The 55371-nt window shown below is 72.0% G+C and carries 55 protein-coding genes (2 of these 55 only partly in view); 11 read left to right on the top strand and 44 right to left on the bottom strand.

Translation table 11 applies throughout. From position 1 onward, the window contains the following. The 6 genes from ABCQ75_RS03745 to ABCQ75_RS03720 all read right to left on the bottom strand — a co-directional run. On the bottom strand, positions 1-414 hold the 5' portion of the coding sequence (locus ABCQ75_RS03745) for a sulfatase family protein (protein ID WP_345883170.1). 1194 nt of this gene lie to the left of the window's left edge; 414 of the gene's 1608 nt are visible here — the first part of the coding sequence; the start codon lies at positions 412-414; its stop codon lies beyond the left edge, outside the window. Continuing rightward, complete coding sequence (locus tag ABCQ75_RS03740; RefSeq protein WP_345883169.1) at positions 411-1268, bottom strand: ABC transporter ATP-binding protein; 858 nt, start codon at positions 1266-1268, stop codon at positions 411-413. The genes ABCQ75_RS03745 and ABCQ75_RS03740 overlap by 4 nt, the downstream gene beginning before the upstream one ends. Continuing rightward, positions 1265-2041, bottom strand: coding sequence for an ABC transporter permease (locus ABCQ75_RS03735; protein ID WP_345883168.1), 777 nt, complete (start codon positions 2039-2041; stop codon positions 1265-1267). The genes ABCQ75_RS03740 and ABCQ75_RS03735 overlap by 4 nt, the downstream gene beginning before the upstream one ends. Next, entirely contained in the window at positions 2038-2859 is an 822-nt protein-coding gene (locus tag ABCQ75_RS03730) for an ABC transporter permease (RefSeq protein ID WP_345883167.1), read from the bottom strand. Before ABCQ75_RS03730 ends, ABCQ75_RS03735 begins: the two co-directional genes overlap by 4 nt. 65 nt (positions 2860-2924) lie before the next feature. Then, positions 2925-3923, bottom strand: coding sequence for an ABC transporter substrate-binding protein (locus ABCQ75_RS03725; protein ID WP_345883166.1), 999 nt, complete (start codon positions 3921-3923; stop codon positions 2925-2927). Positions 3924-4043: 120 nt separating this feature from the next. Next, entirely contained in the window at positions 4044-5672 is a 1629-nt protein-coding gene (locus ABCQ75_RS03720; RefSeq protein WP_345883165.1) for an amidohydrolase, read from the bottom strand. 240 nt (positions 5673-5912) lie between these two features. On the opposite strand from ABCQ75_RS03720, the gene ABCQ75_RS03715 reads away from it, so the two are divergent. After that, positions 5913-6551, top strand: coding sequence for a TetR/AcrR family transcriptional regulator (locus ABCQ75_RS03715; RefSeq protein ID WP_345883164.1), 639 nt, complete (start codon positions 5913-5915; stop codon positions 6549-6551). A gap of 129 nt (positions 6552-6680) precedes the next feature. Next, positions 6681-8093 (top strand): aldehyde dehydrogenase family protein, encoded by a 1413-nt coding sequence (locus ABCQ75_RS03710; RefSeq protein WP_345883163.1) that lies wholly within the window; start codon positions 6681-6683, stop codon positions 8091-8093. A gap of 188 nt (positions 8094-8281) precedes the next feature. On the opposite strand, the gene ABCQ75_RS03705 is transcribed toward ABCQ75_RS03710, so the two are convergent. Then, on the bottom strand, positions 8282-8683 hold the full coding sequence (locus ABCQ75_RS03705) for a hypothetical protein (RefSeq protein ID WP_345883162.1): 402 nt from the start codon (positions 8681-8683) through the stop codon (positions 8282-8284). A 268-nt stretch (positions 8684-8951) separates the two neighbouring features. Then, positions 8952-10322 carry an MFS transporter gene (locus ABCQ75_RS03700; protein ID WP_345883161.1) on the bottom strand — a complete coding sequence of 457 codons (1371 nt, stop codon included), beginning with the start codon at positions 10320-10322 and terminating at the stop codon, positions 8952-8954. A gap of 157 nt (positions 10323-10479) precedes the next feature. Between ABCQ75_RS03700 and ABCQ75_RS03695 the strand changes: the two genes are divergently transcribed. Beyond that, a complete protein-coding gene (locus tag ABCQ75_RS03695; RefSeq protein ID WP_345883160.1) occupies positions 10480-11193 on the top strand; it encodes an IclR family transcriptional regulator in 714 nt (237 codons plus the stop codon). A gap of 17 nt (positions 11194-11210) precedes the next feature. On the opposite strand, the gene ABCQ75_RS03690 is transcribed toward ABCQ75_RS03695, so the two are convergent. The 5 genes from ABCQ75_RS03690 to ABCQ75_RS03670 all read right to left on the bottom strand — a co-directional run bounded on the left by ABCQ75_RS03690 (position 11211) and on the right by ABCQ75_RS03670 (position 17348). Next, complete coding sequence (locus ABCQ75_RS03690; RefSeq protein ID WP_345883159.1) at positions 11211-14348, bottom strand: AAA family ATPase; 3138 nt, start codon at positions 14346-14348, stop codon at positions 11211-11213. Continuing rightward, positions 14345-15508, bottom strand: a complete 1164-nt coding sequence (locus ABCQ75_RS03685; RefSeq protein WP_345883158.1) for an exonuclease SbcCD subunit D — start codon at positions 15506-15508, stop codon at positions 14345-14347. Before ABCQ75_RS03685 ends, ABCQ75_RS03690 begins: the two co-directional genes overlap by 4 nt. 87 nt (positions 15509-15595) lie before the next feature. Then, positions 15596-16615 (bottom strand): aquaporin, encoded by a 1020-nt coding sequence (locus tag ABCQ75_RS03680; protein WP_345883157.1) that lies wholly within the window; start codon positions 16613-16615, stop codon positions 15596-15598. A gap of 11 nt (positions 16616-16626) precedes the next feature. After that, entirely contained in the window at positions 16627-16995 is a 369-nt protein-coding gene (locus tag ABCQ75_RS03675) for a DUF202 domain-containing protein (protein ID WP_345883156.1), read from the bottom strand. Beyond that, positions 16992-17348 carry a YidH family protein gene (locus ABCQ75_RS03670; protein ID WP_345883155.1) on the bottom strand — a complete coding sequence of 119 codons (357 nt, stop codon included), beginning with the start codon at positions 17346-17348 and terminating at the stop codon, positions 16992-16994. Before ABCQ75_RS03670 ends, ABCQ75_RS03675 begins: the two co-directional genes overlap by 4 nt. Positions 17349-17467: 119 nt before the next feature. Here ABCQ75_RS03670 and ABCQ75_RS03665 point away from each other — a divergent pair, with 119 nt between their 5' ends. Beyond that, complete coding sequence (locus tag ABCQ75_RS03665; protein WP_345883154.1) at positions 17468-18586, top strand: ADP-ribosylglycohydrolase family protein; 1119 nt, start codon at positions 17468-17470, stop codon at positions 18584-18586. A gap of 181 nt (positions 18587-18767) precedes the next feature. Here ABCQ75_RS03665 and ABCQ75_RS03660 read toward each other — a convergent pair whose 3' ends face one another. Continuing rightward, positions 18768-19316 (bottom strand): DUF4395 domain-containing protein, encoded by a 549-nt coding sequence (locus tag ABCQ75_RS03660; protein ID WP_345883153.1) that lies wholly within the window; start codon positions 19314-19316, stop codon positions 18768-18770. Between the two features lie 67 nt (positions 19317-19383). Then, a complete protein-coding gene (locus tag ABCQ75_RS03655) occupies positions 19384-20394 on the bottom strand; it encodes a 3'-5' exonuclease (protein WP_345883152.1) in 1011 nt (336 codons plus the stop codon). A gap of 206 nt (positions 20395-20600) precedes the next feature. On the opposite strand from ABCQ75_RS03655, the gene ABCQ75_RS03650 reads away from it, so the two are divergent. Continuing rightward, entirely contained in the window at positions 20601-21380 is a 780-nt protein-coding gene (locus ABCQ75_RS03650) for a DedA family protein (protein ID WP_345883239.1), read from the top strand. Positions 21381-21490: 110 nt separating this feature from the next. Here ABCQ75_RS03650 and rdgB read toward each other — a convergent pair whose 3' ends face one another. From rdgB to clpS, 6 genes are all read right to left on the bottom strand, one after another. Further along, positions 21491-22177 carry an RdgB/HAM1 family non-canonical purine NTP pyrophosphatase gene (rdgB, locus tag ABCQ75_RS03645; protein WP_427916031.1) on the bottom strand — a complete coding sequence of 229 codons (687 nt, stop codon included), beginning with the start codon at positions 22175-22177 and terminating at the stop codon, positions 21491-21493. Positions 22178-22227: 50 nt separating this feature from the next. Further along, positions 22228-22992 carry a ribonuclease PH gene (gene rph / locus ABCQ75_RS03640; protein WP_345883151.1) on the bottom strand — a complete coding sequence of 255 codons (765 nt, stop codon included), beginning with the start codon at positions 22990-22992 and terminating at the stop codon, positions 22228-22230. A 147-nt stretch (positions 22993-23139) separates the two neighbouring features. Then, a complete protein-coding gene (locus ABCQ75_RS03635) occupies positions 23140-23937 on the bottom strand; it encodes an MBL fold metallo-hydrolase (protein WP_345883150.1) in 798 nt (265 codons plus the stop codon). 13 nt (positions 23938-23950) lie between these two features. After that, complete coding sequence (gene murI / locus ABCQ75_RS03630; protein ID WP_345883149.1) at positions 23951-24901, bottom strand: glutamate racemase; 951 nt, start codon at positions 24899-24901, stop codon at positions 23951-23953. Next, positions 24894-25478, bottom strand: a complete 585-nt coding sequence (locus ABCQ75_RS03625) for a DUF2017 domain-containing protein (protein ID WP_345883148.1) — start codon at positions 25476-25478, stop codon at positions 24894-24896. Before ABCQ75_RS03625 ends, murI begins: the two co-directional genes overlap by 8 nt. Further along, the gene (gene clpS, locus ABCQ75_RS03620) at positions 25471-25794 is read right to left on the bottom strand and encodes an ATP-dependent Clp protease adapter ClpS (RefSeq protein WP_427916026.1); all 324 of its coding nucleotides are present in this window, start codon (positions 25792-25794) and stop codon (positions 25471-25473) included. Before clpS ends, ABCQ75_RS03625 begins: the two co-directional genes overlap by 8 nt. Before the next feature lie 53 nt (positions 25795-25847). Between clpS and ABCQ75_RS03615 the strand changes: the two genes are divergently transcribed. Next, positions 25848-27176: a nicotinate phosphoribosyltransferase gene (locus tag ABCQ75_RS03615; RefSeq protein ID WP_345883147.1), complete on the top strand. Its 1329-nt coding sequence runs from the start codon at positions 25848-25850 to the stop codon at positions 27174-27176. A 20-nt stretch (positions 27177-27196) separates the two neighbouring features. After that, entirely contained in the window at positions 27197-27781 is a 585-nt protein-coding gene (locus ABCQ75_RS03610) for an isochorismatase family protein (RefSeq protein ID WP_345883146.1), read from the top strand. Positions 27782-27832: 51 nt separating this feature from the next. Here the strand turns inward: ABCQ75_RS03610 and ABCQ75_RS03605 are convergent, their stop codons facing one another. The 8 genes from ABCQ75_RS03605 to ABCQ75_RS03570 all read right to left on the bottom strand — a co-directional run bounded on the left by ABCQ75_RS03605 (position 27833) and on the right by ABCQ75_RS03570 (position 37683). Then, positions 27833-29665 (bottom strand): DEAD/DEAH box helicase, encoded by a 1833-nt coding sequence (locus ABCQ75_RS03605; RefSeq protein ID WP_345883145.1) that lies wholly within the window; start codon positions 29663-29665, stop codon positions 27833-27835. Then, positions 29662-31179 carry an MFS transporter gene (locus ABCQ75_RS03600; protein WP_345883144.1) on the bottom strand — a complete coding sequence of 506 codons (1518 nt, stop codon included), beginning with the start codon at positions 31177-31179 and terminating at the stop codon, positions 29662-29664. Before ABCQ75_RS03600 ends, ABCQ75_RS03605 begins: the two co-directional genes overlap by 4 nt. Positions 31180-31189: 10 nt before the next feature. Beyond that, positions 31190-31480 (bottom strand): DUF3039 domain-containing protein, encoded by a 291-nt coding sequence (locus ABCQ75_RS03595; protein ID WP_345883143.1) that lies wholly within the window; start codon positions 31478-31480, stop codon positions 31190-31192. A 22-nt stretch (positions 31481-31502) separates the two neighbouring features. Then, positions 31503-32285 carry a glucosamine-6-phosphate deaminase gene (nagB, locus tag ABCQ75_RS03590; RefSeq protein ID WP_345883142.1) on the bottom strand — a complete coding sequence of 261 codons (783 nt, stop codon included), beginning with the start codon at positions 32283-32285 and terminating at the stop codon, positions 31503-31505. Positions 32286-32364: 79 nt separating this feature from the next. Next, a complete protein-coding gene (locus ABCQ75_RS03585; RefSeq protein ID WP_345883141.1) occupies positions 32365-33960 on the bottom strand; it encodes a transporter in 1596 nt (531 codons plus the stop codon). Continuing rightward, a complete protein-coding gene (locus tag ABCQ75_RS03580) occupies positions 33945-34721 on the bottom strand; it encodes an ABC transporter ATP-binding protein (RefSeq protein WP_345883140.1) in 777 nt (258 codons plus the stop codon). The genes ABCQ75_RS03585 and ABCQ75_RS03580 overlap by 16 nt, the downstream gene beginning before the upstream one ends. Positions 34722-34735: 14 nt before the next feature. Further along, positions 34736-35755, bottom strand: a complete 1020-nt coding sequence (locus tag ABCQ75_RS03575; protein ID WP_345883139.1) for a tetratricopeptide repeat protein — start codon at positions 35753-35755, stop codon at positions 34736-34738. A gap of 161 nt (positions 35756-35916) precedes the next feature. After that, the gene (locus ABCQ75_RS03570; RefSeq protein WP_345883138.1) at positions 35917-37683 is read right to left on the bottom strand and encodes a DUF8094 domain-containing protein; all 1767 of its coding nucleotides are present in this window, start codon (positions 37681-37683) and stop codon (positions 35917-35919) included. 198 nt (positions 37684-37881) lie between these two features. Here ABCQ75_RS03570 and ABCQ75_RS03565 point away from each other — a divergent pair, with 198 nt between their 5' ends. After that, positions 37882-39219 (top strand): AI-2E family transporter, encoded by a 1338-nt coding sequence (locus ABCQ75_RS03565; RefSeq protein ID WP_427916025.1) that lies wholly within the window; start codon positions 37882-37884, stop codon positions 39217-39219. Positions 39220-39235: 16 nt separating this feature from the next. On the opposite strand, the gene ABCQ75_RS03560 is transcribed toward ABCQ75_RS03565, so the two are convergent. Then, the gene (locus ABCQ75_RS03560; RefSeq protein WP_345883137.1) at positions 39236-40060 is read right to left on the bottom strand and encodes an alpha/beta hydrolase; all 825 of its coding nucleotides are present in this window, start codon (positions 40058-40060) and stop codon (positions 39236-39238) included. 29 nt (positions 40061-40089) lie between these two features. Continuing rightward, complete coding sequence (locus ABCQ75_RS03555; protein ID WP_345883136.1) at positions 40090-40449, bottom strand: ATP/GTP-binding protein; 360 nt, start codon at positions 40447-40449, stop codon at positions 40090-40092. Between the two features lie 60 nt (positions 40450-40509). On the opposite strand from ABCQ75_RS03555, the gene nucS reads away from it, so the two are divergent. From nucS to ABCQ75_RS03540, 3 genes are all read left to right on the top strand, one after another. Then, entirely contained in the window at positions 40510-41205 is a 696-nt protein-coding gene (nucS, locus tag ABCQ75_RS03550; protein ID WP_345883135.1) for an endonuclease NucS, read from the top strand. An 82-nt stretch (positions 41206-41287) separates the two neighbouring features. After that, positions 41288-42541, top strand: a complete 1254-nt coding sequence (locus tag ABCQ75_RS03545) for an N-acetylglucosamine-6-phosphate deacetylase (protein ID WP_345883134.1) — start codon at positions 41288-41290, stop codon at positions 42539-42541. 267 nt (positions 42542-42808) lie between these two features. After that, complete coding sequence (locus tag ABCQ75_RS03540; RefSeq protein ID WP_345883133.1) at positions 42809-43012, top strand: cold-shock protein; 204 nt, start codon at positions 42809-42811, stop codon at positions 43010-43012. A gap of 260 nt (positions 43013-43272) precedes the next feature. Here ABCQ75_RS03540 and ABCQ75_RS03535 read toward each other — a convergent pair whose 3' ends face one another. The 13 genes from ABCQ75_RS03535 to ABCQ75_RS03475 all read right to left on the bottom strand — a co-directional run. Beyond that, entirely contained in the window at positions 43273-45834 is a 2562-nt protein-coding gene (locus ABCQ75_RS03535; RefSeq protein ID WP_345883132.1) for a phosphatidylglycerol lysyltransferase domain-containing protein, read from the bottom strand. Continuing rightward, positions 45831-47150 carry an alpha/beta hydrolase gene (locus ABCQ75_RS03530; RefSeq protein ID WP_345883131.1) on the bottom strand — a complete coding sequence of 440 codons (1320 nt, stop codon included), beginning with the start codon at positions 47148-47150 and terminating at the stop codon, positions 45831-45833. The genes ABCQ75_RS03535 and ABCQ75_RS03530 overlap by 4 nt, the downstream gene beginning before the upstream one ends. 7 nt (positions 47151-47157) lie before the next feature. Further along, positions 47158-47589, bottom strand: coding sequence for a DUF2550 domain-containing protein (locus ABCQ75_RS03525; RefSeq protein WP_345883130.1), 432 nt, complete (start codon positions 47587-47589; stop codon positions 47158-47160). Between the two features lie 10 nt (positions 47590-47599). After that, the gene (locus tag ABCQ75_RS03520) at positions 47600-47881 is read right to left on the bottom strand and encodes a F0F1 ATP synthase subunit epsilon (protein ID WP_345883129.1); all 282 of its coding nucleotides are present in this window, start codon (positions 47879-47881) and stop codon (positions 47600-47602) included. Position 47882: 1 nt separating this feature from the next. Continuing rightward, complete coding sequence (atpD, locus tag ABCQ75_RS03515; protein ID WP_345883128.1) at positions 47883-49334, bottom strand: F0F1 ATP synthase subunit beta; 1452 nt, start codon at positions 49332-49334, stop codon at positions 47883-47885. Positions 49335-49401: 67 nt separating this feature from the next. Then, positions 49402-50292, bottom strand: a complete 891-nt coding sequence (locus ABCQ75_RS03510; RefSeq protein WP_345883127.1) for a F0F1 ATP synthase subunit gamma — start codon at positions 50290-50292, stop codon at positions 49402-49404. A 77-nt stretch (positions 50293-50369) separates the two neighbouring features. Continuing rightward, positions 50370-52007, bottom strand: coding sequence for a F0F1 ATP synthase subunit alpha (atpA, locus tag ABCQ75_RS03505; protein WP_345883126.1), 1638 nt, complete (start codon positions 52005-52007; stop codon positions 50370-50372). Positions 52008-52097: 90 nt separating this feature from the next. Further along, positions 52098-52931, bottom strand: a complete 834-nt coding sequence (locus ABCQ75_RS03500; protein ID WP_345883125.1) for a F0F1 ATP synthase subunit delta — start codon at positions 52929-52931, stop codon at positions 52098-52100. Next, positions 52931-53488, bottom strand: a complete 558-nt coding sequence (locus ABCQ75_RS03495; protein WP_345883124.1) for a F0F1 ATP synthase subunit B — start codon at positions 53486-53488, stop codon at positions 52931-52933. Before ABCQ75_RS03495 ends, ABCQ75_RS03500 begins: the two co-directional genes overlap by 1 nt. Before the next feature lie 56 nt (positions 53489-53544). Then, positions 53545-53748 carry an ATP synthase F0 subunit C gene (gene atpE, locus ABCQ75_RS03490; protein ID WP_005268527.1) on the bottom strand — a complete coding sequence of 68 codons (204 nt, stop codon included), beginning with the start codon at positions 53746-53748 and terminating at the stop codon, positions 53545-53547. 67 nt (positions 53749-53815) lie between these two features. Next, on the bottom strand, positions 53816-54616 hold the full coding sequence (gene atpB, locus ABCQ75_RS03485) for a F0F1 ATP synthase subunit A (RefSeq protein WP_345883123.1): 801 nt from the start codon (positions 54614-54616) through the stop codon (positions 53816-53818). An 88-nt stretch (positions 54617-54704) separates the two neighbouring features. Further along, a complete protein-coding gene (locus ABCQ75_RS03480) occupies positions 54705-55022 on the bottom strand; it encodes an AtpZ/AtpI family protein (RefSeq protein ID WP_345883122.1) in 318 nt (105 codons plus the stop codon). After that, positions 55015-55371 carry the 3' portion of a hypothetical protein gene (locus tag ABCQ75_RS03475; RefSeq protein WP_345883121.1) on the bottom strand. 135 nt of this gene lie beyond the right edge of the window, so the window shows 357 of its 492 coding nt (coding positions 136-492); its start codon lies beyond the right edge, outside the window — the gene reads right to left on this strand; its stop codon occupies positions 55015-55017. The genes ABCQ75_RS03480 and ABCQ75_RS03475 overlap by 8 nt, the downstream gene beginning before the upstream one ends.

Below are 55371 nucleotides of genomic sequence, written 5' to 3'. Positions count from 1 at the left end.
GGCGTCGTGGGCCGCGGAGTCCAACAGGAGGGGATCCGTCGCGAGGATCTCTTCCCGCTGCTCGGGCTCGAACTCCCAGCCCATGTTCTGGTGGTGCAGCTTGCCCACCGCAATGGTCCGGTACCCCGAGTCCGCCAGCGAGCGCATGACCGTCCTCGACTCGGGGTCAAGGGGGATGCCGTTGCAGCGGGTCCCGTGGGCCGAGGGCCATCGCCCTGTGGCCAGCGAGGCGCGGTTGGGCATGCAGGTCGGGTTGGCGACCGTCGCGTTCTCGAAGACCATCCCGCGGGCCGCGAGGGCGTCGAGGTTCGGCGTGCGGACGATGCCGTTGCCGCCGAACCCGAGGTGGTCGGCCCGGAGCTGGTCCGCGATGATCAGGAGCACGTTGGGGCGCCGGGGCCCTTGCGGCGTCATGCCGGCCTCTTGATGAGCGCGAGGACCTCCGTGCGCTGCGCCGCGAACTCCGGCAGGGCACGGGTGCTGATCTGGTCACGCGGCGAGGGGAGGTCCACGTCGACCACCTGCAGGACGCGGGCAGGCCTCGAGCCCAGGACGACGACCCTGTCGGCGAGGTAGACGGCCTCGTCGATGTCGTGGGTGACGACGAGGATCGTCATGCCGAAGCCATCGCGGATCCGCAGGCAGAGGTCTTCGAGGTCGAAACGGGTCTGGGCATCCACTGAGGCGAAGGGCTCGTCCATGATGAGGATCTCCGGCCGGTAGGCGAGCGCGCGGGCGATGGCGACGCGCTGCTGCATCCCGCCGGAGAGCTGCCATGGGTACTGTCCGGCCGCGTGGGTGAGCCCCACGGCCTCGAGTGCCTCCTCGCAGCGGGCCCTGAGCTCGGTGCGGGGAAGCCGGAGGTGGCGCAGCGGGAGGAGCAGGTTCTTCTCCACTGTGAGCCAGGGCATGAGCGAGCGGCTGTAGTCCTGGAACACGAGCGCGATCTCCGGCGGTGGGCCGCTGATGGTGCGGCCATCGATGCGCATCTCGCCCTTCGAGGCGGGATGGAGGCCGGCGAGGCACTTCAGGAGGGTCGTCTTGCCGATGCCCGAGGGCCCGACGATGCACACGACCTCCCCGGCCTCGACGGAGAAGGTCAGGTCCCCGATGACCTCCTTGGCAGTGGCGCCCGAGCCGTAGCTCTTGCCGAGTCCGGCGACGTCGAGGCGCGGTTCGGCCCCACGGGGGGCGGATTCCGGGCGTGTGGTCCCCCTGCGGGCGGATTCCACGTGGGCGTGGGGGTCTTGGGCGGAAGTGGCGATCATGAGGCGCGCTCCTGGCGACGGGAGCCTATGTACCACGCGAGGGCACGGCTCTTGGCGATGTCGAAGACGAGGTTGGTGAGGAAGCCGATCAGGCCGAGGAGGAGGATCCCGGCCCACATGTCGGCGGCGAGGAAGCTCTGCTGTGCGAGGAGCGTCATGGCACCGATGCCCTGGGAGGATCCGAGCATCTCGGAGGCGATCATGACGATGAAGGCAATCTGCAGGCTGACCTGCATGCCGGAGGCGATGCGTGGACCGGCGCTCGGCAGGTAGACCCTTGCCATGCGCTCCATCGGCCCGAGCCGGTACACGGCACAGACGTCCCGGACCACCCCGTCGACGCTCCGGATGCCGTCCATCGTCGCGATGAGCGTCGGGAAGAGGGCGGCGAGGACAATGCTCGCGATCCGCATCTCGGCACCGAATCCGATGACGGTGATGAGGATCGGCACGAGGGCGACGGGCGGGATGCCCCGCACGAAGTGCACGACGGGCTCGAACATCCAGCGGACGGGGGCGACGGTCGCGAAGAGGAATCCGAGCACGACCCCGATGACGACGGCCAGCACGTAGCCGACCGCCAGATTGCCCAGGCTCACGAGGACGTCCGATCCGAAGTGGTCGAAGAGCCAGAGGTCCTCGAACCGGCCCAGGATGCTCGCGAGGGGAGGGAAGAAGGGGTTCGCGGACTCGGCGGAACCCGCCCACCAGAGGACGGCGCAGGCGACCGGCGTGGCAGTCCCCAGGATCCAGTTGACAGCAGCCGGCTTCACAGCGCTCCCTCCCGGTGTGACGGGTGCCAGTGCAGCAGCCTTCGTTCGATCCTCTCGCTGGCACTCTGCAGCGCGAGGCCGAGGACGCCGAGCACGATCACGAGCGCGTAGAGGGTGGTGTAGTTGCCCGCCGCCTGCGCCTGGTAGAGGCTCAGACCGATGCCCGGCGCCCCGCCGAGGAGCCCCGCGACGACCGCGATGATGAGCGAGGCAGGGGCGGACACCCTCACCGCCATGCCGATGAACGGCAGGGCGCTGGGCAGCGTGATCCGCAGGAGGGTCTCGATGCGGCCCAGCCCGTAGGAGCGCGCCGTGGCCAGGGCCACCGGATCGGTGTCGTGCACCCCCGCAGTCGACTGGATGGTGATCGTCAGTGCGCAGCCCAGCACGACCAGCAGGATGGCCATCTCCGCGGTGGGACCGAAGACCAGCACCATGAGGGGCAGGACGACGATCGGCGGGATGGGCTTGAGGAACTCGAACAGGGCCAGGGTGGCGGCGCGGAACGGCTCGAAGCTGCCGATGAGGATGCCGAGCGCCACGCCGATCACTGTCGATGCGGCGAGCCCGGCCATGGCAATCCCGACGGTGGCTGCGATGTCGAGCCAGAAGCCCGGCAGGACGGTGAGCCGGGCGAGTTCGGCGCCCGTGGCCGTCGCAGTCGGCAGGCCGGATCCGACGGCGCCTGAGAGCGCCGCGGCCTGCCAGGCGACGAGCACGAGGGCGGCGCCGAGGACGCCGGCGCCCGGTCGGCGCAGTGCGGACGCGGCTCCCGACGCCCGCGCAGCTGCCCGCGGAGGGGCGAGGGTTGTGGTCATGGGACTGAACCTCCTGGTGGGCCGGGGCGCGGCTTCCGCAGCGACCCGGCCGGGAGTCGGGCTGGTCAGGACGGGGCGTTGAGGAAGATCGTGGCGTCCAGCGGGACCTCTTCCTTCAGGAAGCCCAGTTCCGCGAGGAGTGCGTTGGTGCGCTGGACGTCGTCGAGGCGCACCGAGTCGGGCCAGTATCCGAGGGCGCCGAGCCTGACGACCTCGGGGGCAGTCTTGGTGACCTCGGCGATCTTCTGGAGCGTCTCTCCGGGGTGGGCGTTGGCGTAGGCGTTCGCCTTGTAGATAGCCCGTTCGAACGCCTCGAGCTGCGCTTCCTTGCCCTGTGCCGCCTGCGGTCCTGTGACCCACAGGCCGATGGCGCCGCGCTCGAAGAACTTCAGACCCGGTGAGGCCAGGAGGACGTGGCCTGCGTCCTTCGCCCTCGCGGTGAACGGCGCAATGAGACTCGCTGCGTCGATGCGCCCCTGCTCGAGGGACTGCATGGCAGATGAGGGGTCGAGGACCATCCAGTTGATCTTCGAGGGGTCCCCGCCGTCGTCGGCGACGGCCTTGGACACGGTGACCTCGAGCTGGGCCCTGCGGGCAGGGACGGACACCGACGTGCCCTCGAGGTCCTTGGGCCGGGCGATTCCGCTGTCCGAGCGCACGAACAGGCCTGTGTCGTCGTACTTGCCCGAGTCCGGGTCCTTGAGTGCATCGTCCGAGTAGCCGTCCGCCGCCGCGACGATCTTGAGGGGGACCTTCTGGGAGAGCGCGTTCAGCAGCGGGATCGACGGGGTGTACGTGAGGTCAAGCTGGCCGCTCTGCGCCGCGGCGATGCCGGCAGGCGGGTTCGCGACCACGGTGGTCTCCACCGATATGCCCTCGTCGGCGAAGTAGCCCTTCTCCTGTGCGTAGGCGAGTGCGGCGTCGCTGCCGATGCCGATCGTTCCCACCTTGAGCGTGGTCGGGGAGCCGTCGCTCGCGGGCGGGCTCGATGCCGCACCGCCGCCGCACGCGGCCAGGGAGAGGGCGAGGACTGCGGCCAGGGCCGCGGGGATGCTTCGTTGCATGGATGTCTCCTCGGGTGATGGGTGGAACGGGTTGGTCAGGTTGAACAGGTGGTCTGGGAACAGGGGCCGGTGGAGCGGGGGCCGTGGAGCGGGCCCGATCGGAACGGGGGCCGCAGAGTCTCAGCGGGGGGCGCCTTCGTGGACGGTGGCGCCGCCGGCGATGGTGAGGACGACGTCGATGCCGAGGAGGTCCTCGATCCTCCCGTCGTCGGGCCACGGGCTGGAGAGAACGCACAGGTCGGCCGCCATGCCGGGCACGAGCCTGCCTTTGGCGTGCTCCATGCGGTCCTGCCACGCGGCGTCGGCGGTCATGGCGGCGAGCGCCTCGAGGCCGCCGATGCGCTCCGGGTCGTCGGGGGCACCCGGCGTCGTGCGGGTGGTGCGGCGCACGGCGGCGACGACCGTCTGCCGCCAGTCCGTGCTCGCGACGGGGGCATCCGAGGCGAGCGTGAAGCGGACGCCGGCGCTGGCGGCGCTGCGCAGCGGCTGGTGGCGCGTGAAGCGCTCCTCGCCGAGGAGGCGCCGCATGGCCTCGCCCGCGCCGTGGCGGATGAGCGGGTTGGTGCTGTATCCGATCCCGTGCTGGGCCATCCGCGCGAGGGTGTCCGGCCGGCTGAATGCGCCGTGGATGATGTAGTGCCGGTTCTTGCGTGCCCGCGTGCGGGAGGCGAGGGCGTCGACGGCGGCCTCGGTCGCCGCATCGCCGGTGGCGTGGATCCCGGCCTGCAGGCCGGCGCCGTCGATGAGGGCGAGGATCCGGCGCAGCTCCTCGAGCCTGTCCTCTTCGGTGGCTCCCGCGATGACGAGGCTCCCGCGCGTGCAGTGGTCGCCGTAGGGCTCGGCCATCCAGGCCGTGCCGCTGCGGGGGATGCCGTCGGCGAAGACCTTGACGCCCGCCATCCGGAGGAGCCGGGCATCGATTCCGCGGTCCGTGAAGGCATTGCCCAGCCCGCTGGCGAGTCCGTCCGCGATTGCGGCGCTGTCCGCTCCCCCGGTGCCGGCGAAGAGCATGAGCACCGTGGTGCGGAGAGTGAGCTCGCCGGCCTCGGCGAGGTCTCCGAGGGCCCTGATCGCCTCGGGCGAGCCCGAGCCGTCGAGCAGCCCGGCGCTCGCCGGGCCCAGACCGGGCTCGGTGAGGGACGTGATGCCCTGGCTGTGGAGTCGGCGCTGCATGGCGCGCATGGCGTCGCGCAGGGCAGCGGCCGGAACCGGGGGAAGTGACCGGTTGAGGAGCTCCATCGCGGCGTCCTGGAACAGGCCCGAAAGGTCGCCGTGGGCATCGCGGCCGAGGACCCCACCAGCGGGGTCCGGCACCGCGTGGGCGAGCCCCGCCCGGCGGAGGGCCTCCCGGTTGGCCACGAGCTGGTGCCCCGTCGAGTCGAAGGCGACGACCGGAGTCTCCGGGCGGACGTCGAGGATCTGCCCGGCGGCGGGGCCGATGACCACGTCGTCCCAGCCTCGGGCGCGGATCCAGCCGTCTGCTCCCGGTGCCGCCCTCTCGAGGAGGCCGCCAACGCGCTCCCAGCCCGGAGCGGCGTCCGGGCCCACGTCGACGTAGCCGAAGTCCGCCATCGCTGCGCCGGTGAAATGCAGGTGCGCGTCGTTGATGCCCGGTGTGACTGCCCCGCCCCGGGCGTCGACGACGGTCGTCCCGGTTCCGGTCACGGCTGCGACGTCATCCCGCCCGAGGGCGAGGACCCTCCCGGCCCGCACCGCCAGGGCGTCGGACAGCGGACAGGAGCGGTCCATGGTCAGCACCTGCGCGTTCACGATCACCAGTTCCGCACTGGATGCGCTCTCCGTCCTCAAGGCCACGTGGCTCCTCCTCTTCCCAGGGGTGATGTGATCTGTCCAACATCATGCGGCATGAGTGTGTCACTTGACTAGGTCATGCGACCAACTTTCGCGGTAGATTGTTCCCACAGGGTGGCGGAGCCCGGGGCGCGGGCGCTCCCGTGCCTAGGATGGACGGACGACAGGGAGGACCGAATGGTGAGGATTCCGGCTGGCGAGCGGCGTCTGCAGTTCGTCGAAGCCGCTGCCCGGGTGATTGCGGCCGAGGGCCTGCCCGCAGCGACCACGCGACGGATCGCGGCAGAAGCGGATGCACCCCTCGCCGCCCTCCACTACTGCTTCCGGAACAAGGACGAGCTCCTCGAGGAGGTCTACCTCTTCCTGAGCCGTGACTACGCCCAGGCGCTGTCCCCCATCGAGGACCTCGGCGCCGGGCTGCCGCACGTCATCGGCCAGCATGCCCGCCGCATCTGGGAGCGCATGCTCGAGCGTCCCCACGAGCAGGTGACCACCTTCGAGCTGCTCCTGAAGCGCTTCCGCGAAGCGCCGGAGGCCGAACCCGCCGCCCGGGCACAGAACCGCGCGATGTACGAGGGCTGGGTTGCCTCGACCACGGAGCTCTTCGCCGCCGCGGCCGAGGCCGCCGGCGGACAGGCCCCCGAGAACCTCGAGATGATCGCGAGGCTCTTCATCTCGGGGATCGACGGGATCAGCATGCAGCACCTCGCCGATCCCGACGAGGAGAGGTCCCGGCAGCTCATCGAGCTGCTCGCGGACTCCCTGGCTGCGCTCCTCTCCGCGGTCGAGAGCAGCCGCCGGCCGCTCCGGGCGTAGCCGGACCGGGAGCCCAGGCGCAAGTCCTGCACGGATCGTCAAGCAGTGCGCACGCCGGGCACAGCGGCCGCCCGGGCCTCTCCGTAGCGTGGTGCGCACACTGACCACGACGACGTGAGGAGGCCCCTGATGGAGACCTACGACGCACTGCTGGCTTCGATCACCCCGGCTGAGGGCGCGGCGGGCCGCGAGATCCTCGATCCGGCGACCGGGAAGGTGGTCGGAATCGCCCCGGTCCACACCCTGTCCGATCTCGAGGCCGCCGTCGCGGCCGCGCAGGCTGCGCAGCCCGGCTGGGCCGCGGCCGGACACGAGGCCCGCTCGAAGGCCCTGCTGGCCGCGGCGGACGCGATCGAGCGCAACGCAGAGGAACTGGCCACGCTGCTCTCCCGCGAGCAGGGCAAGCCGCTCAACGGCCCCAACGCCCGTTTCGAGGTGGGCGCCTGTGCGGCCTGGCTGCGCGCCGCCGCGACCACACCCCTCGAGCCCGAGACGGTCGTCGACGACGGCGAGACACGTGCGACCCTGCACTACCGGCCCATCGGCGTCGTCGGCGCGATCGGCCCCTGGAACTGGCCCATGATGATCACCGTCTGGCAGATCGCCCCCGCCCTGCGCATGGGCAACACCGTCGTCGTCAAGCCTTCCGGCATGACCCCCCTGTCCGTCCTGGCCCTCGCCACCGTGCTCAACGAGGAACTGCCCGCGGACGTCCTGCACGTCGTCTCCGCCGGACGCGACGTCGGCGCCCGCCTCGCCGAGCACCCCGCCATCGGCAAGGTCATGTTCACCGGTTCCACCGCCGCCGGCCGCGCGATCATCCGCTCCAGCGCCGACACCGTCAAGCGCCTCACCCTCGAACTCGGCGGCAACGACGCAGGCATCGTCCTGCCGGACGCCGATCCCGCCGCCATCGCCGAGGGCCTGTTCTGGGGCGCCTTCATCAACACCGGCCAGACCTGCGCCGCCCTCAAGCGCCTCTACGTGCACGAGGAGATCTACGAGGATGTCTGCGCTGCCCTGGCCGAGTACGCGAGGAATGTGCCCATGGGCGTGGGCCTGGACGAGGCAAACCTGCTCGGACCTCTGCAGAACCGCTCCCAGTACGAGATCGTCGACCGGCTCGTCCAGGCCGCGAAGGACTCCGGCGCCCGCGTCCTCCTCGGCGGCGATCCAGACCCGGACGCGGCCGGCCACTTCTACCCCACCACCCTCGTGGCCGACATCGACAACGACAACCCCCTCGTCGCCGAGGAGCAGTTCGGCCCCGCCCTGCCCATCATCAAGTACGCCACCGTGGACGAGGCGGTCGCCAAGGCCAACGCCCTCGACGTCGGACTCGGCGCCTCCGTGTGGTCCACCGACCCCGCCGCCGCCCGCGAAGTCGCCGCCCGCCTCGAAGCCGGCACGGTCTGGATCAACAGCCATGGCGCCGTCGACCCCCGCATCCCGTTCGGCGGCCACAAGCAGTCCGGCTACGGCCTCGAATTCGGCACCGAGGGACTCAAGCACCTCGGCGTCCCCCAGGTCATCAACGGCTAGAGCCGGGCAGGCACCAGAGGACCCCGCGACCGTCCAGGTCGCGGGGTCCTCTGGTGCTTGGCGGGCCCGGGGGCACATCGCCGAGCCTGGGGGCGGGGCGGTGGCGCATCGGGCCTGCCGAGCCTCCCGGTCACAGCAAGCCCGGCAGTTCGACAGCGCCGCAGGAGTTCAGCAGCAGCTCGGGCAGTTCAGAAGCTGCGGCGGTTGGCGCCGATCCAGACGGCGACGGTGAGTGCGGCAGCGAAGTCCAGCACGATGACGAGGAGCATCGGCGCGGTCCAGGGGTTCCCGGCCGCGGTCTGGCCGGCTGCCGCCGACGCTGCGTGAGCGTGCGCATGCGTCGCGCCGGCCCCCGGGGCGAGGAGCACAGCGACATGGAAGAGCGCCATGCCCAAGGACATGGCCATCGCTGCGCGGGCAGCCGTGAGGCTCGGGCGCCGCCAGAGGTGCCACGCGCACGGCAGGCAGGCTGCGGCCATCGCGAGTCCGACCGCGCCCATCCATCCACCGCCGGCGACCATCGCAGCGTGCCCCGCGCCGCCCAGCACGGCAGCCACGGAGGCGGCGCGTGCTGCGATCGAGGATTCCACCCTCCTACGGTCACCCGGGGCCCGCGGTCCTGTCTGCGAATCCCGCGCAGGCTCCTTGACCGCCCGCGCAGCACAGGCCGGGGAACGCCGGACCGAGGAGACTGGACGCCTGCCCCTGCAGGGTGCGCACAGCCGGACGGCGGCCCTCCCGCGAAAGGGGAGGGCCGCCGTCGTGCCCCAGGAGGGGAACTGGCTGCCAGTGGGGCCGGTGGTCAATCCACGCAGCGCGACCCGAGCGTGCGCTGCCCTGCCGTGCCGCCGCAGGGGGTCAGCGCGAGGCCTCCTCCGGGTGGTCGTGGACATACTCCGCGTGCGCCTCGGCGACGTGCAGGTCGACGCCCTTGGTCTCCTTGACCAGGGAGACCGCGACGAGGGAGATGACCGCAGCGACCGCGATGTAGAGGCCGATGGTCCAGGATGCCTTGAACTCGTTCATGAGCATCTCGGCGATCATGGGGGCGAACGCGCCGCCGAGGATCGCGCCGAGGGCGTAGCCGATCGAGACGCCGGAGTAGCGGACCTTCGCCGGGAACATCTCAGCATAGAGCGCCGACTGCGGGCCGTAGGAGAGACCGAGGCCGAACGTCATGACGAACAGCGCGACGAAGTACCAGACGATGTTCTTCGTGTCGATGAGGAACCACATCGGGATCGCCCACAGCGCGAGGAAGGCGTAGCCGATCTGGAAGGTGCGGACGCGGCCGATCCTGTCCGAGACGATCCCGCCGCCGAGGGTGAACACGAGCCACCCGAAGGACGCGAGCGTCGTGGCGAGCAGGACCGAGGGCCGGTCCATGCCCAGCGCCTTCACCGCGTAGGTCGCGAAGTACGCGATGAGGAGGTAGCCGGCAGCGTTGTTGGCAATGAAGATCAGCGCCGTGAGGACGACTTCCTTGAAGTTGTAGCGGAAGAGCTGCCCGAGAGGGGCCGAAGACTCCTTGTGGCGCTGCTGGAGCGCCTTGAAGACCGGGCTCTCCTCGACCGCGCGGCGGATCATGTAGCCGACCACGATCAGCACGATCGAGAACAGGAACGGAATGCGCCAGCCCCACTCGTTGAAGGCCGGGCCCATCGTGGTGGTGAGGGTCCAGAGCGTCGCGGTGGCGAGGATCATGCCGATCGGGACACCGATCTGCGGGAATGCGCCGAAGAAGCCGCGGCGGTTCTTCGGGGCGTGCTCGACCGACATGAGGGCAGCGCCGCCCCACTCGCCGCCGGCCGAGAAGCCCTGCAGCACGCGCAGCAGGATGAGCAGGAACGGCGCGAGCACGCCGGCCTGGGCGTAGGTCGGGAGGACGCCGATGAGCGAGGTCGAGGCGCCCATGAGGATGAGCGTGAAAACCAGCATCTTCTTGCGGCCGATCCGGTCCCCGAGGTGACCCGCGACCACTGCTCCAAGGGGGCGGAAGAGGAAGGAGATGCCGATCGTCGCGAAGGCGATGACCTGGGCAAGCCCAGGGTTCTCCTGCGCGACGGGTGCGAGGAAGAGCGGGCCGAGCACGATGCCGGCCGCCTGGGCGTAGATGAAGAAGTCGTACCACTCGATGGTGGTTCCGACGAGCGTGCCGGCGAGGACCCTGCGCTCCTCGTTGGACATCTGGGGTGAGCCGGGCCGAGCGGCATTCACTGCGTTGGACATTCGAACTCCGTTGTCGGGGTGCTGGGCGGATTGACCCATTACTGACCGATTGGTCGGTCAATAATCCTTGAGGATACACGATGTGTGAACTGGCGCACAGCGGCTCGCGGAATCAGCTCGGGTCCGGCCAGGGCCCGCCGAAAACTAGGATGGTTCCATGCCTCGCACCGCCGCGGAGTCCGGCCCCCACTCGCAGACGCTCTCGCGCGGGGTCCGTGCCCTTGAAGTCCTCGCCGAGTCGCCCACACCGCTGACAATCGCGGAGCTCGCGGCGGCCCTCGACGTCCACCGCTCGATCGCGTACAGGATCGTCCGCACCCTCGAGGACCACTCCCTCGTGACCCGGGACGACTCGGGCCGCCTCCAGCCCGGCGCCGGCCTCGCCGTCCTGGCCAGGTCCGTCTCGCGGGACCTCCAGTCGGCGGCCCTGCCCGAGCTGGGCCGGCTCGCTGCGGAGTTCCGGATGACGGCGTTCGTGGCCGTCTGGGACCGCACCGAGTGCATCACCCTCGCCACCGTGGAGCCCCAGCACAACGGCGCGACCCTTGCCCAGCATCCGGGCACACGGCACCCGCTCGACCGGGGCGGCCCGGGAATCGCGATCCAGTCCGCCTTCGGGCGGCAGGAGTGGGAGCAGCGGGCGCCCGGCGTGCCGTACCGGCCGGAGTCGGACGAGTCCCGAGAACGCGGGTACGCCCTCAGCCATGACGAGGTCATCCCGGGGCTCTCCTCGGTGGCCGTGCCCCTCGTCATCCCGCACCACCGGCCGGCCGCCCTCGCAGTGGTGTACCTCGGCACCTCGGTGGACCCGGCGCCCATCGGGGAAGCGCTCGTCGAGGCAGCCGCGCGGATCGTCCGCGCACTCGGCTGAGGACGCCTCGCGAGGCGTCAGCCGACTCCGACGAGCTCCACGCGGGAGCCAGCCCGGCCCTTCGTCACCCTGATCTGGGCCCCGATGCGCTGCTTGAGCTCGCCGACGTGGCTCACGAGCCCCACGACCCTCCCGCCGGCCCGAAGGCCTTCGATCGCGTCCATGACCTGTTCGAGGGACTGCTCGTCGAGGCTGCCGAATCCCTCGTCCACGAACAGCGTCTCGATGTCGATCCCGCCCGCCTCGTGCTGGACCACGTCGGCGAGACCGAGGGCGAGCGCGAGCGAGGCCATGAAGGACTCCCCGCCCGAGAGGGTCGACGGATCGCGCCGCTGCCCAGTCCAGGCGTCCACGATCTGCAGCCCCAGCCCGGACGAGGCGCCGCGCGCCGCGAGGGCGTCCGTGTGCTCGAGGCTGAACCTGCCATCGCTCATGGCGACGAGGCGTTCGGTCGCGGCGACCGCGACCTGTTCGAGCCGTGCTGCGAGCACATAGCTGTGCAGTGACATCCGGAGCCCGTTGTCGCCCTGGCCGCGGGCCGTGCGGGCGAGGCCCGTGAGGAGGTCCGCCCGTGCCCGCGTCCTCTCGAGCTCCGGCACTGCGGTCTCGAACTCTGCCGCGAGCCGCGCGGTGCGGGCCGCGCCAGCGGTGGCGGCGTGCGCGGCGAGATCGGCCCGCCGGCTGCGCTCCTCGGCATCCGCTGCCACGGCGCGTGCCTGGGCGAGGTCTGCAGCGCCGACATGCCGTCCCTCGGCTTCCGCCTGGGCAGCCCGCGCCGCCGACGCCGAGGCGAAGAGCCCGCCGAGCTGCTGCCCCTCGGCCTCGTGGCGCGTGGTGGCCTCGGCGAGGGCACTGGCATCATCCGCTGTCATGAGCGCCGCGCGCGCCGCGGACTCCTCCCGGAACGGTCCCGCTGTGAGTGCGAGGGCCAGATCGCCGTGCGCCCTGGTGCTGGCGGCCCGGGCCGTGGAGACCACGGCCAGCGCCTGTTCGAGAGCCCCGAGCGTCCGCGCCCGTGCAGCTGCGTCAGCGGCCCGGGCACTGAGCGAAGCGAAGCCGGCGAGCCATTCCATCAGCTCCCCGCGGCGCCGCTCCGCCTCTCCGCGGAGCAGCGCCACGGCCTCCTCGGCACGCACGGAGGCGGCGCTGGCCTCCTCGACCGCTGACGCCGCCGAGTCGCGCCGGGCCCGCGCAGCCCCGAGCCTCGTCACGACGCGCGCAAGATCGGCCGACGCACTCTCGGCCGCTGCGAGGGCCCCGAGCGCGTCCTCGAGGAGACGGGCGGCCTTGTCCGGGTCCACCGCTCCCCCACGCGCGTCCGAGGCCGCGAGCGCCGCCTGTGCTGCCGCGACAGACTCATGGGCCTCCCGCTCCGCCTGGGCCGCGCGCTCCGCCTCATCGCCGGCCCGCCGTTCGGCGTCGGCGAGGAGGAGCGGCTCCTCCTCCGGCTGCGCCGGCGCGGGATGCTCGACGGCGCCGCACACCGGGCATGCTCCCCCGGCTTCGAGGAGGGCCGCGAGCTCTGCCGCCGACTGCTCGAGCCGCTGTTCACGGAGGGCGAGCCAGCGCTCCTTCGCATCGAGGGCCTCCCGCCGGCACGCGGTGTGGGCCGTCTGCGCCGCGGTGAGGGCGGCGGCTGCGCGAACGTGGTCTTCGACCGCATCCAGGACCTTCCGCGCCCTCTCCGCCTCGGCCCGGGCCAGGGCCAGGGCCGACGCCCGGGGCTCGAGGCCCTCCCGCTGCGACTCGAGGGCGACAGCCTCGGCGCGCGCTTCCTCGAGCGCCGCGGCCTTCGTAGCGCGGGACCGTGCGAGGCGCCCAGCCTCGGCTTCCATCCGCGCGAGCCTGCCTTCGAGTTCCCCGAGGTCCTTCTCGGCCGGGAGCCTCTCGGCGAGGACTGCGGACTCGGCGGCGGCAGCAGCGGCTGCGCTGTGCACGGCCTCGGGCGCCGGCAGCCGGCGGCCGGCACCGGCGGGGCAGTGCTCGGCGTCCTCACCGCCCGCGGCGTCACAGGGCGACCACCCCGCGGCCTGGGCGTCCGCCGTCGCGGACCAGGCGCGGTCCTCGGCGTCCTCGAGGTCCCGCCGCGCCCTGTCCAGCGCGGCGAGGAGCGGTTCGGCCCCGAGCGCGGCGCGGTGGGATTCGAGGGCCTCGAGGCGCCGGGCGTGCTCCGGCTGCTCTGCCTCCCAGGCTTCGCGGCGCGCCCGTGCGCCGGCGAGCTCCTCGGCGTCCTCGAGTGCCCGCGCCGCCGCAGCGGCAGCCTCCTGGGCTTTCCCCTGCTCGGCACGGGCAGCTGCCGCCTGGTCCAGAGCCGATGCCGCGAGCTCGGCGTATGCCCGCTCGACGGCCGCGAAGCGCTCCCGCACCGGTTCGGGTTCGAGGAGGAGTCCTTCAGGGGAAGCGGCTCCGGTGCCCGGGCCGGGAATGTCCGCCGGAACAGGCTCAGGGGCGGGGGCGCCGGGCTCGAACGCTGCGGCACTGAGCTCTGCGCTCTCGGCCTCGAGCTGGGCTATGGGAAGGGCGGCAGACCGCTCGGCATTCTCGGCCTCGGCCCGCGCCGCCTGTGCGAGCTGTCCGAGCTGGGCCTCGATGTCAGCGAAGCGGCCCGTGCCGAAGAGCTTCTCGAGCAGCGCGATCCGCTCGCCTGCCTTGGAACGGAGGAAGGAGGCGAACTCCCCCTGGGGGAGCAGGACAACCCTCGTGAACTGCTCTCGCCCCATGCCCAGGACGTCGGAGAGGAGCGCGCCTGCCTCGTCGTTCCGGGAGGTGAGCGCCCGCCACTGCCCGTCCACGAGCTCGCGGACGTGGGTCGAGGCCTTCTGCGTGACCCACCCGGTCGATGCCCGCCGGCTGGGCTTGGACCACTCTGGAGTCCTGCGGACCTCGAACCGACGGTCCTGGGCCGAGAATTCGAGGAGCACCTCCGGCTCTGCCTCGGCCGCCGCATGATGGCTCTTGAGCGCGCGGGTGCCCTCGCGGGCGCCCGGGAGGCTCCCGTAGAGCGCGAAGCAGACGGCGTCGAGGATGCTCGTCTTGCCCGCGCCGGTCGGTCCGTTGAGGAGGAACAGCCCGTGCTCGGCGAGGGCGTCGAAGTCGACCTGCTCGCGCCCGGCGAAGGGTCCGAAGGCGGTCATCTCGAGACGGTGGATCCTCACGCCGAGGCCTCCGCGAGCCGGACCGCCTCGAGCGCCTCGACGAGCGCGGCCGACTCTGCGCCGCTCGGGCCCCGGCCGCGCACGTGCTCGAGGAAGCCCGAGCACACGTCGAGGTCGGACCGCGCGGCGGTCAGGCGGGCGCTGTAGCTCGTCTCGCGCTCCCGCGGTGCGCCTTCCGGTTCGAAGGCGAGCGCGACGGCGAGGGGGAACCTCGTGCGGACGCGCTCCATGGCCCGCTCGGGCCGCTCGGCATCCACGAGCGTGACATGGCAGTACGCCCCCTCGGCCGCGGCATGCGCCGGGTCGGCGAGCAGGTCCTCGAGGCGGCCCCGGAGCAGGGCGAGCCGATGCTGGGTGGGCCAGCCGACGGGCTCGACGGACGCGATTCCCTCCGGGCCCACCCCGAGGAGCCATGCGCCCTTGGCCTGGCGCGCCTCCGAGAACGAGTACGCGAGCGGCGACCCCGAGTACCGCACTGACTCGGAGAGCGCCTGCCTCCCGTGCAGGTGGCCCAGCGCCGCATAGTCGAAGCCCTCGAACACGCTCAGAGGGACGACGTCCAGCCCGCCGATCGAGAGCGCCCGCTCGCTGTCCGTCGGAGCGCCCCCGCCCGCGAACGTGTGCGCCATGATGACCGAGACCACGGTGCCCTCCGAGCGGCGGATGGCGAGGTCGGCCCGCGCCCTCGCCACGGCGGCTTGCGTGACGGCCGTGTGGCCCCCGCCGTCGAGGCCTAGGGCCGGCGCGACGAGGCGCGGTTCGAGATAGGGCAGGGCGTAGACCGCGAGCTGCGCGCCGTCCCCTAGGGGGAAGAGCACGGGGTCCGCGGCCTGCTCGATGCGCGTGCGCAGATGCACGCCGCCGCGTTCGAGGAGGTGCGAGGCGAAGCCGAGCCGCACGGCCGAATCATGGTTGCCGCTGCTGACCACGACCCGTGCGCCAGCCTCAACAAGGCGCACGAGCGCCGAGTCCAGGAGCTCGACGACGTCCACTGCGGGGAGCGCGCGGTCGTACACATCCCCTGCTACGAGGACGGCGTCGATGCCGTTCTCGGCGACGAAGCCCACGAGCCCGTCGAGCCATTCCGCCTGGGCGGCGAGCATGCCGGCCCCGTGGAACGACCGTCCGAGGTGCCAGTCGGAGGTGTGCAGGATCTTCATGGAGACGACGCTAGCCGGTGGCTCCGACAATCCTCGCCACGCCACCGGCGCCCGGGAGGGAATGGACGGAATGCGGCGGGACCAGCGCTACCGGTTCCGGTGGAAGAAGTCCCGGGCGTCGTCATCGCCGTCGGGCGCAGTGCGGACCCCCGGTGCGGACAACTCCTGCGGCGCTGCTTTCGGTGCGGCGGCGGCGGAACCAGCGGCACCGTCGTCGTCCGAGACGGCCGCGAGCGCGTCGGTGGCGACCACGGTCCCGCCGGCGGCGTCCGAGGCCGCCGCGATCGCGGCGGCCGCAGCACCGGCACCGGCCCGGCCCGAGTCATCCCGCGTCGCCTCCGCGGTCGCGTCCGCGGCGCCCCCGGCGCTCGAGAACAGCAGGTCCTCGGCGGGGCCGAAGCCCCGGAAGATCAGGCCCACGAGCACGCCGCCGAGGACCGGGGCGCCCCAGAAGAGCCACAGCTGCGCGATCACCGTGGGCTCGGCGAACACGGCGGACGCGGTGGAGCGCATGGGGTTGATGCCCGCATTGGTGATGGGCGAGAGGGCCTGGACGAGCACCGCGTACGCGAGGCCGACCGCCCACGGCGCCATGCCCTTGACCGCCCGGCGGCTCGTGACCGCGAGCGCGACAGCCACGAAGACCGCCGTCGCCACGACCTCGACGAGCAGGGCGGCCGCGAGCGGGAACTGGTTCGGAGAGTGCTGGTCGAACCCGTTGGAGAGCTGCGAGAAGATCGGCGCGACGTCGGTGATGCCGGGGAGGCTGCGCAGCGTCACCCAGAGCAGGAGCGCACCGAGCAGGCCGCCCACGAGCTGCGCCGCGAGGTAGCCCGGCACGAGGCGCCAGTTGGTGCGCCCGGCCACCGCGAGCCCCACCGTGACAGCCGGATTGAAGTGCCCGCCCGAGACGTGCCCCACGGCCGCGATGCCGGCGGCGAGTGCAAGGCCCGCGGCGAGCGGCGCGGGCACCGCCCCCGCTGCCGTGCCGCTGAAGAGCGCAACCCCGAGGGCGCCGAAGATGAGCAGGAAGGAGCCGAATGCCTCAGAGGCAAGCTTGGCGGTCAGACTGTACTCTCCGGGTGCCTTGGGCAGGGTCGTGGTCATGGAAGAGCACACTACCGCCCCAGCAGGACAACTGCGATCGTGGCCGCGGCGAGAGCGCCCACGGCGCCCGTGGCCCAGCGCAGGACGGCGGCTGGCGGCGCCGCGGTGCCGTGGCGGAGCTCACGTCGGCGCACCCGGCCGCACAGCACGAGAACGGCGGTGGCCGCGGCGGCGACGACCGTGCACACGCCGAGCGCCATGACCGTGGACGGCCCCTGCCCCCCGGTGCCCTCGGCGGCGTGGAGCCACGCGCGCCAGATGAGCAGGTTCAGGACCAGGAGGGAGAGCAGCGTCCGCCGCCAGGAGAGTGTTGTCCTCTCCGGCTGGAGGCCGGGGTCTCGGGCCTCTCCCCCTTCCCCGGGTGCTGCCGGGACGGTCATGGCCGCACGATGACAAGGATGCCGAAGACCAGCGCCGCGAGGGTGACCACGAGCGTCATGCCCAGCATGACCCGGGAGAAAGGCAGCTCGCGCCCGTGCCGCATGGCCTGCTCGGCGAGGGCCCACCGCCGGTACGCGAGCCCCGCGAGGGCCGCGGCCACGCCTGCGAGAGCCACGGCGAGGATCCCCCGCACGAGGGTCGGCGCGATGTTCGGCGTGAGCTGGTCGAGCGCCACAGCCCCCGCCAGGAGCGCGAGCGACGTGCGCAGCCACGCGAGGAACGTGCGCTCATTGGCCAGCGAGAAGCGGTAGTCAGGGGTGGATCCGGTCCGTCGCCACGCAGGCTCGCGCATGTGTTCCTTCCTCGCGTCCCGGCCGCGGGCGCTGTCGTCCCGGGCCGCGGGCGCTGGTGATGGGGGCTGGTCGCAGGATACCGGAGTGCCGCCGCCGCAGGCGGCGGTAGATTGAGCCCATGAGCACTCCGACGGCCGCCTCCCGCATCCACGGTTGCCTCCTGGGCACCGCCGTCGCCGAGGCGGCAGCACTCGCGGGGGGCACGGGTGCACCGGCGGGCACAGGCGTCCTGGCGGCTGCAGCACCGGCAGGTCCGGGCGCCGCCGGAGGCCCGGACGACGCCGTCCGCCCCCTCGGCGCGGCAGGCCAGCTCACGCTCTACACGGCAGACGCGCTCATCGAGGCGATCGAGTGGGCCAACGACGGCGTGCACGCCGACGAGGCCGCGTGCGTGTGGCTCGCGTCGCTGCGGTGGCTCGAGGGCCAGGGGGTGGCGGCGCCGTCCTCCGCCCCCGCGCCGCAGCCCCGCTGGCTGGACTCCCAGGAGGGAGCCCGCACCCCGGTGGCCCCGCGGCCGGCTTGGATCGAGTCGCTCGCCTCGGGAGAGATGGGCACCACGTCCCGTCCGCTCGGCACGGCGCACGACGACGGCGGTGCGGCGGCGCACGCTGCCCCCTTCGGCCTCGTCCCCCACGTCCCCGCGGCCATGGTGGTCAAGCTGAGCGCCGACGGCGCGGCCCTGACGCACGGCGCCCCCGCGGCCGTCCAGGCGGCCACGGCGGTTGCCTCGCTCGCGCACTTCATGGTCCTCGGCGCGGACGCGCGGACCGCACTCGGCTCGGCACGCGCGCAGATCGCCTCCCTGCGCACGCCCGACCCGGACGTGCTCGCCGCTCTCGAGACCGCCGACGCCGCCGCCGGGCGGGGCCCCGCCGACGAGACGGCAGCCGACCGGCGCGCCGCGGGCCAGACGGCTTCGGGAACGAGGGCTCCGGGCCAGACAGCCCCGGGCAAGGCGGCTCCGGGCCCGACTGCTGCCGGGGCGCTCGGCGCGGCCGTGGCCGCGATCCTCGCAGCGGAGAGCGCTGGGGCCTCGGGAGAAGCCCACGATGTCTCGTTCGCCGCCGGAGTGCTCCTCGCCGCGCAGCAGGGCAGCGACGCCGCCGCAATGGCCGGCGGACTGCTCGGTACCCTGTGGGGCCGCGAGGCCGTCCCCGAGGCCTGGATCGCGCGGACCGCCGGCATGCATGCGGCGGAGGGCATCGCCTCCCGGTTCGCCGAGGTCACGGGGGCATAGGAGCCGGGACCAGCGCACGGCGCGCGGAGAGTCGGCGGCATGCCGCCCCAGCACGGGCGGCGCGAGCCTGACCGGCTGTGCAGCGAAGGCGGCGCGACCAGGCCAGGCGGCGCCGGTCAGCGGCGCGGGTCAGCGGCGCAGGTCAGCGGCGCAGGTCAGCGGCGCAGGTCAGCCGAGCGGATCAGCGGGGGGCGGAGACGTTGCTGCACGCCTCGCAGACGGAGGCCGGGATGAGGCCCACGCGCTGGAGCCGGCCGAAGATCCAGCAGCCGAGGCAGAATCCGGCGAACGCCTCGAGGGATGCCGCAGCGATGAGGACTCCCACTGCGCTCCATCCGGCCACGGGCGCACCCGCCGCGACGAGCACAGCAGCCGTGGTCGAGACGACGAGGCCGATCGCCTGGGCGAACCGCTTGGGCGGTCCCGGGACGAGCCGCGCGGGCCCGAGGCGTGGAGCGATCACATGCACGGCCAGCCGTCCCGCCGGCGAGTACTTCGGGCCACCGGCCACACGGAGGGCAAAGCCGAGGGCGATGAGCCACAGCGCCCACCCGGCCTGGGCGAGCAGCGCGGCGACGCACAGGACGACGACGATCCCCGCCGTCGTGCGCGCGGCATACTCATTGACCGGGTTGGGGAACGAGAAGGCGCGGCGCAGCGGGCTCTGCGAGGGCTCGATGCGCACGAAGCCCGTCGCGTCGGCGTTCGCGAGGCGGGAAGGCTGGGTCATCATTCCAGACTACGGAGCCCGCGTCACAGGCCGGAAGGAATGTTGCGTCCCGTGACGTGGAGGAGGCTCAGGCGCTCTTCGCGGGCCACTCGCCGCCGAGCATCTGGAGGAACTCCCCCTCGGAGAGGACCTCGACGGGCTGGCCGCGCTCCCGCAGCTCGAGGACCCGGCGCGCTTTCGCCGTCACACGTCCGGAGACGAGGTCCGCAGCGACGAAGCCGTCGCCGACCACGAGCACGGTCGTCGCACGGGTCACCGAGCTGGCCGGCTGCGCGCCGAGCGCCGCCGCGCGCGCCTTCGCCTCGGTCCGCGGGATGCCGAGCGCACCCGTGAACACGATCCGGTGCCCGAACAGCGGATGGTGGGGATCGGCGTCGGCGTTCGCGGGAGGGTTCACGCCCTCGGTGGGCCAGGGAGCCCATGCACGGCCGCCGCCAGGACGCGGCCCGCCCGTGCGGCCGGCGAGGGCCCTCGCCGTAGCCGGCGAGACCTCGTCGCGGCCCGGGACGAAGGCCTCCTGGCGCGGCAGCGAGAGCCCGAGCGCGCCGTACACGCCCTCGACCGTGCCGGCACCGTGGCGGGCCGCGATGTCGATGAGGATGCCCGCGCAGGCGGCAGCGTCCTCGGCCGCGTCGTGGTGCCGCTCGAGCGCGACGCCCGCGGCCCGGGCGGCGAAGGGCAGCGAATGGGAGGGCAGGCTGTAGGTGCGACGGGAGAGCACCACCGTGCACGCGTAGTCGTAGGCGGGGGCCTCGAGGCCGCTCACCTCGAGGGCCGAGCGGATCACGCCGAGGTCGAACGCGGCGTTGTGGGCCACGAGGACGTCATCGCCGATGAAGCCGCCGACCTCCGCGAACACGTCCGCGAAGCGCGGGGCAGACGCGACGTCCTGTGCACGGATGCCGTGGATCGCGACGTTGCGGGGATCGAACTCATCATGGCCCGCAGGCGGGCGCATGAGCCAGTAGCCGCGCTCCACGACGCGGCCCGAGCGGACCTTGACCAGGCCCACCGAGCAGGGCGAGCCCCTGAAGCCGTTGGCCGTCTCGAAGTCGATCGCAGTGAAGTCAAGGGCCACGGCGACGAGTCTAGCCGCGCCGCGCCTCCCGGCCGGCCAGGCTCGCGGCAGGGCCGGGCCCGGGAGAGCCGGACGCGGCAGGGCCGGTCGCGTGAGAGCCGGACGCGACGGAGCCCGGCCGCGGGCGCTGCCGGTAGGCTTGAGGGGTGATTCCCTCCGCCGTGACCCATCTCGCCGCCGTCCCCGAGGCCCTCCACGGGCTCGCCGTGCAGGCCGCTGCAGTCCAGGCTGCCGCAGTCCAGGCAGTCGCAGTCCAGCCGCCCGCGGCCTCGTTCCTCCCCGACTGGCTCAACCCGGACGTCTTCCTGCGCGATTCGCCGCTGGGCCCGTGGGTCGTGCTGCTCGTGTGCGGGATCGTGTTCGCCGAGACCGGCCTCCTCGTGGGCTTCTTCCTGCCCGGGGACTCGATGCTCTTCACGGCGGGGCTCCTGGTCTCGACCGGCGCGATCAGGTTCAACCTCTGGGCCATGGCGGGGCTCATCATCGTCGCCGCGATCATCGGCAACCAGGTCGGATACCTCATCGGCTCCAAGGCCGGCCCCGCGATCTTCAACCGGCCGGACTCGCGCCTGTTCAAGCGCGAGAACGTCGAGAAGGCACACGCCTTCTTCGAGAAGCACGGCGGCAAGGCCCTCATCCTGGCCCGCTTCGTGCCGATCATCCGCACGTTCGTCCCCGTGATCGTGGGCGTCGCCCAGATGGACCGCGCCAAGTTCTTCCTCTACAACATCATCGGTGCGCTCCTGTGGGGAGGCGGCGTCACGCTGCTCGGCGCATGGCTCGGCCAGTACCAGTGGGTCGGGGACAACATCGACCTCATCTTCATCGCGATCGTCCTCCTCTCGGTCGTGCCGATCGTCGTCGAGTTCTTCCGCGGCCTTTCGGCCCGGAAGCAGGCAGAGCACTTCGGAACGGACGTCGTGGACGAGTTCATCGAGGAGCACGAGCCCGTCGAGGAGCGCAAGACCCACCCCGACTGGAAGTAGCCTCCACAGCCCGACGCCGCATCGCAGCACATGGGAGGATCTCTCCATCCCGCGGCTGCGGCGCGGCGTCGGGCGTGTCCAGCGGAGGGCGTGTCCAGCGGAGGGGGTGTTCAGCGGAGGGCGTCCACGATCGCCGGCAGCAGCGCGCGGAACGCCTGGCCGCGATGGCTGATCGCGTTCTTCTCCTCGCGGGTCAGCTCGGCGCACGAGAGCTCGAGGCCCAGAGGCTGCAGGATCGGGTCGTAGCCGAACCCGCCCTCGCCACGCGGCGACCGCAGCAGCGTCCCCTCGAGGCGCCCGAGCTCGACCGTCTCGTGCAGACCGCCATCCGCCTCCGGCACGGCGAGCGCAGCGGCGCACACGAACGCCGCCTGCCGGTGGCCGTCCCGGACATCGGCGAGCTGGCCGAGGAGGAGCTCGAGGTTCGCCACGTCGTCGCCGTGGCGTCCCGCCCAGCGCGCCGAGAAGATCCCCGGGGCCCCACCCAGCACCTCCACCGAGAGGCCGGAGTCGTCCGCGATGGCGGGCAGGCCCGTCGCCTCCGCGACCGCGCGGGCCTTCTTGAGCGAATTCTCGGCGAACGTCACGCCGTCCTCCACGACATCCGGGGCACCCACAGCGCCCGCGTCGACCACCTGCGTGTCGACGTCGAGCCCCGGGACCTGCCCGCGCAGGAGCTCGCGGAGCTCACGGAGCTTGCCCTGATTGTGCGTGGCGAGGACGAGGCGGGGAGCTGCGCTCACCGGAGCGCCGCTGGGCCGGTCTTCGCCGCCTCCGGCGGCGGCAGATGCGCTCACCGGAGCGCCGCTGGGCCGGTCTTCGCCGCCTCCGGCGGCGGCAGATGCGCTCACCGGAGCGCCTCGGCCAACGTCTCGCGCTGGATGTCCGCCAGCTGCGCCGTCCCCAGGAGCGCGAGGTCGAGGAGGCTGTCCAGCTCCTCGCGGTCGAACGGCGCGCCCTCGGCCGTGCCCTGGACCTCGACGAACTTGCCGGACCCGGTCACCACCACGTTCATGTCCGTCTCCGCACGCACGTCCTCGACGTACGGCAGGTCCAGCATCGGCACCCCGTCGATGATCCCCACGGAGACCGCCGAGACCGTGTCGACGAGAGGCTCGGCGCCCCGCTCCACAAGGCCCTTCTCCTTGGCCCAGCGGATGGCCTCCGCGAGGGCGACGAAAGCGCCCGTGATCGCCGCGGTGCGCGTGCCGCCGTCGGCCTGGAGCACGTCGCAGTCCAGCACGATCGTGTTCTCCCCGAGGGCCTTCGTGTCGATGATCGAGCGCAGCGAGCGACCGATCAGGCGGGAGATCTCATGCGTCCTGCCGCCGATCCGGCCCTTGACCGATTCGCGGTCCGAGCGGGTGTTCGTGGCCCGAGGCAGCATCGCGTACTCCGCCGTGACCCAGCCGCGGCCCTCGCCTTTGAGCCAGCGCGGCACCCCCTCGGTGAAGGACGCCGTGCAGAGCACGCGGGTGCTGCCGAACTCGATGAGGGCCGACCCCTCCGCCTGCTTGGACCACCCGCGCGTGATGGAGATCGGCCGCAGCTGGTCGGGCGCGCGCCCGTCGGCGCGCAGGGGCAGAGGACTGTCAGGAGTGCTGGGGGTCATGGCACCAGCTTAGCGAGCGACGCCGGCACTCCCCGCCCGTGGCGCATCCGCCGCGCGCTGCGCCCGGGCGGGGCCCGGTGCCGGACAGGTCCGATGCGGGCCAGGCCTGACGGCAGCCGGTCCCACGTGGACCCCGTCTCCTGCAGGTCAGATCTGGTAATGCACGCCCGAGACGGCCACGGCGATCGGGCCGTCGTACGCCCGCTGGGCCTCCTCGACCGACCGGTTCGCGTCGTTCCACACCGGAAGGTGCGTGAGGAGCAGGCGGCGGGCGCCGGCGTCCCGCGCCGCCTGGCCGGCACGCAGGCCGGTGAGGTGCACGCCGTCGATCGCGTCGTCGCGGCCCTCGTGGTACGCCGCCTCGCACAGGAACAGGTCCGCCTCCGCCGCGGCCTCCACGAGGCCCGGGCACGAGTCCGTGTCCCCCGAGTAGGTGAGCACGCGGCGCCGCACACCGCCGGTGCCGTCCGGCTCGGTGCACTCGAGGCGGATCGCGTACGCCTCCGCGATCGGGTGGCGGACCGGGACGGCCTCGAAGGTGAACGGACCCAGCTCCACCTTCTCCCCCGCGGTCCACGCGTGGAACTCGAAGTCCTCGTCCAGGTCCGCGGGAGGCTCCATGTCCAGGGCGATCTCGATGCGCTTCTTCGTGGCCGCCGGGCCCCACACCGGGATGCGGCCGCCGGACCAGCCCTCGGGATCCCAGTGCACCGCCACATGCAGGCCCGTGAGGTCTATGCAGTGGTCCGGGTGGAGGTGGCTCAGGAGCACGCCGTCGATGTCGCCCAGGTTCATGTAGCGCTGCAGCACCCCGAGCGAGCCCGAGCCCAGGTCGAGCAGGATGCGCCAGTCGCGGTCGCCGTCGTTGGCCGTGACCAGATAGCACGATGCGGGCGAGCTCGGGCCCGGGAAAGAGCCCGAGCAGCCGACGATGGTGAGCTTCACTGTGCCGTCCTCTTCACGGTGCCATCCTGCCCGCCGGAGGCCCGGCGAAGTGGGAGATGCGGGCCGAACCGCCGCGGGAGCGAGCGTCCGCGAGCATCTCGGGGGTGATCTGCGCGAGGCTCGCGGTCGGGTAGCGGGCTGCCACGTGGTCCGCATGCTGCACGGCCTGGACTTCGGGTCCCAGGAAGCGCCGGGCGAGCACGCCGAACTGCTCGGCATCCCCGGTCGCGACGAACCGGTGGGTCGGCGGGGTGGTGCCCGTCCGCTCGAGTCCGTGCCCGACGAGCGCGCGGTACACGTCCTTGGCCGTCTCCTCGGCGCTCGAGACGAGGGTCACGCCGTCCCCCATGACGTAGGAGATGACGCCGGTGAGCAGCGGGTAGTGGGTGCAGCCGAGCACGAGCGTGTCCACGTCCGCGTCCCGCAGCGGTGCGAGGTAGGCCTCCGCTGCCTCGAGGAGCTCGGGCCCCGTGGTGATGCCCGCCTCGACGAAGCGGACGAAGTCAGGGCATGCGGCCGAGACGATCGTGAGTCCCGGGGCCGCCGCGAACGTGTCCTCGTACGCGCGGGACCCGACCGTGGTGCTCGTGCCGATCACACCGATGCGTCCCGAGCGGGTCGCGACGACGGCGCGGCGCACGGCCGGCTGGATCACCTCGATGACCGGGATGCCGTACCGCGCCGTGTACCGCTCGCGGGCGTCGCGCAGGACCGCGGCGGACGCGGAGTTGCAGGCGATCGTGAGGGCCTTGACGCCCGAGTCGACGAGCTCGTCCATGACCCCGAGGGCGAACGCGCGTACCTCGGCGATCGGGAGCGGACCGTACGGGCCGTGGGCGGTGTCCCCGACGTAGACGATGGACTCCTGCGGGAGCTGGTCGATGACCGCCCGGGCCACCGTGAGCCCGCCCACGCCCGAGTCGAAGATGCCGACGGGGCGGTCGGAACGCTCGAGCTCAGGCATCCGCGCTCCCGTGCGAGCTCAGCCGGTGGCCGTCCAGCATGGCCTCGACGAGGGTGGTCTGCAGCCACGTGACGAAGTTGTAGACGAGCGCGAGGTACGCCTCGACATCCTCCGCCTCGGACCAGTCGGTGACAGCGTGGACGCGTTCGGCGTCCTCCTCCGATCGGATCCCGAGACGCTCTGCCAGGACGAGCCGGACATCGTTGAGCGCCGTGGACCAGTGCCGCGCAGCCGCGTCGTCGAGGGTGAGGTGGGCCGCGTCGAGGCCCAGCGACGCCGCGCGCAGCGCGCCCGTCTTGCCCTCCCGCAGCGAGCGCTCGGTGAGGCGCCGGAACTCGAGGGAGGCGTCGTCGTCGTCCTTCACCGCCTGCGGCAGGAGGCGCGCGAGGGCCGGGTCCTCGGGCACGCGGGCATGGGGGCTGAGCCCCACCAGCGCCTCGAGCGGGTCCTGGCCCGGGTCCGTCTCCTGCTCGAGCATCCCGATCACGTCATTGAACAGGCCGCGCAGGAGCTCGCGCTCGGGCTCCTCGAGCCGTCCCGTGATCCCGCGGCGGCCGTAGACGAACGGATCAGCCATCCTCGCCGGACCTCTCGATCGTGGCCCACAGGCCGAAGGTGTGCATCGCGACGACGTGCTGCTCGATGGACTCCCGCGAACCCTGCGCGACCACCGAGCGGCCCTCGGTGTGCACCTGCATCATGAGCGCGTCCGCCTTGGACTCCGAGTAGCCGAAGTAGGACTGGAATACGTAGCTCACGTAGCTCATGAGGTTGACGGGGTCGTTCCAGACGACGAGGTTCCAGGGGGTCTGGCGCGATGTCCGCTCCTGCTCGCCCAGAGAGGTCTCGTCCGACACCTCCTGGGAGGGCTCGGTGGCGACGCTCATGCTCATGGGCTCCATTCTAGGCAGCGTGCATGCTCGAAGCTGGCCGTTAGAGTGGCCCCGTGACCGAAACGAGCCCTTGGGACCAGCCCCGCACCTCGCTGTTCACCGACCACTACGAGCTCACGATGCTCCAGGCTTCGCTGCACTCGGGCGCCGCCCACCGCCAGTGCGTGTTCGAGGCGTTCGCGCGCAGGCTGCCCGACGGGCGCCGGTACGGCGTGGTCGGCGGGACCGGGCGCCTGCTCGAGGGCATCACGAAGTTCCGCTTCACCGACGAGGAGCTCGGCTTCCTCGAGCGGACGGCGGTCGTGAACGCCGAGACGCTCGATTACCTCGCGGACTACCGCTTCTCCGGAAACGTCTACGGCTATGCCGAGGGCGAGGCCTACTTCCCGAACTCGCCGATCCTCATCGTCGAGTCGACGTTCGCCGAGGCGTGCATCCTCGAGACGTACATCCTGTCCGTGCTCAACCACGACTCCGCGATCGCCTCGGCGGCCTCCCGCATGACCACGGCGGCGGGCGGGCGCCCGTGCATCGAGATGGGCTCGCGCCGCACCCATGACGAGTCCGCCGTCGCCGCCGCGCGCGCCGCGGTGATCGCCGGGTTCGCGAGCACCTCGAACCTCGCAGCGGGCCTGCGCTATGGCCTGACGACAGTCGGAACGGCCGCGCACTCCTTCACCCTCCTGCACGACACCGAGCGGGACGCGTTCGAGGCGCAGGTCGCGTCGATGGGCGCCGGAACGTCGCTGCTCGTGGACACCTACGACGTCGAGAAGGCCGTGCGCACGGCTGTCGAGATCGCCGGCGAGAGGCTCGGGGCCGTGCGGCTCGACTCGGGCGACCTCATCGAGCAGGCGCACTGGGTGCGCAGCCTCCTCGACGAGCTCGGAAACGTCAGCACCCGCATCGTAGTGACCTCGGACCTCGACGAGTACGCGATCGCCGCCCTCCAGTCCGCGCCCGTGGACGCCTACGGCGTCGGGACCGCGCTCGTGACCGGTTCGGGCGCCCCGACGGCGTCCATGGTGTACAAGCTCGTGGCGCGCACGGACGACGGCGGCGGGCTGGTCTCCGTGGCGAAGGCCGCCAAGGGCAAGGCGAGCGTGGGCGGGCGCAAGTACGCGCTGCGGCGCCTCGATGGGCGCGGTGTCGCGACGCACGAGATCGTCGGTGTGGGCCACCGGCCGCAGGACGACGGCAACGACCGGGCGCTCCTCGAGCACTTCATCGTCGACGGCGAGCTCCAGCCGGGCTGGACCGGCGCCGAGGGCGTCGAGCGGGCGCGCGAGCGGCACGCGGCCTCCCTGGGCGAGCTTCCTGCCTCGGTGCACCGCATGCACCGCGGTGAGCCCGCGATCCCGACGCTTTACGAGGACGCCTGAGCCGTGCGCAGAATGGGATCATGAAGCGGGCCCTGATCATGGTGGACGTCCAGAACGACTTCTGCGAAGGCGGATCGCTGGCAGTTGCCGGAGGGGCGGGCGTGGCCGCCCGGCTGACGGCGTTCCTTTCCGCGCACGCGGCCGAGTACGACGCCGTGGTCACCACCCAGGACTGGCACATCGATCCGGGCAGTCACTTCTCGGCCGAGCCGGACTTCGTCGACTCCTGGCCGCCGCACTGCGTGGCTGGCACTCCGGGCGCGGACTTCCACCCCCAGCTCGAGACTGCCGCCGTCGACGCGATGTTCCGCAAGGGGCAGTACGCGGCGGCCTACTCGGGCTTCGAGGGGCATCTGGCCCAGTCCGGAGACGCCCAGGGGACGGCCGACGATTCGGACACGCTCGATGCGTGGCTGCGCGCCCGCGGGATCGAAGCTGTGGACGTCGCGGGGATCGCCACAGACTACTGCGTGAGGGCGACCGCGCTCGACGCCGCGCACGCAGGCTACCGCACCACGGTGCTCAAGGACCTGGCCGCGGGCATCGCGGCCGACCTCGCCCGGACGTACCGCGAGCTCGAGGACGCCGGGGTGGAGGTCCGCTAGCCGGACAGGGTCCTGCAGAGGCTGCGCTCCGGCCTGCCGGGCGCACGGTCCTCAGGTCCGCCCGACGAACCAGTCCCTCAGCTTGTCCAGGCGCGCCCGCAGCTGCTCCTCGCTCGCCTGGGCCACCGGCGGTCCCCCGCACAGCTGGCGCAGCTTGCTGTGCACCATCCCGTGGGGCGTCCCGGTGCGCGCGCTCCACGCGGAGACGTTCTTCGCCAGCTCGTTGCGGAGGTCCATGAGCTGGCGGTGGTCCGGGATCCCCGCAGGCGACGACGTCACCGAGGACCCAGGCCGCGAGCCTCGCCGCGACACCTGCTCCTGCTGCCGCTGCCGCAGGAGCGTGGCGACCTGGTCGGCGTCGAGCAGGCCGGGGATCCCGAGGAAGTCCAGCTCCTCGTCGGAGCCCACCTCGCCGCCGGTCCCGAACTCACCGCCGTCGAAGAGCACCCTGTCGAACGCCGCCTGCGACTCGAGCGCCTCGTACTTGCCCTTCGTGAGGGTGTCGGAGGCCTTCTCCTCGCGGTTGGCCTCGTCCATGAGCGACTCTTCGAGGTCCATGAGCCCGTCGCCGTCGCCCTGGGGCCGGTCGAGCGCATGGTCCCGCTCGGCCTCCATGGTGTTGGCGAGGACCGTCAGCTGGGGCACCGAAGGCAGGAAGACCGACGCCGTCTCCCCCCGCCGTCGCGCGCGCACGAAGCGTCCCACGGCCTGGGCGAAGAACAGCGGCGTGGAGGTCGACGTCGCGTAGACGCCGACGGCGAGCCGCGGGACGTCGACGCCCTCGGACACCATGCGCACCGCGACCATCCACCGCTGACCGCCGTCGGAGAACTCCTCGATCTTCCCGGAGGCCTTGGCGTCGTCGGAGAGGATCACCGACGGCGACTCCCCCGTGATCTTCTTCAGGAGCCCCGCGTAGGCGCGGGCGTCCTCGTGGTCGGTCGCGATGACGAGGCCGCCGGCGTCGGGCACGGCGCGGCGAACCTCGGTGAGGCGCCGGTCGGCCGCGGCGAGCACGGCAGGGATCCACTCGCCCTGGGGGTTGAGGGCCGTGCGCCAGGCCTGCGCGGTGACGTCCTTGGTCACGGCGGCCTCGCCGAGGGACGCGGCCATCTCCTCGCCGCCGCTCGTGCGCCAGCGCATCTGGCCCGAGTAGGCCATGAAGATGACAGGCCGGACGACGTGGTCCCGGAGCGCCTGCCCGTACCCGTACGTGTAGTCGGCCTTGGACCGCCTGATGCCGTCCTTGTCCTCGGCGTAGTCCACGAACGGGATCGGCGAGGTGTCCGAACGGAACGGGGTGCCGGTGAGGGCGAGCCGGCGGACGGCCGGGTCGAAGGCCTCGCGGAGGCCGTCTCCCCAGGAGAGCGACTCGCCGCCGTGGTGGATCTCGTCGAGGATCACGAGCGTGCGCGCTGCCTCGGTCTTGGCCCGGTGCAGGAGCGGCTTGCTGGCGACCTGGGCATAGGTGACGGCGACGCCCATGAACCCGCGGCCGTGCGCGCCGTCCGAGTTTTTGAAGTTCGGGTCGATCGCGATCCCGACGCGCGCGGCGGCGTCGGCCCACTGCCGCTTGAGGTGGTCTGTGGGGGCCACGATCGTGACGCGGTTGACCACGCCGGCCTCGATGAGGGTCGAGGCGACCCGGAGCGCGAAGGTCGTCTTCCCGGCGCCGGGCGTCGCGACCGCGAGGAAGTCCCGCGGCGCGAGGGCCAGGTACTTGTCGAGTGCCTCCTGCTGCCAGGCGCGGAGCTTGGGGGCGGTGCCCCAGGCGGCGCGCTCGGGAAATGCAGGGGGGAGGGTGGGAGAAGAACCGGGGAGGGTGGGAGCGGAGACGGGCACGGAGGGCGTGGCGTTGTCTCCGCCGAAGAGCGTGTCCGTCATGCGCGCGGCGCCCCGGCTCCGGCGCGCGACGGCGCGTCCGTCCGTCGGCCGGCGACCGCGCCGAGGAGGGCGGGCACCGCGAGGGACGAGGTCAGGAGGGCGAAGCCGAAGGCCCCCGGGGTACGGGATCCGTCGAGCATCAGGGCGTACAGAGTTCCGGCTCCGGCGGTTCCAATCACTCCACCGAGCATATCGGCCAACTGGAGGCTGGCCGAATTCCTGCCGCGCTCGGCCGCGTCGCTGAGGTCCAGTGTCGCCACCGAGGTGACTGACATCGCAAGCCCCATGCCCATCCCGGCGAGGACCCATGCAGCAGGGATCCACCAGGCGGCCGCGGAGAGGGCTGCCGAGGCGGAGATGAGCGCGAGGCACGCGGCGACCGCGGCCGGGCCCAGCACGAGGCTGGCCCTACGAGTGAGCCATGCACGTGCCTGCACGAACGACCCCGCCGTCCATCCCAGGGCTCCGCCCGTGAGCGCGAGGCCCGCGATGGACGGCTCGAGCCCGTACCGGTCCACGAGCAGCAGCGGGATGAAGGCCTCGGCCCCGAAGAAGGCGAAGGTGAGCAGGCCCCGCACCGCCATCACGGCCGAGAGGCCGCGCCGTGCCGTCCACACGCCCGGGGGGATGAGCCGCCGCGCGCCGAGGACGGCCGCCAGCGCGCCGGCGAGCCCGACGACGATCAGGACCGGCTGGGCGTTCCCGGACCACATGCCCTGCGCGGCGGGTCCCGTCCCGGCCTCGGCTGCGGCGGCAGCACCGGACCCGGCGCCGGCCATGAGCGCCCACTGGGCCGCGGCGACCCCGCCGGCCAGTCCGATCCCGGCGAGTGCCCGGCGTCGCCCGTCTGCGCCCGCGCCTGCACCCGCCGGCGCGGCGGACGGCGCGGGGAGGCTGCGCACGCGGGGCCACACGAGCGCGAAGGCGGCGGCGACGATCGGGGCGACTCCGAGGAAGGGGAGCCGCCAGCTCACATGCTGGGCGAGGAGCCCAGAGGCATAGGGACCGATCAGGGACGGGACGACCCAGGCGGCGGAGAACCAGCCGAACATCGCCGGCTGGAGCGGCTGGGGCAGGGCCTGGCCGATCACGACGTAGACCGCCACGATCGTGAAGCCCATGCCGAGGCCTGAGACCATGCGGCCGGCGGTGAACAGCCCGAAGCTGCCCGCCGCGCCGCCGAGCACGAGCCCAGCGCACATGAGCGCGAGCCCGGCGAGGAGCGCGGGCCGGGGGCCGCGGCGGTCGCACCAAGGGCCGGCCGCCGCTGTCGCGGCCATGGACGCGGTCAGGAAGAGGGAGAAAGCGAGCCCGTAGTACGCCCGGCCGCCGAGCTCGGCGGCCACGACCGGCATGGCGGTTGTGACGGCCATCGCCTCGAATGCCCCGCACGTGACGATCGCCAGGAGCCCGACGACGAGCGCCCGGTGGGGCGGGGCCATGAGCCGCGCGGTGGCCGTCCCGCCGCGGCCGGTGTCAGGCGGGGACCCGTCCTCCCCGTGGGATCCGGGCACCCGCCGCGCCTCAGCTGTCGTCGCCCGAGCGGAGGCCCTCGTAGATCTCCTTGCACGCGGGGCACACGGGGAACTTCTTGGGGTCGCGGCCCGGCGTCCACACCTTGCCGCACAGCGCGATCACGGGCTCGCCCGTGAGGGCGGACTCCATGATCTTCTCCTTGCGCACGTAGTGCGAGAAGCGCTCACGGTCGCCGGGCTCGAGCTCCTCGCGCAGCTCTTCGCGCTCGATCGTGGCGGTCGAGCCGCCGCGGGCGGGGTCGCTGGGATCGTCAAAGGGGTCCGGGGGGAACGTGCTCATCCTCCCATGGTAGACGCGCGGGTCAGAGCCCCTGCCACGGCGGCTTGTTCTCGTACACGTGGCGGTAGTAGTCGGCGAGGCGGAGCACCGAGGCCGCTGCCGAGTCCACGATGACGGTGGTGTGCGGGTGGAACTGGAGGACGGAGGCGACGCACATCGCAGTGACGGGCCCCTCGACGAGCCCGTGGACGGCCTCGGCCTTGCGTGCGCCGGTTGCGACGAGGACAACGTGGCGGGCGTCCATGATCGTCCCGACGCCCTGGGTGACCACGTGGTGGGGGACCTCGGCGATGGACGGGAAGAACCTCGCGTTGTCGCGCCGGGTCTGCTCGGTGAGGGTCTTGATGCGGGTGCGGGAGGCCAGGGACGATCCGGGCTCGTTGAAGCCGATGTGGCCGTCGCTGCCGATCCCGAGGATCTGGAGGTCCACGCCCCCTGCGGCGGCGATGGCCTCCTCGTAGGCGGCGCAGGCCCCCTCGATGTCCTCGGCCGAGCCGTCGGGGCTGTGCACGCGGGAGGGCTCGATGTCCACGCGATCGGTGAACTCGCGGCGGATCACCTCCCGGTACGACTGCGGATGGCCCTCCGGCAGGCCCACGTACTCATCGAGCGCGAAGCCCGATGCGCGGGAGAAGTCGAGGCCCTCCTGGGCGTGGAGCCTGGCCAGCTCGTCGTAGACGGGCAGCGGCGAGGATCCGGTTGCGAGGCCCAGCACGGCATCCGGCGTGGACCGCACGAGCCGTGCGATCGCTCCGGCGGCCACGCGGCCCACGTCACGGGCGTCCCTGAGGATCACGACTTCCATGCGGCGGCGCTCCCATCGAGGGTTGTCTGCTGGTTCTGCACGAGGACAGCCATGACCGGGCGGTCCGGATCCGCGACGCTCATCGAGACCGCGCGAGGCTCGCGTAGAGCTCAGGACCCTTCCGGTCCATGATGCGGCCTCCGCCGACGATCCCGGCGGCGAGGAGGAGCGCGCCGAGGCCAGCTCCGGTCCCGAGCGCCGCCCATGCGAGGGAGCGTTCCCCCATGAGCGCGGCAAGGACGGCGAGCGCGAGCTCCGGCATCACGAGGACTGCCAGCACTGCCATTCCGCCGAACTGGACGAGAAGCGTCTGCGCCGTCCGGCCAGGCGGCTTCTTGAACGGGCTCTCGCCCGGCAGTGGGACGGCCGCCGTGTACATCGCCGAGAGCACCGAGCCGAGGCCGGATGCCGTGAGGAAGAGTCCCAGGGAGACGCCGAGGACGGCCGGGAACAGGAACCACTCCCCCGCGAGCGCGAAGGGGAGCGCCGTGAGCAGGAGTGTTCCCGGCAGGCCCCAGAGCGCGAGCGCGAGGAAGCGCCCGAACCTGTCGGCGGCCCCGCTCACCCCCGCGGCGAGGTGCAGCGCGAACGCCGTGGAGTCGTAGGAGACGTCCGAGGCCGTCTGCCAGGCGATGAGGAACGCGCACACCGGTCCGACGAATGCGAACGGACCCTCGAGCACGCTCGAATCACCTCCGCCGCCGACGGCCGTCACCGCATAGAGCGCCACCGGCAGGAGCGGGACCACCACCAGGCCCGCGCCGTAGCGCGGGTCCCTGGTCCAGTAGACGAGCGCACGGGCGGCAACGGCCCCAGCCGGCGTCGGCGGCATCCACGCGAACGGGCCGATGCCCCGGCGTCGGCTTCTGGCACGGCTCCCGGACGAGCGTGGCGCGACGAGCGCGCGGGACAGGGCACGGCACCAGCCCCACCAGACGGCGGCCACCGCCGCCGCGGCGATCACCGTCTTGGCACCGGACTCTGCCAAGCTGCCCCGGGCCGCGGCAGCGGGGGCGGAGAAGGGGGCACCGAGCGGAGTCCATCCGAGGACGTCGAGCGCCGCGCGCAGGGCCTCGGCTCCTCCGCCCTCGAGCCTGCCCGCGCTGACCGCGAGCGCAGGGCCCGCGAGCATGAGGGCGGCGAGGCCGGCGACGACGGCCGCGTCCCGGAAGCGGCGGGTGGATGCCAGGTCCGAGGCGGCACTGGCGACAAGGCGGCTGGCGCCCACGCACAGGGTCAGGGCCAGGAGCGCACAGATCGCCGCGACGGCCGCAGGCACGGGGCCGCGGGACCACGTGACGACACTCGCGGCCAGAGCGGTGGCGGTGCAGGCTCCGGGGACGCCGATGAGCCCGGCAGCGGCCTGGCCCACCAGCAGGTCCCGCAGGCGGAGCGGGAAGGGCGCGAAGCGGGCGGGGTCCAGCGTGAGGTCGAGGCCGCCCGCCACGAGCGGGATGAGCGCCCAGCCGAGCACGAGCCCGGAGCCGGCAGTGACGAGGACAGCCTCGGCCAGGTCCACGGGGAAGGCCCGCAGCCCGATGAGCCCCGAGACCGCCGCGACGAGCAGCCCCAGGCCGTACAGCGCCGCGAGGGCGACTCCCACGAGCTGCCACGCGCTGCGATGGAGGGAGTTGCGCAGGAGCACGAGCTTGAGGGAGATCAGGCGCGCAACCACGTCAGCCCCTCGGCGGGGCCCTGGCCCCCGACGAGCTCGACGAAGCGCTCTTCGAGCGACCGCCCGCCCCGCACCTCCTCAACGGTGCCCGCTGCGAGGATCCGGCCGTCGGCGACGACGGCCACGTGGTCGCACATGCGCTGGACGAGGTCCATGGCGTGGCTCGAGACGACCACCGTCCCGCCCGATGCGACCAGTCCCGCAAGGATCGAGCGGATGTTCGCGGCCGAGACGGGATCGACGGACTCGAAGGGCTCGTCGAGGACCACCACGCGGGGAGCGTGGACAAGGGCTGCGGCGAGGGCGGCCTTCTTGGCCATCCCAGCCGAATAGTCGACCACGAGGGTGCGCGCGTCCGCGGTGAGGCCGAACGCGGCGAGGAGCTCGGCGGTCCGCTCCGCCACGGTCCCGCGCTCGAGGCCGTGGAGCAGCCCCGAGTAGGTGATGAGCTGCTCGCCGGTCAGGCGGTCGAAGAGGCGGACCCCGTCGGGAAGGATGCCGAGCAGCCTCTTGGCCTCGAGCGGGCGCTCCCAAACGTCCACTCCGAGGACGCCGGCGCGCCCGGCGTCAGGGCGCACGAGGCCGGTGGCCATGGACAGCGTGGTGGTCTTCCCGGCGCCGTTCGGTCCCACCAGCCCGAAGAACGATCCCGCGGGGACGTCGAGGCTGACGCCCCGCACGGCTGGCTTCCCGGCGAACGCCTTGGCCAGGCCCCGCAGCGAGAGCGCGGGGCCCGGCGCAACGGGCTCTCGATGGGCCACGACCGGGACCGGCTCTAGAAGAGCGCGCGTGCGAGCTGGGCTCGGGCGGCGGAGACGCGGGGATCGCTGCCCCCGATCACCTCGAAGAGCTCGAGCAGGCGCACCCGAGCCCGGTCGCGATCCTCGCCCGCCGTGCGCGAGACCACTCCCACGAGGCGGGAGAACGCGTCCTCGACGTGGCCGCCCACAAGGTCCAGGTCCGCGACGGCGAGCTGGGCATCCAGATCGTCCGGGTTCTGTGCCGCCGCTGCCCGCAGTGCCTCGGCCGCCGGCTGGTCGATGCCCGCCGCGCGGGCCATGAGCTGGACCTGCGCGAGCCCTGCCTTCGCCTCGCGGTCCGCCGGCTGCTCGGCGAGCGCCTTGCGGTAGGCGGCCTCGGCCGCCGCGAAGTCCCCGCGGTCGATCGCGTCGAAAGCCTCCTGGTGCAGGGGCGGGAGCTCGGGCTCGGCGGTCGAGGCCTCGGCGGCTCCCCCTGCTGCCGTGCCGTTGACGCCGTTCGCCGCGGCAACGCGCAGGAGCTCGTCGAAGAGCTGGCGTGCCTGCTCCTCAGACGCCGCACCCTGGAAGAGCGGGATGGGCTGCCCCTTGAGGATCGCGACCGCGGTCGGAACAGCCTGGGCGCCGAAGGCCTGGGCAAGCTGAGGGAATCCCTCGACGTCCGCCGCCGCGTAGAGGAGGCGGCCGCCATAGGACCCGATCACCGCGCCGAGGTCGTCGCGCGCGCGCTGCGACTCCGGGGAGTAGGCGGCCCAGAGGAGCACGACGACGGGTACGGTCGCCGAGCGCTGGACGAGGTCCTGGAACGACTGCTCGTCCACGGCGATCGGCGAGGACACGCCGGCTCCGGTGCCGGCGGCAGGGTCAGCCGGGCCGCCGGGCGCGCCCATGCCAGGGGACGCCGGGCCGGGCCCGGCGCCACCGTGCTCATGCGCGGCCGGGGGCGTGGCCGTTGCACGGGCCTTGAGTGCCGAGAGGTCGACTGCGCCGCGGAGGTTGAGCTGCGGCTGGGGCTGTCGGGATCCGGGAACGCTCATGGTTCCACCATAGTGCGCACAGGCGCCGAGGCCACTGCATCCGCGACGGATGCATGCGCGCCCCGGCCAGGATGCGCCTCGGCGCCGGCCGCTGGGCGGCCGGCGCCGAGATGGTGCCGCAACGGGTGTTCCGGTGGGGGGGACGGCGGATCGGAAGGCGGTCAGCCCACGCTCGCGGCGGAGAGGTTCCGCGTCGCACCGATGAGCGTGACCTTGCCGTCGCCGCCCTCGGGCGAGATGTAGACGGCCACGGTCTCGCGGAAGGTGAGGGTCATCTTCCCGGTCGCCTCGTTCCCTCCTGCGAGGACGGCGGCGTCGGCCTGGAGCGTCACCTTGTCGCCGGCTTCCTTCGGCGTGCCCGTGATCAGGAAGTCGAGCGGCGCGAACACGAGGGCACCGCCGTCTGCGGTGCGGAAGGCCGTGGCCTCCTTGCCCACGAGGGAGTGCTTGAACGTGAACTTGGCGTTCGGGCTGCTCTTGACGATGTCCGCCTGGTACCCGTGCGTATCCGTGATGTAGGCGTTGCCGGGGATGCGGTCCTTCCACTTGCTCTTGGCCGAGCTGAGCCTGTCCGCGACGCCCGCGATCGCCTCGGCCGGGGTCGCGGCAAGGCCCTCCTTCGCGTCGAGAGCGAGGGTCTCGGCGCCGGCACTCGCCGTGCTCGGGAAGGTGTTGCCCGGGAGCAGCGGCACTGCCTCGATGAGCTTGTAGTTCTCACGGGGGGTGGCCTGCCGGAGCGTGAGCAGCTGCGGGGTCGTGTTGCCCTCGCCCTGCGTCACCGCGACCACGGTGCGCGGCCACGTGCGGGTCGTGGTCACGACGCTCGAGAGGAGGTCGGTGGCGCGCACGGGCGCGAGGGCCGGTGCCTTGGCCACCTCGGTGCGGACCTTGTAGTTCTTCGTGCGCGCGAGGAGGGCCGTCCCGGCCACGCGGGGCGCAAGCTTGGCCGCGTCCTTGGCGTTGTCCCCCGTCTGGACCGCATTCGCGGTCTGTTCGAGGATGCGCTGCAGCTGCTCCTCGAGCAGGATCCGCTGCGGAGCGGCGGCCTGCTCGGACGGCGAGCCCGTGGCCTGCGCCGCGGGCAGGGCCACCGGACCGGCGAGGACGAGGACCACTGCCCCTGCGGCAGCCCGTGCGCCCCACCGCTGCGAGGACGGACGGCTCGGCGCGGCGCGGCGCGGGGTGAAGCCACCGCGGTCCGAGTTCGGGCTCCAGCCGGAGGCACGGCCAGCCCCCGCAGCGCGCCCGCCGCGGGGCGCCGGGCCGGAACGCCGCCCCTGATCGGATCCCGTTGTGGGCCCGCCCCGCCCGGGACCACGGGTGCCCCCGCGGCCGCGGCCGGTCCCGAGCACGGCGAGGACCACCGCCGCGAGGAGGAGGATGCCGCCGATGACCACAAGCGGGATGGCCCACGGCGCCGAGGCCTGGCTGGGCCACGTGATCGTGACGTCCTGCGGGGCAGCGGCCTTCCCGTCGCTCGCGAGGACGAGCTGCCACTCGCCCTCGGCGGGGAAGTCCCACCGGTACTCGAGGGTGCCGCTCGCGCTCTGGGTCGAGGCGAAGAGGTCGGCGCCGGCCGGGTTCGGGGCGGAGGGCTCGCCGTCCGCGTGGGTCACGGTGAGTGTGCGGCCGTCCTCCGAGGCGCCGTCGATGGTGTTGTGGGCGGCCTTGCCCACCCACGCCTCGACCTCGTCCGGGCGCGCGGCCGCGAGGACGAAGTTGCCCTCGCCGCGGACGGTGAGAGTGGCGTCGTCGCCGCGGAGCTGCGCCAGGCCGCCATCGATCACGGTCAGGGGCGCCGCCTTGGTGTCAGCGGGGACGACGGCCGTGACGTACTTCTCGGGGGCCCACCATGTCAGCTGGCCGATGCCGGCCACGAGGGCTATGAGGCCGAGCAGCAGGAACGCGGCTGCGGTCTTCAGTCGCACGGAAACACCTTTGCGTTGGGGACACAGACCCTCCAATGGTAACCAAATCGTGACCAACAGGCTCATCGGGACCGGCTGGTAGGGTGGCCGCACAGCCACACAGGGCACCCGGTGACGGCGGTTTCCCGCCCTAGCGGGAGGCCTGCCGGCCCCGGCACCGCAACCATCCGCGCAGGCGGCACTCGGAAAGGAGTCGGCATGACCGACAGCCCGCAGGCCGGCGCCGCCGGCCGGCCGGAGGCAGACCCCGGAGAGCCTTCCGGGACCGCCGCGGAGCGGGAGGCCGGGGCCCCGGCGGAGCCAGCCGTCCCCGTCGCCGTCGCCGCGGCCCATCAGCGCGGCCTCCTCGCGGGGTTCTTCCGCCAGGCAGCGCGCCGCATGCGCGCGCCGCTGCCCGGGGCCCAGCCGCGCATCCGCTTCGAGATGCCCCCTGTCCAGGACGAGGAGGCCGAGGCCGAGGCCGACGCCGCCGCCCCCTTCGGCGAGCCCGGGCCCCGGATGTCCAGCAAGCACCCGCTCTACATCGGCTTCATGGGGACGGTCGGCGTAGGAATCGCCCTCGGCCTCTACTACATCGCCTCGCACACCACCCAGCTGCTCCTGTGGATCCTCGCCGCGCTCTTCATCTCGCTCGGCCTCGATCCGGTCGTGCGCTGGCTCGAGGCGCGCCGTGTGCCGCGCGCTGTCGGGATCGCAGCCACGATCCTGAGCCTCCTCGCCGTCCTCGGTGCCTTCTTCGGCACCCTCATCCCGACCATGGTGGACCAGGTGTCCCAGCTCGTGGACGATGTGCCGAGATGGATCGAGGACTTCGTCGCCTCCGACTTCTACCGGAGCATCGACGAGCAGTTCGGGATCAAGGAGCGGGTCACCGAAGAGCTCCAGAAGCTCGGCGAGAACTCGGCGGCCGTGACGAACGTGTTCGGCGGCGTCCTCGGCTTCGGGACCACCGTTGCCAACTCGCTGTTCGGTGTGCTCGTCGTGGTCGTCCTGAGCCTCTACTTCCTCTCGGCACTGCCCGCAATGAAGGCCTGGGCGTACCGCCTCGCACCCCGCTCGCGCCGCGCACGCGTCGAGGCGCTCAGCGAGGAGATCACCGGGTCGGTCGGCAACTACGTGATCGGCCAGGTCTGCGTCGCGGCCCTCAACGCGACCTACGCCTTCATCGTGATGGGCCTGCTGGGCGTGCCGTTCGCGGCGCTCCTGGCGTTCGTGGTCGGGTTCCTCGCGTTCATCCCCCTCGTGGGCGGGGTGGTGGCCGGGGTCCTCATCTCCGTCATCGCGCTCACGGCCGGATGGCAGACGGCGGCCGCACTCGCCATCGCCTACTTCGCCTACCTGCAGTTCGAGGCCTACTTCGTCTCCCCACGGATCATGCAGAAGGCGGTCGCGGTGCCCGGACCGGTGGCCGTCATCTCCGTGATCGCCGGCGGAAGCCTCCTCGGGGTGCTCGGCGCCCTGATCGCGATCCCGACCGCCGCGGCCGTCATGCTCCTGATCCGCGAGGTCTTCATCGCCCGCCAGGACCGCCACTAGGGAGGCGGGCCTACGGTCAGGCCGTGGCGGTCGCCGTCGGGCCCTCCCACTCCGTGGGCAGGCCGGACGGCCCTGCACCCGCCGGCGTCACGTCGTCGACGATCTCGCTCAGCACGCGGTGGACGAACTTCTCCCCGACCCACAGGTGCTTGGCGCCGTCGACGCCGACGAACCGCGCCTGGGGGACACGGGCGAACCGCTGCGCCGCCTCGGCAGGCCGGAGGTAGTCGTCATGCTCGGGGACCAGCACCGTGAGGGGGCGCTCCGACGCCCCCCACGCGTCGAGGTCCGCATCGCCGGCCCGGTGGAGCGGCGGGGACAGGAGGATCGCCCCTTCCGTGAGCTCGGCGATCGGCGACGACGCCCCGTACTTGAGCGCGAGCTCCGTACCGAAGGACCAGCCGACGAGCCACCGCGCCGGCAGGCCCCGTTCGGCTGCGAACGCGACCGCCGCCTCGACATCGGCCTTCTCCCCGATCCCTTCCTCGAACGCCCCCTCGCTCGTCCCCCGCGGGCTCGACGTGCCGCGCGTGTTGAAGCGCAGGACGGCGATGTCCGCGAGCGCCGGGAGGCGGAAGGAGGCCTTCCGGAAGACGTGCGAGTCCATGAATCCGCCGTGCGTCGGCAGCGGATGGAGGGTGATCAGCGTCGCGACCGGCTCGCGGTCTGCTGGCAGCGCGAGCTCGCCCACGAGCGTGAGCCCGTCCGCCGTGCGCAGCTCGATCTCCTCGCGGCGCGCAGGCAGCACCGTGTTGGCGCGCAGGGGAACTGGCTCCTCGGACTCCGTGAACGCGTAGGGCGGACCGGCGGACGTTGAAGGCTGGGCGTGCTCTGCTGGCATGCAGGCCAGCCTAGCCGCCACCACGCCTCCTACCTCCTCCGGTAGCTGCGCGTCCGCCAGCAGTGGGTGTGCCAGTGCCGCCGCTCGGAGATCCCGGCGGCCTCCCCGAAAAGGTGGTCGTCGGCCCACACGACGAGGTGCGCGACCCCGGGCGGGATCACCCGCGAGCACTCGGGGCACGTGTACTCCTTGGCCGCCGTCCGTGTCGTGACCTGCCGGACGCGCCAGTCGCCGTCGGGCGCCGACTCGAGCCGCGCGAAGCCCGCGAGAACGCGCTCGGGGTCGAAGTCCTCGCGGTCCTCCCTGTCCTGGCCGCCTCGGTCTGCCCGTGCGCCCCGTGGAGCGGGGGACGACGACGGGCGGCGGCGGGGGCGGTTCGAACGGGGCATCCTCCCATTCTGCCCCGCACCGGGATCGGCCCCCACCGCGTGCCCGGTAGAGTTGCCCGGGTGCGACTCGTCATTGCCCACTGCTCCGTGGACTACGTCGGCCGGCTCAAGGCCCATCTGCCGCTCGCGACCCGGCTCCTCGTCGTCAAGGCCGACGGCTCGGTGCTCGTCCACTCGGACGGCGGCTCCTACAAGCCCCTGAACTGGATGAGCCCGCCGGCCCATCTGCGCGTCAGCACGCCGGAGGAGGCCGAGCTCGAGGACGGCGTGGTCCAGCAGTGGACGGTCCAGTCCACGAAGACGGACGACCGCCTGATCGTGAACCTCCACGAGGTGCTGCATGACTCGAGCCACGAGCTCGGCGTAGACCCGGGCCTCATCAAGGACGGCGTCGAGTCCGATCTCCAGCGGCTCCTCGCGGAGCAGATCGAGACCCTCGGCGAGGGCTACACGCTGATCCGCCGCGAGTACTTCACGGCGATCGGACCCGTGGACATCCTCGCGCGGGATGGCGACGGGACCACAGTCGCCGTCGAGCTCAAGCGGCGCGGCGACATCGACGGCGTCGAGCAGCTCACCCGGTACCTCGAACTGCTCAACCGCGACCCGCTGCTGGCCCCCGTGCGCGGCATCTTCGCGGCGCAGCAGATCAAGCCGCAGGCGCGGGTCCTCGCGGCCGACCGCGGGATCGACTGCGTGACGCTGGACTATGACGCCATGCGGGGCGTGGACGACGTCGACTCCCGGCTCTTCTGAACCTCCCGCCACGAGGACGGCGGACCGCGCCATGGCGCGCGCGAACCGGCCGACTGGGACCGGGCTCGCCTAAGATCGTGGCATGACGACCCCGAGCGCACCCTCACCGGAAGCCCCCGGAACGCCGCGACTGCTCGCGCGAGGCCGGATCGTGAGCGACGGGACGGCGGTGGACGCCGGACTCGTCGCGACGGAGGACGACCGCATCGTGTACGCGGGGCCTGCGGCGGACTTCGATGCCGCGGGCTTCGCCGGGTCCGAGCTCGAGCTCCCTGAGGACGCGATCCTGCTGCCCGGCCTCGTCGACCTCCACTGCCATGGCGCGAACGGCGGCGACTTCCCGAGCGCGGACGAGGACTCCGCCCGCCGGGCCCTCGACTTCCTCCACCGGAGCGGGACCACGACCCTCCTCGCCTCGATGGTCACGGCGTCCCCGGACGCGCTCGTGGCGGGCTTGGAGCTCTTCGCCCGCCTCGATTCCGAGGGCCTCGTGGCCGGGACCCACCTCGAGGGGCCCTTCCTCTCGCACGCGCGGTGCGGCGCCCAGAACCCGGACTTCCTGCTCGCCCCGGACCTCGGCCTTGCCGAGGAGCTCGTCGCCGCCGGAGCCGGCACGCTCGTCTCGATGACCTACGCCCCGGAGCTGCAGGGCGCCGCCGACCTGGTCGACCTGCTCACGGCCCACGGCGTCACCCCCTCGCTCGGCCACACCGACTGCGACGACGCGGCGGCCGAGGCCTCGCTGGCCCAGGCCCGCGACGGCCTCGCCGCGGCAGGGTTCGACGGGACCTCAGGGCTCCCGACGGTCACCCACCTGTTCAACGGCATGCCGCCGCTGCACCACCGCGCTCCTGGCCCGGTCGCCGCCTGCCTCCGCGCCGCCGCCCGCGGGCAGGCCGTCGTGGAGCTCATCGCGGACGGGGTGCACCTGGACCCCGCCATGGTGCGCACGGTCTTCGAGCTCGTGGGGCCGGGCGGGATCGCCCTCGTGACCGACTCGATGGCGGCCGCCGGGCTCAGCGACGGCAGGTACACCCTCGGCCCCTCCCCCGTCACGGTGGCCGGAGGAATCGCGACCCTCGACGCGACCGGCTCGATCGCCGGCGGCACCGCGACCCTCATCGAGGTGGTCGCGCGCACGGCTGCGGCCGGGGTGGGCCTCGAAGAGGCCGTCCTCTCGGCGACCGCGGTGCCTGCCGCGGTGCTCGGGCGCTCGGACGAGATCGGCAGCCTGCGGCGCGGACTCAGGGCGGACGTCCTGGCGACGGACGCGGCCCTGCAGCCGCTCGCCGTCGTGCGCGCCGGGCACCTCCTCGCGCCCCCTCCCGCGGGCTGACCCGCCCCGGCCCGGGACGTTCTCCGCGCGTTCTCCAGAAATTCGCCGACTCGATCGACAAAACGGCGAATGGCCGTTGACCGGGAATCCGGCTCATGATTGGCTAAGACCAGTCTTGATGTAGGTAGCAGTGTTTTTCCATGCAATGCATGCTCGCAAGACCGTTGCGAGCGTGGAGTTCCCGGGCCACCGGGTCCTCCCGCGGAGTAACCCGGCCGGCGCAAGGCGCGTCGGCGTCTCGTTGCAATCCACAGGAGAACGCAGGACATGGCACAGGGAACCGTCAAGTGGTTCAACGCTGAGAAGGGCTTCGGCTTCATCACGCCCGACAACGCTGACGCGGACGTCTTCGTCCACTACTCGGAGATCAAGTCGAACGGCTTCCGCACGCTCGAGGAGAACCAGCGTGTCGAGTTCGAGATCGGCCAGGGCGCCAAGGGGCCGCAGGCCACCGGCGTCGTCGCCCTCTGATTCGAGCCAGCACGGCACACTGAGGAAGGGCCCCGCGGGAATCATTCCCGCGGGGCCCTTCTGCTTTCCGCAGGGCGTCCTCGCGACCATTCCATTATTTACTTGAACTGTAAATAAACATTGCGGGGGCAAGATGACAGGGCGGACCGCTCCCCTGCTGTGGACGGGCTCAGCCCGGGCTGCGGGGCCCGCGCAGCCCGCCAGCCTCCGCAGCCCGCCAGCCTCCGCAGCCCGCCAGCCTCCTCAGCCCACCAGCCTCCTCAGCCCACCAGACTGCGCAGGAGCCGCAGGCGGTGGCGCATCGTGAGCCCCGGCAGGTAGGCCGCCGCGAGCGCCCGACCGATGGCCGGCAGCTCAAGGGGGTCGTGGTAGTACATGTACAGAGCGTGGTACTCGGGCTGGAAGCGCGACTTGAACCGTGCGAGCGAGCGGAAGCCGTAGACCGGCTCGAGCGCCTTGCCCACCGCGTCAAGGAGCCGCGAGAGGAGCTCGTCGCCCCGCCGCACCGCGGCCCTCTCCCCGACGGGGTCGGAGGCGAGGGGAGAGCCGGAGAGCGAGATCCACTCGACCTCCTCGCGGAGCTCGAGGACCGCCGAGGCCACGAGGAACTCCATGGCGCCCGGGAAGCTCCCTGACCCGCGGCGCATGAAGTCCAGAGTCCAGCCCGTCAGCCGCCCGTCCTCGAACACCGGGAGCCAGCTCGTGGCGCCGTGCAGGCGCCCGTCCCGGTCGAGCGCCAGGCAGATGCGCACGTCCGGGTCGTCGAGCTCGTCGATCCCTCCGAGCGTGAACCCCAGCTCCGGGAGCGGCTTCCTCGCGGACCATTCCTCCGCGAGGGCGCCCAGCTGCGACCGCTGCGCGGACGGGAGGTCCGCGTAGCGGGTCCAGACCGCCGCGACCCCGAGCTTCCGGGCCCGGTTGAGCGCCGTGCGCACGTTCTGCCATTCGCGCCCCGTGAATTCGAGGCCGCGCACGTGCAGGCGGGTCTCCTGCGCCACCTCCACGCGGCGGAACCCGCGCGCCTGCAGGTGCGGCCACAGATCCGCCGAGACGGCGTAGAAGCAGGGCGTCAGCGCGTGGCGGGCACAGTGGGCGATGAACCCGTCCACCGCGGACGGGCCGCGCCCCGGCACGCCGATCGGCCCCGCGACCGAGAGCGCCACGGAGCCGTGCAGCTGGTACGCGAGGCCGGCGGTCCCGTGCTCGTCGAACCAGAACCGGTTGGGCTGCCACAGCGTCATCCAGGACAGCGGACCGCCGCCACGGCGAACGAGGCCGCGCGCCAGCTCGAGGCTCCCCTCGTCGGCCCCCAGAGTCGGGCGTGCCGCCAGGACCGCCATGGCCACGAGCACGAGCAGCGCGGTCCAGAGGATGAGGCCGCTGTGCGTGAACAGCCACAGCTCGGCATCGGTGCGGCCGCGGAACGCCTCGGTGTATCCAGCAGGGATCGGCGCCGGGAGGTACTGGCGCACGAGCTCGCGCGCGAGCGCCGCGGCCGCTTCGGCTGGTGCCGTGCCCCCCTCACCCGGTGCGGCGCCGTCGCCCGCCGCGGGCCCGCCCCAGCCTTCCCGCGCACGTCCCGCCCACCACAGTGCGGAATACGCCGTGACGAGCACGACGGCGAGGCCCGCGCCCGCCGCCGCCAGCCGGCGTCGTACTCCCTGCGCCGTCTGCACCGGGAAGAGACCTCGGCCGAGCCACAGGAGCGCCGCGATCGCGAGTGCAGTCACGACGATGGGGACCAGATGCACGAGGCCCGAGGCGAACAGCCCCGGGACCTTCCGGTCCGGTCCCGCCGGCCCGGAGACGAGGAGCACGAGGTAGCCCGCGATGAGCGCGAGGAGCCCGAGCTGGACGGCGAGGACGATGTGCAGGGCGACCGCCCTCCCCCGGCGCAGTCCCTCAGCGCACACGAGGAGGATGAGCGTGGGGATGAGGGCGGTGGCGTAGCCGACCGGCGAGAGCGCGGCAGGGATGCCCGCCTGGAGGCACTGGGGGGTGAGGAGCACGCCGCACTCCTGCTGGAGCTGGGCCATCGCGGGCACCGGGTTGAGGACCATGTCCCGGACGAGGGCGAAGGGCCCGGAAGGGCTCCTCGCGAGCGCCGTGAGCACGGGCCCCACCGCGAGGAGGGCGACGAGCAGGGCCAGCAGGTTCCTCCGCTCGCGGACGCTGGGCACAGGCGCCCGCTCGCCGGACGCGGCTGCCGACCACCAGCACGCCGCGAGCCCCAGGAGTGCGCCGATGAGTCCGAGCACCGCCTCGGAATGGCCCACGTAGAGCACGAGGGTGGCCGAGACGCCCAGCAGCGCGGCCCGCAGCCTCCGGCGCCAGAGGACGCCGAGCGCGGGGCTCGCGGCCATCGCCGCGAAGAGCGCTGCGGGATACGGGCCGAGGAGGGGGTCGTCCGCCATGCCGCCGAGCCACAGCTCACCCGCGCGGTCCGCCACCTGCGTCACGAGGAGGAATGCCGTGAGCGAGGCCAGGTGCCCGCCGAAGAACAGCGCGGCGGCGCGCACCGTGCCGTAGGCCCGTTCCGCGAGGGGCACGAGCACGGCCAGCAGGATGGTGGCCCCCGCGTAGGCGAGCGGGTTCGTCACGAAGAAAAGGGAGGTCAGCACTCCCCACCAGTGGCCCGCACGCAGCGAGGCGAGGTCCGCGCCGACAAACTCGAGCAGCGCCGCGGATGGGCCCGCGAGGAGGCTGCCGGTCGAGAGTGCGACGGTCCACAGCGCCGCGACGAGACCGGCGGTCAGGGGATGGCGCCGTGCACGCTCCCCCGCCCAGCGGCCGAATGCGCGCAGGGCCGCGCCGGCCTTCACGGCAGCCGCCAGCGCGCGGCGAGCCGCTCGAGCCCCACCGGCAGGGCCTCGCCCACCATCTCCCACGAGTGCCCCTCGCCGGGAACCTCCTCAAGGTGCACGTCCGCCCCGCCCTCGCGTGCCTGGCGCGCGACGGTGCCCGCCTGCGCGAGGAACTCCTCGTCTCCGCTCCCGACGGCGAGGAACAGGAACTGGCCCTCGTGCCCGCCCTGGGCGAAGAAGTGTGCGGGCACCTGCGCGTCGAAGGCCGCCGCGTCGCCGTCGAACGCCCCGTCGATGGTCTTGGCGCGCTCCTTCGCGAGCGCCGGCTCCTTCTCGGGTGCGAAGGCGAGGGCCGCGCCGAACAGCTCAGGGTGTTTCGCGAGCAGCTGCACAGAGCAGGTCCCTCCGAACGAGAACCCGCCGGCGGCCCACGCCCGGGGCCCGGAGGCGACTGTCAGCCGCTGGGCGATCCAGGGGACGACGTCCCGGGTCAGGTAGGCCTCCGCCCTGCCCAGACGCGTGTCCATGCACAGCGTGTTGGCGGAGGGGCTGCCGATCGGATCCACTACCACGACCACGGGGGCCACGCCGCCGTGGTCGCGGGCGAACCGGTCGAGGCGGCCTCGCAGCTGTCCGCCCGTGAGCCAGTCGGCGGGCGAGCCTGGCTGGCCGGCCATGAGGACGAGGACAGGCAGCTCTGGGCGCACGGGCGCCGCGTACGCCGGCGGCAGGTACACGTACGCCTCGCGCGCCGCGAAGCCGGACACAGAGTTCGGGATCTGCACGCGCCGGAGCTCGCCTGTTCCGGGCAGTGCACCCGCCGGCCTCCACTGGGCGAGCGGCACGCTCGGGGCGGCGCCGCGCTCGAGGGAGGATTCGAAAGGCTCGATCCGTGCGAGGCTCGAGCCGGCGAGGTCGCCGACGGTGTGGTTGAGGCCGTAGTAGGCGTTGACCTGCTGCGCCGTGAGGGCAAGGACGCCCAGGAGCGCAGCGAGCAGCGCCGCCCAACGGCGGGGCCGAAGGGCAGCGCGCCCGCCCCGCACGGCCACGGCCACAGCGAGGAGTATTCCGGCCAGCGCCAGGCCGTTGGAGAAGAGGACCTCGCGGGGGAGGTCTGTGGGGAACACGCCGACGGCGTCCACGAGGAACCAGTGGGCCGCGGCGGTGAGCGCAGGGGCGGCGAGGGCCGCGCACGCGAGGAGCAGCACTCCCCTGCCGCGCGGGCGCGGGATCAGCAGCCGCGCAATGAGCCAGAGGAAGGACAGGGCACCGAAGGCCACGATCGCGACGGCGACCGGGCCGTCGACCACCCGCAGGTCGAGCAGGGCGTCCATGGGAGGGTCAGCGCCAGGTCCCGACGCCGACCACGGGGCCCGCCTCGAGCCACGAGGCCAGGCCCGCATAGGCGTGGAATCCCATGGCAAAACGGACCTTCTCGCCCCGGTGCTCCAGCTCCACGATCACCGTGTCCGCCTGGACCTTTGCCCGCTCGGACTCCGTCGGGGAGCGCCTGCCGAGGAGCTCGAGCGAGCTCCGGGTGAAGCGGTGCCGCGGGACCGGGCTGAGGGAGAAGAGCCGGAACCATTCGAGTTCCGTGTCCTGATAGCGGCACACCCCCAACCGCCATGGGCCGTCGGCCATGGAGATGGAGGCGTCCACCGTCCCGAGGGTGCGCCGCAGTACCATGCGGCGCACCCCCAGGACACAGAGCATCACTGCCAGGAGCAGGAAGACCGCTGCCAGGATGATGAACGGAATGGCGGATTCGTCCATCGAGGTCTGGCTAACGGGTACCCGCGGCAGGCTCGCCGATCTTCGCGTTGTCGGCGACGATCACCACGCGGTCGCTGTCGACGGAGAAGAACCCGCCGTCCACGCTGCCGGTGATCCGGGAGCCGGAGACCGGCTCGATCGCAATCTCGCCCGCGTGCAGGATTGCCAGCATCGGCGAGTGGCCGGGAAGGATCCCGACCTCGCCGTCTGCAGTGCGGGCCTTGACCATCTTCGCCGCACCGGACCACACAAAGTGGTCCGCCGCGACAATCTCGACCTCGAGCTCAGCCATGCTACTTGGTCTGCTCCTGGATCCTGGCCCAGTTGCGCTCGACATCGTCGAGGCCACCGACGTTGAAGAAGGCCTGCTCTGCGATGTGGTCGAGCTCGCCGTCGCAGATCGCCTTGAAGCCCTCGATCGTGTCCTTGATGGAGACGGTCGAACCCTCGACACCCGTGAACTGCTTCGCGGTGTAGGTGTTCTGCGAGAGGAACTGCTGGATGCGGCGGGCGCGGGCCACGACGATCTTGTCCTCCTCGGAGAGCTCGTCGACGCCGAGGATCGCGATGATGTCCTGCAGTTCCTTGTTCTTCTGGAGGATCTGCTTGACGCGGACGGCCGTGTCGTAGTGGTCCTGGCCGATGTACTGCGGGTCCAGGATGCGCGACGTCGAGGTCAGCGGGTCGACAGCCGGGTAGAGGCCACGCGAGGCGATCTCGCGCGAGAGCTCAGTCGTGGCGTCGAGGTGCGCGAACGTCGTCGCCGGGGCCGGGTCGGTGTAGTCGTCGGCCGGGACGTAGATGGCCTGCATCGACGTGATCGAGTGGCCACGCGTCGAGGTGATGCGCTCCTGGAGGAGGCCCATCTCGTCGGCGAGGTTCGGCTGGTAGCCCACGGCGGAGGGCATGCGGCCCAGCAGCGTGGAGACCTCGGAACCCGCCTGCGTGAAGCGGAAGATGTTGTCGATGAAGAGCAGCACATCCTGGTTCTGGACATCGCGGAAGTACTCCGCCATGGTCAGCGCCGTAAGGGCCACGCGGAGGCGCGTTCCCGGCGGCTCGTCCATCTGGCCGAACACGAGGGCGGTGTCCTTGAGGACGCCGGCCTCCTCCATCTCGACCCAGAGGTCGTTGCCCTCACGGGTGCGCTCGCCGACGCCGGCGAACACCGAGGTGCCGCCGAAGTTGCGCGCGACGCGGGTGATCATCTCCTGGATGAGGACGGTCTTGCCGACGCCGGCGCCGCCGAACAGGCCGATCTTGCCACCCTTGATGTACGGGGTGAGGAGGTCGATGACCTTGATGCCCGTCTCGAGCATCTCGGTCGAGCCCTCGAGCTGCGCGAAGGACGGTGCCTTGCGGTGGATCGGCCAGTGGTCCGAGGCCTGGATCTCGGACTCGTCGACGTCGAGCGGCTTGCCGAGGACGTTGAAGATGTGGCCCTTGACGCCGTCGCCGACCGGAACGGAGATGGGCGAGCCCGTGTCCGTGACCTTCGTGCCGCGGACGAGGCCGTCCGTGGCCTGCAGCGAGATGGCGCGGACGAGGTTGTCGCCGAGGTGCTGGGCCGTCTCGAACGTGATGGTCCGGGTCGTGCCGCCGAGCGTGATCTCGGTGGTGAGGGCGTTGTAGATGTCCGGGATCGCGTCGGCCGGGAACTCGACGTCGACAACCGGACCGATCACGCGGGCAATCCGGCCCGTCGCGCCGGCGGTCGCAACCGCTTCAGAGGCAGTGGCAGTCATCTCTCTCACTTCTTGGTAGATGGCGTGGAATAAGTCTATTCGTCTGGTGCCTGCGAACCGGTCCGGCTCAGGCGTTGAGCGCGTCCGCGCCCGCGATGATCTCGGTCAGCTCCTGCGTGATCTCCGCCTGGCGGGCGGTGTTGCGCAGTCGCGTGTACTTCTTGATCAGCTCGGTCGCGTTGTCGCCGGCGTTCTTCATCGCCCGCTGGCGGGAAGCCAGCTCGGACGCCGCCGACTGCAGCATCGCGGCGAAGATGCGCGACTCGATGTAGCGCGGGAGCAGGGCATCGAGCACCTGCTCGGGCTCCGGCTCGAACTCGTACAGCGGCAGGAGGTCGCTCGCCTCCGCTGCGTTCTCCTCGACGACTTCGAGGGGAAGCAGGCGGATCACCGTCGGCTCCTGCACCACCATCGACTTGAACTGCGTGTACACCACGTGGATCTCGTCGACTCCGCCGTCCTCGTACCGCTCAGCGAAGGCCTCGAGGAGGACCTGGCTGATCTCGCGGGCCGTGGCGAACTCGGGGTTGTCGGTGCCGCCGGTCCACACGCGTGCGTAGTCGCGGCCGCGGAAGTCGAAGTAGGCCTGGCCCTTGCGGCCGACCAGGTAGGTGGCCACCTCCTTGCCCTCTTCCTTCAGCAGCTCGTTGAGCGACTCGGCGCGCTTGAGGATGCTTGCGGAGTAGGCGCCGGCCTGGCCTCGGTCTGCCGTGAGGACCAGCACCGCCGCGCGACGCACCTGAGTGGGCTCGGTGGTCAGCGGGTGGTCGATCTCGGACGAAGAGGAGACAGCAGAAACGGCGCGAGTAATGGCATTCGCGTACGGCAGGGACGCAGCCACGCGGGCGCGGGCCTTGCCGATGCGGGAGGTGGCAATCAGCTCCATCGCCTTGAACATCTTGCGCATCGACGTCGTCGAGGCGATCTTCTGGCGGTAGACCCGGATCTGGGCTCCCATTCTTGTCCTTTCCTCACCCTTGGCGTCACGGATGGGCCGGGGCCGGGGCCCCGGCCCATCCGCTCAGCGGCAGGGAATCAGCGCTTCTGCTTGACGATCTTTTCCTGGTTGACGTCGCCCTCGGCCAGAGCCTCGTGCTCCTCGTGGCCGGCGCCGACCAGGCGGTTGTCGCCCTCGCCGAAGAAGCCCTTCTTGAACTCCACGACGGCCGTGGTGAGGGCCTCGACGGTGTCGTCCTCGAGCTTGCTCGTCTGGGCGAGGGTCGTGAGGATCGACGTCTTGCGCTTGAGGTAGTCGAGGAAGTCGCCCTCGAAGCGGCGCACGTCCTCGACCGGGACATCGTCCAGGTGGCCGTTGGTGCCCGCCCAGATGGAGACGACCTGCTCCTCGACCGGGAACGGCGTGTACTGGCCCTGCTTGAGCAGCTCCATGAGGCGCGCGCCACGGGTGAGCTGCTGGCGCGAGGCCGCGTCGAGGTCGGACGCGAACATCGCGAACGCCTGCATGTCGCGGTACTGCGCGAGGTCCAGCTTGAGCGTGCCGGAGACCTTCTTCATCGACTTCACCTGTGCGGCGCCGCCGACGCGCGACACCGAGATGCCGACGTCCACAGCAGGGCGCTGGTTGGCGTTGAAGAGGTCCGACTGGAGGAAGATCTGCCCGTCGGTGATCGAGATGACGTTCGTCGGGATGTACGCCGAGACGTCGTTGGCCTTGGTCTCGATGATCGGCAGGCCGGTCATCGATCCCGCGCCGAGCTCGTCGGAGAGCTTGGCGCAGCGCTCGAGGAGGCGGGAGTGCAGGTAGAAGACGTCACCCGGGTAGGCCTCGCGGCCCGGCGGACGGCGGAGGAGGAGGGAGACGGCACGGTAGGCCTCGGCCTGCTTCGAGAGGTCGTCGAAGATGATGAGGACGTGCTTTCCGCCGTACATCCAGTGCTGGCCGATAGCGGAGCCCGCGTAAGGGGCCAGGTACTTGAAGCCGGCCGGGTCGGACGCCGGGGAGGCGACGATCGTCGTGTACTCGAGCGCGCCCTGGTCCTCGAGGGTCTGGCGCACTGCGGCGATCGTGGACGCCTTCTGGCCGATGGCGACGTAGATGCAGCGGACCTGCTTGGTGGCATCGCCCGAGGCCCAGTTGGCCTTCTGGTTGATGATCGTGTCCACCGCGATGGCGGTCTTGCCGGTCTGGCGGTCGCCGATGATCAGCTGGCGCTGGCCGCGGCCGATCGGGATCATGGCGTCGATGGCCTTGAGGCCGGTCTGCATCGGCTCGTGCACCGACTTGCGCTGGGTGACGCCCGGCGCCTGGAGCTCGAGCGCGCGGGTGTCCTCCGCGGCGATCGGGCCCAGGTCGTCGATCGGCTGGCCCAGCGGGTCGACCACGCGGCCGAGGAAGGCGTCGCCCACCGGCACCGAGAGGATCTGGCCGGTGCGGTGCACCTCCTGGCCCTCCTCGATGCCCGTGAAGTCACCGAGGATGATGACGCCGATCTCGCGGACGTCGAGGTTCTGGGCCAGGCCCAGCGTGCCGTCCTCGAAGCGGAGGAGCTCGTTCGCCATGACCGAGGGGAGGCCCTCGACGCGGGCGATGCCGTCACCGGCAGTGGTCACTCGGCCGACCTCGACGCGCTCAGCCGTACCGGGCTCGTAGGAAGCCGCGAAGTCATTCAGCGCATTGCGGACGTCGTCGGCATTGATGGTCAATTCGGCCATCTTGCAGTCCCTGCTCTCTTGAGTGTCATGGTCATCGGAGCGGTTCTGTCTGCGATGACCGGATTGTCTTCTACGAAGTGTGGCTGGGGCCTACCGCGCCTGGGCAGCCAGCTGACGGCGCAGCTCGGAGAGCCGGGCCACGGTCGAGGCATCGAGCACCTCGTCGCCGACCGTGACGCGCACACCGCCCATGATCTGGGGATCAACGGTCGTGTTGATCTTCAGATCGCGCCCGTAGAGCGCGTTCAGGCCGGTCTGGAGACGTCCAGCCTGCGCGTTGGTCAGCTCCCGTGCCACGGCGACCTCAGCGATCCAGCGCTTCTGGCGTGCCGCGGCGAGCGCCGCGAACTTCTCCACGAGCGCGGTCGGACGGTGCCCACGCGGCGCGGCGGCCGCCTGCCCGATGAGCAGGCTGCCCTCCTCGGACACGCCCGGCACAATCCGCAGGGCCAGGGCGCGCTTGGCGTCCGGGGTGGCCTGCGGCTCGGTCAGTGCGGCCTGGAGCTCGTGGTTGCCCTCGACGGCGCTCTTGAATGCGAAGAGCTCGTTCTGGACACGCTCGAGCCCGCTGAGCCCACCCGCAGCGCCGGCACCCTGCTCGGCCACGGCGATCGCCACGGTCGAGGCCAGGGTCTCGAGCGCATCGCTGATGTCGCGGGCGTCCGCCCAGCGCGATGCGGCCAGCTTGGCCGTGATCGCGACAGCCTCAGCGGAGGCCTTGCCCTCGAGCAGGCTGCGCACGAGTGCCGACTTCTCCGCGCCCTCGCGGGACGGGTCGGTCAGCGCACGGCGCAGGCCGGCGGAGCCGTCAAGGACACCGACGATCCCGAAGAGCTCCCGCGCCAGGGACAGCGAGGCCGTCGGCAGAGTGGTCTCCAGATCCGCAAGCGCAGCGGCCAGCGATTCGCTCGATGCTCCTGCCATTACTTCGCTGCACCTGCGTTCTGGGACTCCAGCTCGTCGAGGAAGCGGTCGACCACACGCGATGCACGCGCGTCGTCGTCCAGCGACTCGCCGACGATCCGGCCGGCCAGGGTCGTGGCAAGCGTGCCGACCTCGCTGCGCAGCGAGGCGACTGCCTGCTGGCGCTCGGCCTCGATCTGTGCCTGGGCCTGCTCGGTGATGCGGGCAGCCTCGACAGCGGCCTTCTCCTTGAGCTCCGCCAGGATCTGCGCGCCCTCGGCGCGGGCCTCCTCGCGGATGCGGTTGGCCTCGGTGCGGGCGTCGGTGAGCTGCTGCTTGTACTCCTCGAGGGCTGCGGAAGCCTCCGCCTGGGCCTTCTCGGCCTTGGCAATGCCGCCCTCGATCGCCTCTGCGCGCTCGGCGTACGTCTTCTCGAACGCCGGCACGATGAACTTGACGACGATGAAGAGCAGGATCGCGAAGCCGATGGCGGTGACGAGCACCTCCCACCAGTTCGGCGCAAGCGGGCTCTGCGCCTCAGCGCCCTCGGCGGCGGCGAGAACAATGAGCTGATGCATGTGTTCCACCCCTCCTATCTACTCGGTACTGGCTCGGTCTGCCGTGTTCTCGTGGATCAGAGAACGAACGCGAAGACGAGACCGAGGATCGCGAGCGCCTCGGTGAGGGCGAGGCCAAGGAACGCGATCGGCTGGAGGACGCGCTGCGCCTCCGGCTGACGGGCCACACCGTTGATGTAGGCAGCGAAGACGAGGCCCACGCCGATGGCACCGCCGATAGCGGAGAGACCGTAGCCGACGAGGTTGAGGTTGCCTTCCATTGTTTTCCTTTCAAGATGCCCGCGTGGGCAGTGTTCGGTTCAGTGGAATCCCCCGGTGGGGGAAGAATCAGTGGGCGTCCGCGTGGAGCGCGCCCTGGATGTAGATCGCGGTCAGCAGCGTGAAGACGTAGGCCTGCAGGACCATGATCAGGGCCTCGAGCATGTACATGGCGGCGGCGCCGACCAGCACGAGCAGCGAGGTGCCCTGGAGCAGGATGTTCTCCTGGGAGATGAGGTAGGCGATGCCGGAGCCGGCGAGGGCCACCACAAGGTGCCCTGCGAGCATCGTCGCGAAGAGACGGAGGCTGTGCGTCATCGGGCGGACGATGAAGTTCGAGATGATCTCGATCGGCACGACGATCGGGAGGATGAACCACGGCACGCCGCTCGGGACGACCGTCAGCTTGATGAAGCGGGGGCCGTACTTCTTCAGGCCCACGCCGATCCAGGTCACGTACACGAGGCCGGCGAGGAAGTACGCGCCGCCCACGTGGGACATGGTGGGGAGCTGGAAGAAGGGGACCGCGCCGTAGATGTTGTTCAGCAGGATGAAGAAGAACAGCGCGAAGAGCAGCGGCACGAACTTCATGAAGTCCCTGCCGCCGATGATGTCCTTGCCGATCGAGTTGCGCACGAAGCCGTACATGCTCTCGCCGAGGAACTGGAGCTTGCCCGGGACGAGCTGCCCCTTGCGGGCCGCCGCGAGGAAGAACCAAGAGATGAGGACGACGGAGAGGAGCACGAGCAGCATCTGCTTCGAGAAGCCCTCGGCGGCGCCCCACGGGAAGATGGCCGGGAGGTGCATGTCCTCGAGGGTGGGCGGGGTGAAGGCGCCGTCGTCAGCGGCCGGAAGCGCGAACGGGGTCAACGCAATTCCTCTCTGCAGGTGTCCATCGTCGGGCAGATGCTGGGGCGAGTGGCTTCGACCCCCACATGTGAAATTTTCAGGTGGTCCATCAGCTGCGGCTGCCCCCGTCCTCGCGGTCGGGATCCTGTGCGGCCTCGGTGTCAGACCGCTGCGGCGAGAAGAGTCCGTGCTTGATGGCCAGATAGATGCCGCCGGCAATCCCCACCAGGGCTCCTGCGAGCACCAACCAGCGGGTTTTCAGGAGATTGTCCAAGCCCCACCCTATCAAACTCCAGACCGCGATCCCGCCAATGATGTAGCTGAAGACGGCCATCCCGGCGTTGTAGCCGCCGTCGCCGGAAGGGGCGTCGGGGCGGCCGTCCCCCGCGGGGCCGGGGGCACTCCCGTGGTCGCTCTCGTCACGCATGCGGGCCCTCCTGGGCAGTCGGCGCAGAGGGGGCGGATTGATCAGAGTGGTCGGGGTCGTCGAAGATCTGGAGGCGGAGCCGGCCGAAAGAGAAGACCTCGACGGCCTGCCACACCACGACGCTGGCGATCCCCGATGCCCCGAACCATGGGCCGTCGACCCACGCGGGCGTCCCGAGCCAGAGCAGCAGCGCGGCGAAGCCGACGATCTTGGCGACGTACACGACCGCGAAGACGCCGATCGCGCCGGACGGGTTGCGTCGCCCCACCAGATGGCCGGCGAGGAGGCTGATGGCGAAGAAGGCGATGACGAGGACCGCGGCGAACAGCACGCTCAGCGCGGCCGCGGC

This window comes from Sinomonas halotolerans (assembly GCF_039615075.1).
Taxonomy (GTDB): domain Bacteria; phylum Actinomycetota; class Actinomycetes; order Actinomycetales; family Micrococcaceae; genus Sinomonas; species Sinomonas halotolerans.
This window is presented reverse-complemented; position numbering and strand designations above follow the sequence as displayed.

Excerpts from the sequence above, each read along its gene's own strand:
- ABCQ75_RS03740 (WP_345883169.1), bottom strand. The coding sequence starts at position 1,268 with ATGATCGCCACTTCCGCCCAAGACCCCCACGCCCACGTGGAATCCGCC.
- ABCQ75_RS03730 (WP_345883167.1), bottom strand. The coding sequence starts at position 2,859 with ATGACCACAACCCTCGCCCCTCCGCGGGCAGCTGCGCGGGCGTCGGGA.
- ABCQ75_RS03725 (WP_345883166.1), bottom strand. The coding sequence starts at position 3,923 with ATGCAACGAAGCATCCCCGCGGCCCTGGCCGCAGTCCTCGCCCTCTCC.
- ABCQ75_RS03720 (WP_345883165.1), bottom strand. The coding sequence starts at position 5,672 with ATGGACCGCTCCTGTCCGCTGTCCGACGCCCTGGCGGTGCGGGCCGGG.
- ABCQ75_RS03715 (WP_345883164.1), top strand. The coding sequence starts at position 5,913 with ATGGTGAGGATTCCGGCTGGCGAGCGGCGTCTGCAGTTCGTCGAAGCC.
- ABCQ75_RS03710 (WP_345883163.1), top strand. The coding sequence starts at position 6,681 with ATGGAGACCTACGACGCACTGCTGGCTTCGATCACCCCGGCTGAGGGC.
- ABCQ75_RS03700 (WP_345883161.1), bottom strand. The coding sequence starts at position 10,322 with ATGTCCAACGCAGTGAATGCCGCTCGGCCCGGCTCACCCCAGATGTCC.
- ABCQ75_RS03695 (WP_345883160.1), top strand. The coding sequence starts at position 10,480 with ATGCCTCGCACCGCCGCGGAGTCCGGCCCCCACTCGCAGACGCTCTCG.
- ABCQ75_RS03685 (WP_345883158.1), bottom strand. The coding sequence starts at position 15,508 with ATGAAGATCCTGCACACCTCCGACTGGCACCTCGGACGGTCGTTCCAC.
- ABCQ75_RS03680 (WP_345883157.1), bottom strand. The coding sequence starts at position 16,615 with ATGACCACGACCCTGCCCAAGGCACCCGGAGAGTACAGTCTGACCGCC.
- ABCQ75_RS03675 (WP_345883156.1), bottom strand. The coding sequence starts at position 16,995 with ATGACCGTCCCGGCAGCACCCGGGGAAGGGGGAGAGGCCCGAGACCCC.
- ABCQ75_RS03670 (WP_345883155.1), bottom strand. The coding sequence starts at position 17,348 with ATGCGCGAGCCTGCGTGGCGACGGACCGGATCCACCCCTGACTACCGC.
- ABCQ75_RS03665 (WP_345883154.1), top strand. The coding sequence starts at position 17,468 with ATGAGCACTCCGACGGCCGCCTCCCGCATCCACGGTTGCCTCCTGGGC.
- ABCQ75_RS03660 (WP_345883153.1), bottom strand. The coding sequence starts at position 19,316 with ATGACCCAGCCTTCCCGCCTCGCGAACGCCGACGCGACGGGCTTCGTG.
- rph (WP_345883151.1), bottom strand. The coding sequence starts at position 22,992 with ATGACCCCCAGCACTCCTGACAGTCCTCTGCCCCTGCGCGCCGACGGG.
- murI (WP_345883149.1), bottom strand. The coding sequence starts at position 24,901 with ATGCCTGAGCTCGAGCGTTCCGACCGCCCCGTCGGCATCTTCGACTCG.
- ABCQ75_RS03625 (WP_345883148.1), bottom strand. The coding sequence starts at position 25,478 with ATGGCTGATCCGTTCGTCTACGGCCGCCGCGGGATCACGGGACGGCTC.
- clpS (WP_427916026.1), bottom strand. The coding sequence starts at position 25,794 with ATGAGCATGAGCGTCGCCACCGAGCCCTCCCAGGAGGTGTCGGACGAG.
- ABCQ75_RS03610 (WP_345883146.1), top strand. The coding sequence starts at position 27,197 with ATGAAGCGGGCCCTGATCATGGTGGACGTCCAGAACGACTTCTGCGAA.
- ABCQ75_RS03605 (WP_345883145.1), bottom strand. The coding sequence starts at position 29,665 with ATGACGGACACGCTCTTCGGCGGAGACAACGCCACGCCCTCCGTGCCC.
- ABCQ75_RS03595 (WP_345883143.1), bottom strand. The coding sequence starts at position 31,480 with ATGAGCACGTTCCCCCCGGACCCCTTTGACGATCCCAGCGACCCCGCC.
- nagB (WP_345883142.1), bottom strand. The coding sequence starts at position 32,285 with ATGGAAGTCGTGATCCTCAGGGACGCCCGTGACGTGGGCCGCGTGGCC.
- ABCQ75_RS03575 (WP_345883139.1), bottom strand. The coding sequence starts at position 35,755 with ATGAGCGTTCCCGGATCCCGACAGCCCCAGCCGCAGCTCAACCTCCGC.
- ABCQ75_RS03565 (WP_427916025.1), top strand. The coding sequence starts at position 37,882 with ATGACCGACAGCCCGCAGGCCGGCGCCGCCGGCCGGCCGGAGGCAGAC.
- ABCQ75_RS03560 (WP_345883137.1), bottom strand. The coding sequence starts at position 40,060 with ATGCCAGCAGAGCACGCCCAGCCTTCAACGTCCGCCGGTCCGCCCTAC.
- ABCQ75_RS03555 (WP_345883136.1), bottom strand. The coding sequence starts at position 40,449 with ATGCCCCGTTCGAACCGCCCCCGCCGCCGCCCGTCGTCGTCCCCCGCT.
- ABCQ75_RS03545 (WP_345883134.1), top strand. The coding sequence starts at position 41,288 with ATGACGACCCCGAGCGCACCCTCACCGGAAGCCCCCGGAACGCCGCGA.
- ABCQ75_RS03540 (WP_345883133.1), top strand. The coding sequence starts at position 42,809 with ATGGCACAGGGAACCGTCAAGTGGTTCAACGCTGAGAAGGGCTTCGGC.
- ABCQ75_RS03530 (WP_345883131.1), bottom strand. The coding sequence starts at position 47,150 with ATGGACGCCCTGCTCGACCTGCGGGTGGTCGACGGCCCGGTCGCCGTC.
- ABCQ75_RS03525 (WP_345883130.1), bottom strand. The coding sequence starts at position 47,589 with ATGGACGAATCCGCCATTCCGTTCATCATCCTGGCAGCGGTCTTCCTG.
- ABCQ75_RS03520 (WP_345883129.1), bottom strand. The coding sequence starts at position 47,881 with ATGGCTGAGCTCGAGGTCGAGATTGTCGCGGCGGACCACTTTGTGTGG.
- atpD (WP_345883128.1), bottom strand. The coding sequence starts at position 49,334 with ATGACTGCCACTGCCTCTGAAGCGGTTGCGACCGCCGGCGCGACGGGC.
- ABCQ75_RS03510 (WP_345883127.1), bottom strand. The coding sequence starts at position 50,292 with ATGGGAGCCCAGATCCGGGTCTACCGCCAGAAGATCGCCTCGACGACG.
- atpA (WP_345883126.1), bottom strand. The coding sequence starts at position 52,007 with ATGGCCGAATTGACCATCAATGCCGACGACGTCCGCAATGCGCTGAAT.
- ABCQ75_RS03500 (WP_345883125.1), bottom strand. The coding sequence starts at position 52,931 with ATGGCAGGAGCATCGAGCGAATCGCTGGCCGCTGCGCTTGCGGATCTG.
- ABCQ75_RS03495 (WP_345883124.1), bottom strand. The coding sequence starts at position 53,488 with ATGCATCAGCTCATTGTTCTCGCCGCCGCCGAGGGCGCTGAGGCGCAG.
- atpE (WP_005268527.1), bottom strand. The coding sequence starts at position 53,748 with ATGGAAGGCAACCTCAACCTCGTCGGCTACGGTCTCTCCGCTATCGGC.
- ABCQ75_RS03480 (WP_345883122.1), bottom strand. The coding sequence starts at position 55,022 with ATGCGTGACGAGAGCGACCACGGGAGTGCCCCCGGCCCCGCGGGGGAC.